Annotated in this window: 35 protein-coding genes and 5 pseudogenes; 18 read left to right on the top strand and 22 right to left on the bottom strand. The window is 48.7% G+C overall.

What is annotated here, in order from left to right:
* Positions 1–288 precede the first annotated feature (288 nt).
* Both FHC51_RS22785 and FHC51_RS22780 read left to right on the top strand, forming a co-directional pair.
* Positions 289–1,854, top strand: a complete 1,566-nt coding sequence (locus FHC51_RS22785; RefSeq protein WP_220436788.1) for a PAS domain-containing methyl-accepting chemotaxis protein — start codon at positions 289–291, stop codon at positions 1,852–1,854.
* Between the two features lie 36 nt (positions 1,855–1,890).
* Entirely contained in the window at positions 1,891–3,582 is a 1,692-nt protein-coding gene (locus FHC51_RS22780; protein WP_220436787.1) for a bifunctional diguanylate cyclase/phosphodiesterase, read from the top strand.
* Between the two features lie 44 nt (positions 3,583–3,626).
* Here the strand turns inward: FHC51_RS22780 and FHC51_RS22775 are convergent.
* The 8 genes and pseudogenes from FHC51_RS22775 to pcoA form a co-directional block, all read right to left on the bottom strand.
* Positions 3,627–4,181, bottom strand: a pseudogene (locus tag FHC51_RS22775) (DDE-type integrase/transposase/recombinase); the annotation flags it as partial.
* 240 nt (positions 4,182–4,421) lie between these two features.
* Positions 4,422–4,856, bottom strand: a complete 435-nt coding sequence (gene pcoE, locus FHC51_RS22770; RefSeq protein ID WP_004388336.1) for a copper resistance system metallochaperone PcoE — start codon at positions 4,854–4,856, stop codon at positions 4,422–4,424.
* Positions 4,857–5,071: 215 nt separating this feature from the next.
* Positions 5,072–6,472: a copper resistance membrane spanning protein PcoS gene (gene pcoS, locus FHC51_RS22765; protein WP_220436786.1), complete on the bottom strand. Its 1,401-nt coding sequence runs from the start codon at positions 6,470–6,472 to the stop codon at positions 5,072–5,074.
* Positions 6,469–7,149: a copper response regulator transcription factor PcoR gene (gene pcoR / locus FHC51_RS22760; protein ID WP_001188930.1), complete on the bottom strand. Its 681-nt coding sequence runs from the start codon at positions 7,147–7,149 to the stop codon at positions 6,469–6,471. The genes pcoS and pcoR overlap by 4 nt, the downstream gene beginning before the upstream one ends.
* Before the next feature lie 54 nt (positions 7,150–7,203).
* Positions 7,204–8,082, bottom strand: a complete 879-nt coding sequence (gene pcoD / locus FHC51_RS22755; protein WP_309236380.1) for a copper resistance inner membrane protein PcoD — start codon at positions 8,080–8,082, stop codon at positions 7,204–7,206.
* A gap of 55 nt (positions 8,083–8,137) precedes the next feature.
* Positions 8,138–8,518, bottom strand: coding sequence for a copper resistance system metallochaperone PcoC (gene pcoC / locus FHC51_RS22750; protein WP_000025662.1), 381 nt, complete (start codon positions 8,516–8,518; stop codon positions 8,138–8,140).
* A 39-nt stretch (positions 8,519–8,557) separates the two neighbouring features.
* Positions 8,558–9,448, bottom strand: coding sequence for a copper resistance outer membrane transporter PcoB (gene pcoB, locus FHC51_RS22745; RefSeq protein ID WP_220436784.1), 891 nt, complete (start codon positions 9,446–9,448; stop codon positions 8,558–8,560).
* Between the two features lie 5 nt (positions 9,449–9,453).
* Complete coding sequence (gene pcoA, locus FHC51_RS22740; protein WP_220436783.1) at positions 9,454–11,271, bottom strand: multicopper oxidase PcoA; 1,818 nt, start codon at positions 11,269–11,271, stop codon at positions 9,454–9,456.
* A 234-nt stretch (positions 11,272–11,505) separates the two neighbouring features.
* Here pcoA and FHC51_RS22735 point away from each other — a divergent pair, with 234 nt between their 5' ends.
* On the top strand, positions 11,506–11,955 hold the full coding sequence (locus FHC51_RS22735; RefSeq protein WP_001023257.1) for a copper resistance protein: 450 nt from the start codon (positions 11,506–11,508) through the stop codon (positions 11,953–11,955).
* 288 nt (positions 11,956–12,243) lie between these two features.
* Positions 12,244–12,981 (top strand): peptidoglycan DD-metalloendopeptidase family protein, encoded by a 738-nt coding sequence (locus FHC51_RS22730; protein ID WP_000287502.1) that lies wholly within the window; start codon positions 12,244–12,246, stop codon positions 12,979–12,981.
* A 33-nt stretch (positions 12,982–13,014) separates the two neighbouring features.
* Here FHC51_RS22730 and FHC51_RS22725 read toward each other — a convergent pair whose 3' ends face one another.
* From FHC51_RS22725 to silC, 7 genes are all read right to left on the bottom strand, one after another.
* A complete protein-coding gene (locus FHC51_RS22725; RefSeq protein ID WP_000843494.1) occupies positions 13,015–13,212 on the bottom strand; it encodes a DUF2933 domain-containing protein in 198 nt (65 codons plus the stop codon).
* A gap of 40 nt (positions 13,213–13,252) precedes the next feature.
* Positions 13,253–15,724: an Ag(+)-translocating P-type ATPase SilP gene (gene silP, locus FHC51_RS22720; RefSeq protein WP_220436782.1), complete on the bottom strand. Its 2,472-nt coding sequence runs from the start codon at positions 15,722–15,724 to the stop codon at positions 13,253–13,255.
* A gap of 97 nt (positions 15,725–15,821) precedes the next feature.
* Positions 15,822–16,262: a DUF411 domain-containing protein gene (locus FHC51_RS22715; protein WP_002436620.1), complete on the bottom strand. Its 441-nt coding sequence runs from the start codon at positions 16,260–16,262 to the stop codon at positions 15,822–15,824.
* 86 nt (positions 16,263–16,348) lie between these two features.
* Complete coding sequence (gene silA, locus FHC51_RS22710; protein ID WP_047727586.1) at positions 16,349–19,495, bottom strand: Cu(+)/Ag(+) efflux RND transporter permease subunit SilA; 3,147 nt, start codon at positions 19,493–19,495, stop codon at positions 16,349–16,351.
* A 10-nt stretch (positions 19,496–19,505) separates the two neighbouring features.
* Positions 19,506–20,798, bottom strand: coding sequence for a Cu(+)/Ag(+) efflux RND transporter periplasmic adaptor subunit SilB (silB, locus tag FHC51_RS22705; protein ID WP_220436781.1), 1,293 nt, complete (start codon positions 20,796–20,798; stop codon positions 19,506–19,508).
* Positions 20,799–20,910: 112 nt separating this feature from the next.
* Positions 20,911–21,264: a cation efflux system protein CusF gene (cusF, locus tag FHC51_RS22700; protein ID WP_220436780.1), complete on the bottom strand. Its 354-nt coding sequence runs from the start codon at positions 21,262–21,264 to the stop codon at positions 20,911–20,913.
* 27 nt (positions 21,265–21,291) lie between these two features.
* Positions 21,292–22,677: a Cu(+)/Ag(+) efflux RND transporter outer membrane channel SilC gene (gene silC / locus FHC51_RS22695; RefSeq protein WP_220436779.1), complete on the bottom strand. Its 1,386-nt coding sequence runs from the start codon at positions 22,675–22,677 to the stop codon at positions 21,292–21,294.
* Positions 22,678–22,866: 189 nt separating this feature from the next.
* Here silC and silR point away from each other — a divergent pair, with 189 nt between their 5' ends.
* From silR to FHC51_RS22675, 4 genes are all read left to right on the top strand, one after another.
* Positions 22,867–23,547: a copper/silver response regulator transcription factor SilR gene (gene silR / locus FHC51_RS22690; protein WP_220436778.1), complete on the top strand. Its 681-nt coding sequence runs from the start codon at positions 22,867–22,869 to the stop codon at positions 23,545–23,547.
* A complete protein-coding gene (silS, locus tag FHC51_RS22685) occupies positions 23,540–25,015 on the top strand; it encodes a copper/silver sensor histidine kinase SilS (RefSeq protein ID WP_220436777.1) in 1,476 nt (491 codons plus the stop codon). The genes silR and silS overlap by 8 nt, the downstream gene beginning before the upstream one ends.
* Positions 25,016–25,265: 250 nt before the next feature.
* On the top strand, positions 25,266–25,697 hold the full coding sequence (gene silE, locus FHC51_RS22680; protein WP_220436776.1) for a silver-binding protein SilE: 432 nt from the start codon (positions 25,266–25,268) through the stop codon (positions 25,695–25,697).
* Between the two features lie 147 nt (positions 25,698–25,844).
* Positions 25,845–26,195: a DUF305 domain-containing protein gene (locus FHC51_RS22675; RefSeq protein WP_220436775.1), complete on the top strand. Its 351-nt coding sequence runs from the start codon at positions 25,845–25,847 to the stop codon at positions 26,193–26,195.
* A gap of 383 nt (positions 26,196–26,578) precedes the next feature.
* Here FHC51_RS22675 and FHC51_RS22670 read toward each other — a convergent pair whose 3' ends face one another.
* Positions 26,579–27,487, bottom strand: a complete 909-nt coding sequence (locus FHC51_RS22670; RefSeq protein ID WP_220436789.1) for an HNH endonuclease — start codon at positions 27,485–27,487, stop codon at positions 26,579–26,581.
* Positions 27,488–28,123: 636 nt separating this feature from the next.
* On the opposite strand from FHC51_RS22670, the gene FHC51_RS22665 reads away from it, so the two are divergent.
* Positions 28,124–29,098, top strand: coding sequence for a diguanylate cyclase (locus FHC51_RS22665; RefSeq protein WP_220436774.1), 975 nt, complete (start codon positions 28,124–28,126; stop codon positions 29,096–29,098).
* A 318-nt stretch (positions 29,099–29,416) separates the two neighbouring features.
* Here FHC51_RS22665 and FHC51_RS22660 read toward each other — a convergent pair whose 3' ends face one another.
* Together FHC51_RS22660 and FHC51_RS22655 are read right to left on the bottom strand one after the other, a co-directional pair.
* Positions 29,417–30,349, bottom strand: a complete 933-nt coding sequence (locus FHC51_RS22660) for an S-4TM family putative pore-forming effector (RefSeq protein ID WP_061549452.1) — start codon at positions 30,347–30,349, stop codon at positions 29,417–29,419.
* Positions 30,350–30,352: 3 nt separating this feature from the next.
* Positions 30,353–31,348 (bottom strand): nucleotidyltransferase, encoded by a 996-nt coding sequence (locus FHC51_RS22655; RefSeq protein WP_220436773.1) that lies wholly within the window; start codon positions 31,346–31,348, stop codon positions 30,353–30,355.
* 664 nt (positions 31,349–32,012) lie between these two features.
* Between FHC51_RS22655 and FHC51_RS22650 the strand changes: the two genes are divergently transcribed.
* The 8 genes and pseudogenes from FHC51_RS22650 to FHC51_RS22615 all read left to right on the top strand — a co-directional run bounded on the left by FHC51_RS22650 (position 32,013) and on the right by FHC51_RS22615 (position 38,923).
* Complete coding sequence (locus tag FHC51_RS22650; protein ID WP_220436772.1) at positions 32,013–32,309, top strand: hypothetical protein; 297 nt, start codon at positions 32,013–32,015, stop codon at positions 32,307–32,309.
* A gap of 70 nt (positions 32,310–32,379) precedes the next feature.
* Positions 32,380–32,724 carry a hypothetical protein gene (locus FHC51_RS22645; protein ID WP_213802925.1) on the top strand — a complete coding sequence of 115 codons (345 nt, stop codon included), beginning with the start codon at positions 32,380–32,382 and terminating at the stop codon, positions 32,722–32,724.
* Between the two features lie 7 nt (positions 32,725–32,731).
* Complete coding sequence (locus FHC51_RS22640; RefSeq protein WP_220436771.1) at positions 32,732–32,971, top strand: hypothetical protein; 240 nt, start codon at positions 32,732–32,734, stop codon at positions 32,969–32,971.
* Complete coding sequence (locus FHC51_RS22635; RefSeq protein ID WP_220436770.1) at positions 32,971–33,207, top strand: hypothetical protein; 237 nt, start codon at positions 32,971–32,973, stop codon at positions 33,205–33,207. Before FHC51_RS22640 ends, FHC51_RS22635 begins: the two co-directional genes overlap by 1 nt.
* Positions 33,208–33,402: 195 nt before the next feature.
* Positions 33,403–34,181 (top strand): annotated as a pseudogene (locus FHC51_RS22630) (site-specific integrase).
* Between the two features lie 1,077 nt (positions 34,182–35,258).
* Entirely contained in the window at positions 35,259–36,119 is an 861-nt protein-coding gene (locus FHC51_RS22625) for a replication initiation protein (RefSeq protein WP_220436769.1), read from the top strand.
* Between the two features lie 666 nt (positions 36,120–36,785).
* Positions 36,786–37,952, top strand: a complete 1,167-nt coding sequence (sopA, locus tag FHC51_RS22620) for a plasmid-partitioning protein SopA (protein ID WP_220436768.1) — start codon at positions 36,786–36,788, stop codon at positions 37,950–37,952.
* Entirely contained in the window at positions 37,952–38,923 is a 972-nt protein-coding gene (locus FHC51_RS22615) for a ParB/RepB/Spo0J family plasmid partition protein (protein WP_213802914.1), read from the top strand. The genes sopA and FHC51_RS22615 overlap by 1 nt, the downstream gene beginning before the upstream one ends.
* Positions 38,924–39,418: 495 nt before the next feature.
* Here the strand turns inward: FHC51_RS22615 and FHC51_RS23085 are convergent.
* Together FHC51_RS23085 and FHC51_RS23365 are read right to left on the bottom strand one after the other, a co-directional pair.
* Positions 39,419–39,886, bottom strand: a pseudogene (locus FHC51_RS23085) (hypothetical protein); the annotation flags it as partial.
* Between the two features lie 119 nt (positions 39,887–40,005).
* Positions 40,006–40,194 (bottom strand): annotated as a pseudogene (locus FHC51_RS23365) (arsenical resistance protein ArsH); the annotation flags it as partial.
* A gap of 522 nt (positions 40,195–40,716) precedes the next feature.
* Here FHC51_RS23365 and FHC51_RS22600 point away from each other — a divergent pair.
* Positions 40,717–42,032 (top strand): annotated as a pseudogene (locus tag FHC51_RS22600) (ISNCY family transposase).
* Between the two features lie 42 nt (positions 42,033–42,074).
* Here the strand turns inward: FHC51_RS22600 and FHC51_RS22595 are convergent.
* Both FHC51_RS22595 and FHC51_RS22590 read right to left on the bottom strand, forming a co-directional pair.
* On the bottom strand, positions 42,075–42,359 hold the full coding sequence (locus FHC51_RS22595; protein WP_213802913.1) for a type II toxin-antitoxin system RelE/ParE family toxin: 285 nt from the start codon (positions 42,357–42,359) through the stop codon (positions 42,075–42,077).
* Positions 42,349–42,597: a type II toxin-antitoxin system Phd/YefM family antitoxin gene (locus FHC51_RS22590; RefSeq protein WP_213802912.1), complete on the bottom strand. Its 249-nt coding sequence runs from the start codon at positions 42,595–42,597 to the stop codon at positions 42,349–42,351. Before FHC51_RS22590 ends, FHC51_RS22595 begins: the two co-directional genes overlap by 11 nt.
* Positions 42,598–43,130: the final 533 nt, after the last annotated feature.

Below are 43,130 nucleotides of genomic sequence, written 5' to 3'. Positions count from 1 at the left end.
AAATCCTTGATCAGCTCCCATGACGCATCAGAAAGTTCGTAACGCCTTGCCATACGGGCCTCCAACCGGTCATGGCGGCAATTTTAGCCACAACGACTTTTCGTACAAAACCTAATTCGCACTGGCAGGGGGACTTCAACCGAAGTCACCAGTGTCAGATAATGGTTGCAGCTGAGAACCATGGCTTAGCGTACAAACATCTCAGTGCTCTGTGATTTCCCTTTATTTCGCATGACCCGTTAGTCACGCCTTATGGCATAATGCCATTATTGCTCATGGAGACTCATCTTGCGCTCGAACCTGCCTGTCACAACCGTTGAACAAATATTTCCAGTCCAGCAGCGATTGATCTCTGCTACGGATACGAATGGGAATATTTCCTATGTGAATGACGAGTTTATGAGAATAAGTGGCTATTCTCGTGAAGAGTTGTTGGGCAGTCCGCACAATTTGGTTCGTCATCCCGACATGCCTCCAGCTGTTTTCGGGCTGATGTGGGGCTATCTGAAGGCTGGCAAAAGCTGGATGGGTATCATCAAGAATCGCTGCAAGAATGGTGACTTCTATTGGGTCAGTGCGTATGTGACACCTATTCTCGAAGATGGCCGCTTAACAGGCTACGAGTCCGTTAGAGTCAAGCCGACTCGGGAGCAAATTGATCGCGCACAAAAGCTGTATGACCGGTTGCGTGCAGGTAAAAATTCCATTCCCCAAAATCGTCATTATGCGGCATTCATGAGGAGGATGGTCTTACCTGCAACTGCGGCTGCGTTGGCAATAGGTGCGGCTAGCGTGCTGCCAAGCCTGGCAGCACAAGCGGTAACTGCCGTGCTCTTTCTCGTTACAGGATGGTGGTCCTATACGCGGCTGGAACATCAGTTGAGTCATATCATGAAATGCGCCCCTGACGCTTTTTCAGATCCGATTAGCGCCATCACTTACAGCGATACGTATGGCCCTTCAGCGCAGTTGGAAATGATATTGATTAGTGAGGATGCACGCCTTAAAACCGCACTGACTCGGCTAAGCGATCTGGCCAGCCAAGTGGCTGAAGCCGCTGCGCATTCCTCCTTACTCTCGAACCAAACTGAAAATGCCTTGCTGGAGCAGCGAGCGGAAACGGACATGACGGCAGCCGCCATGACGGAGATGGCGGCCTCAATCAACGAAGTGGCATGGCATGTTCAAAAAACCGCCATGGAAGCGCAAGCAGCAAATGAACTGGCTGAACAAGGTGATAAAGTCGCCGGTACTTCCCGTGAGGCCATTCAGTTGCTGGCCAGTACCGTCACGAATATCAGCACTGCTGTGGATTACCTTGCCAATGAAACCCAGCAAATTATGGCTGCTGCGGGGGTGATTCAAGCCATTGCTGATCAAACCAACCTACTCGCTCTCAACGCTGCAATTGAAGCGGCTAGGGCTGGTGAGCAGGGTCGTGGTTTTGCGGTAGTAGCTGATGAAGTCCGGGCCTTGGCCGCTAAAACCCGCGTATCGACTCAACAAATTCAAAACGTCATTGAAACCCTTAAAAAAGGCGCAGATGAGGCTGTGAGCATTGCCAAACTCGGTATTCGCGAGGCCGACCACGGTGTACAGCAAGTTATAGAGGCGCAGTGTGCTCTCCAAGGCATTCGCGATGCTGTTGAACGGATCAGTGGTATGAGCCAGCAAATGGCAGCCGCTTCAGAAGAGCAGGCTAGTGTCGCTGAAGATATTGCTCGGCAGATTAATAACGTAGCGGGAACGGTTGAGAGAACAGCGAAGAATGCTAACTCCGCCGTGATTCGTGGCCGCGAACTTGAAAGTACATCCCGTGGTTTCAACTCGTTGGTTGAACGGTTCAACAGGTAGTGACCTTATGACTTTTTTGGTGAATTAGGTTTATATATGAGTGCAAGATACCGTGCAGCGGTGGATGCGGCAGCTATTTTCTCGGAAACCGATAAATCCGGAATAATCACCTATGTCAATGAACAGTTCTGTGATATTTCTGGCTATAGCGCACAGGAGTTGATTGGGCAAAACCACCGCATACTAAACTCAGGGCAGCATCCCCCTGAGTTCTTTATTGATATGTGGAAAAAAGTTTCACGTGGGCAGGTATGGAAAGGTGAAATTTGCAACCGTAAAAAGGATGGCAGCCTGTATTGGGTAGAGAGCACCATTGTACCCATGTACGATGATGCCAGCCAGCGGGTGCAGAAATACGTTTCCATTCGTTTCGATGTGACCGAAAAGCGGAAGTTTCTGGAAACCTTGCAATGGCAGGCTGAGCACGACGAGCTGACGGGTCTTCCAAATCGTTTTTTGCTGTCCAAAGCGCTTGATCAGGCTATTGTCAAAGCAAAGAGCCAGCCCAGCACGGTTGCCGTGGGCGTGCTTGATCTCGATGGGTTTAAGCAGATTAACGACCGCTATGGCCACGAGAAAGGTGATCGTCTGTTAGTGGCGGTGGCTGATCGCCTGAAACATAGTATGCGTATCGAAGATACCGTAGCCCGTTTGGGAGGCGATGAGTTCGTGCTGATTTTGGGTGTGCGGGATCCCAAGGTGTTTGAAAGCGCCCTGCAGAGGCTTTTAGCTGCCCTTTCCGCCGTCTACATCATCGATGGCATAGGCATTAATATTTCCGCCAGTATCGGTGTGACGCTCTATCCAAACGATAATGAGAATGCCGATACACTGCTACGTCATGCCGATCAGGCTATGTATAAGGCCAAACAAAGTGGCCGTAACTGTTTCCATTTGTTTGATGTATCAAAAGATAAGATGGATAAATCAGCTTTTGATACCGTAATACGGGTTCGCCAAGCGTTACATGATGGTGAGTTATGCTTGCATTATCAACCAAAAATAAGTTTGAGCAGTGGGGCAGTGATTGGTTTTGAAGCACTATTGCGTTGGCAGCATCCGCGAGATGGACTTATATTACCGCAGTATTTTATACCGTTGATTGAGCAGAGCGATCTGATCGTGGAGATCGGCGAGTGGGTCATAGATCAGGCGCTCAGTCAAATAGAACAATGGGCGGACTTGGGTCATTCGTGGTCTGTGAGTGTAAACATTGCAGCATTACATTTGAAAAAAGAAAACTTTGTAAAGTCCCTAAAGTTTTTGCTGGACAGCCACCCTAATGTTTTGCCGCAGATGTTGGATATTGAGATTACCGAATCAGTGGTGATAGAACACTTACCACATGTCACTCAGTGCCTCATTGCTTGCCAGGATCTGGGTGTGACATTTTCGTTGGACGATTTTGGAACCGGGTATTCATCGCTGAGCTACCTCAAACAACTGCCCACGCAGTCAATCAAGATAGACAAATCTTTTATACGCGACATACTCATCGATAAAGACAGCTTGGGGCTGACTAAGGCGATCATCGGCCTAGCGAAATCGTTTAACCGCGAGGTTATTGCTGAAGGGGTGGAAACGGTTGAGCACGAAGTGTTGCTGATGAACCTAGGTTGTGATGTAGCGCAAGGCTATGGTATTGCGAAACCCATGCCGGTAGAAAAAGTGCTATCTTGGGTGGCGAAGTTTGTCCCTGCTCATTTATCTAGAGGGGGTAATAGATAAACCGCACTGATCTTGACCCGCCATCTCCGGACAGCTTTTGTATCTTAAGTTAACGATGTCCGCTGCCGCCGATATTCCCTCGGGGAGTGATATCCCAGCGCGCTGTGCGGGTGGTTTTCATTGTAATGTGTGAACGCTGCTGCAAGGTTTCGCAGGGCTGTTCTCACATCTGGTTTTGCCATGAACGCGATATAGTCTTCCTTCATCGTCTTCACGAACCGTTCGGCCATGCCATTGCTCTGCGGGCTGCTCACCGCTGTTGTACACGGCTCCAGATTCAGCTCTCTGGCGAACCTCCGCGTTTCATGCGCGGTATATGCTGAACCGTTATCCGTCAGCCATTGAACCGGTGTGGTCGGCAGCCCGTCGCCGAAGCGCTTTTCCACCGACCTCAGCATCACATCCTGCACCGTCGAACTGTCGTAGCCTCCTGTGCTCGCTGCCCAGTCTATGGCTTCTCTGTCGCAGCAGTCCAGCGCGAACGTGACCCGCAGCTTCTCACCGTTGTCGCAGCCGAACTCGAAGCCATCTGAACACCAGCGCATATCGCTTTCTGCCACCGCGATTTTGCCCTTATGTTCACGCTTCGACCGCTCTGGTAAGCTATAACCAAGTGCGCAAAGTGCACCTGAAAAATCGTAACCCATTGATTTATAAGTGCGCATAATCCATCTTATGTTAAATTTAGTCCGTCGTTCATTTAGTTCATAACAGGCCGCAGACTACGATTAATCATACACAGACATAATCTTTCATTTGGTTTAAAAAAACGCTCCCGGACGGGAGCGTAAGCCAGTGACTTCGGCGTCAAATGAGGGTCTAACAAGTGGAGCTGCGGGTTAATTCTGGGTGATCTGGCTGCGATGCTTTTCAGCCTGCTGCTGATGAATAACGGAAGATTGACCATTATTCGCCTTCTCATGCACAACAGCGGCTTTCTCATGCTCGTTCATTTCGGAAAATGATTTTGCTGTTTCGTTAGAAGCTGCTGGCTTGGATTTCATCATTTTTTTATGCATTTCAGCCATGTCCTGATGGGCAGCAGAATTGCCGTTTTGCATCATTTCATGGGACATTGCGGCCTGATCGTGACCGCTCATATCCATCATTTTCATGCTCTCCCCCTGAACTGCACTTTTTTCAGCGGATGATTGCATCTGATGGGCAGGCGCCTGGGCATTATTTACCTGGTCATGCATGTTCATTGTCTCTGCAGCCCAGGCAGATGAAGCGACAGCCATCATGGCAATAAAGGATACAAGGATCTTTTTCATGGTTGGGTCTCCGGTGTTTTCATACCCGAACAATCAATGCTTATAACAGAGAAAGCATTTGATCTCAGGGCTGGTTGATCATCACGCCAGGAACCGGGCGATTGAATTATCACGCTGTCCTGATTTATGGCTGATTATAAAAAACCGCCTCTGTTTATCGCGTGACTGAACGATGACATTTTTGTCACCTTCCGGGTTTCTCCTGAATAACGGTATTAATCCATTAACAGACGCACACTGAACACAATTTCCCGCCCCTGCTGTTCTGCTGACAGCTCGCCGCCGTGAGCATGAATGATCGACCTTGTAATTGATAATCCCAGCCCCGCGCCTTCCGTGTTGTAGAACCTTGATGAGTCTGCGCGATAGAACCGGTCAAACAAACGTTCCAGATTAGCGGGAACCTGGCCGGACATCGTATTCGTAATCATCACGTTCACACAGTCACTGTCACGCTCAAGGTGTATCGCTGTACAGGTGTTATCGGGAGAATACTTGATTGCATTGGAAAGCAGGTTACTGAAAGCACGTCGGAGCATATCGCTGTCTCCGGCAACAACGCCCTCTCCTTCAACCGTGATTGTCTTTCCTGTTTCGTCTGCCAGGGGCTCGAACAACTCACGTAATTCATTCAGTTCGGCTGCCAGATCCACATCATGTTTATCCAGCCGCAGCAGACCATGCTCTGAACGTGCCAGAAAAAGCATGTCACTGGTCATTCGTGACAACCTTTTCAGTTCTTCCAGGTTAGCGAATAAAATTTCGCGGTAATGCGAAACATCCCTTTCCTTAGCCAGTGCAAACTGCGTCTGCATCATCAGATTACTGACTGGTGTGCGCAGCTCATGCGCGATGTCAGACGAGAAATCTGACAGTTTCCGGAATGCCCCCTCCAGGCGATCAAACATATTATTGAACTCCTGCATGGTCTCAGAGATTTCCGGCGGAGCCAGATCGGGATTTAGACGCTGATCCAGGCTTTGTACAGTCATGGAGGAAGCCAGACTGGTCATTTCCCGTAACGGTTTCAGACCAATACGTGTGGTCAGCCAGCCCAGAAAAACAGAAATAAAGACCAGACCGATATTGAACCAGAACAGCCAGGTACTGAGTTTGTCCATAAACAGGGTGTGATACCCAGTATCCGTGGCAACCGTAATGATGACATGTTTGCTTTTACCCTGTTCCGGCGTCACGGCAACCCGCCGCGAGATACTGCGGTACACGGTGTTATTTTCTTCCGTCTGGATCATATAGTCGAGAATATCACCCGACTTATTAAGCAGGACCGCTGGAACAACAGAATTTTTGGCATAGAGTTCAACAATTTTTTCATTTTCCATGTTTTTTATAGAAATGAATAAACCATTGTGCCCTACCATCGCATCGTTTATTTTTTCTGATAATGACTTAATATCCGTTTTGTTCCGGAACGTCTCTGTTTTAAGAAACTCTTCGGTGAGCTGAAGTTTACCTGTCAGAAAATCGCGGTCCTGATTATCGAAATAGCCATTAAGGGTGCTAATCAGGATAAAACTTGATAACCACCATACCGTAAGCATCACCGCAGAAAAAATCAGGCTCAGGCGTGTGGTCAGGGAAATTTTGAACCTCACTCTTCTCTGATCTCCAGGACATATCCGGCACCGCGAACGGTATGGATCAGTTTTGGCTCAAAGTCATCATCAATTTTACTTCTCAGACGTCTCACGGCGACATCAATCACATTCGTATCACTGTCAAAATTCATGTTCCAGACCAGGGACGAGATAAGACTCCTGGGTAACACTTCTCCGGTGCGTTGCAGCAGCAACTCAAGCAGAACGTATTCTTTACCGGTGAGATGGATCTTCTTCCCCGAACGGATCACGGTCCGGCGCACCATATCAACGGTCATATCGGCGATGGTGCAGACTGTTGCGGCCTGCGAGCGTGCCCGGCGCAGTAGGGTTCTTACACGTGCAACCAGCTCCGTAAAATCAAAGGGCTTAATCAGGTAGTCATCTGCGCCAAGCTCCAGTCCTTTCACTTTGTCCCGCACGTTGTCCTTTGCGGTTAAAAACAGGACCGGTTCTTCGTGCCCGGACTCCCTCAGTGCGCTGATGATTTGCCACCCGTCGAGGAAAGGCAGCATCACGTCCAGTATTATCAAATCATACTGTCCCTTCGACGCGGCCCCGAGACCATCGCGGCCATTATTAAAGAGATCGGCCTGATAGCCTTCCTCAACCAGTCCCTGCTGCAGGTAACGACCTGTTTTTTGTTCGTCTTCAACGATTAAAATACGCTGCATGGTCAACTCGCTGATATGAAAGTAAAAATCTCACGCATGAGCTTTGGCTGTCCCCTAGCTGACCTGAGACGGAGCAAGCATTCCGAGCCACGCTACGGCGCCCAGAATGATAATCGCAACAACGAATTCTGTCAGGATGCTGTTTCGCATCAGGGCAACGCTGCGATCATAATTCCCTTCCCTGACCATAACTTCAAGCCGGGGACCCAGGTGAAACCGGTTTGCTGCAGCCAGAAGAAGCATCAGAACAAACAGAGCCGTCTTGGCAAGCAATATCCTCCCCCAGGAACTGTTGAATAAGGGAGTTAAGTTACCCTCAGCAATATACAGATAGTTGACCAGCGCACTCAGGATCAGGGCTACAACAATCACCGTTCCTGCCGTGGCAAATTTTGCCAGGGAGTCAGATATCACAATGACGCTCTGTGCATTATGCTCGTTTCTGCGCATCAGCAGGATAGCAAATGCAACCAGAGCACCTGTCCAGGCACCTGCAGCGCCGAGATGGGTCAGATCGCTCAGTAAATGGAGATAGTAATGCAGACCGTCATGCATAACGGCGTGTCCTCCCCAGGCAAGTGTAGCCAGCGCCACGCCCCCACTCATCGTCATCAGCAGGCAGGAAAATACTCTCTTATTAGTGTAAAGGAACAAAGCACCGAGTGTGGTAAACAGGGCACAGAGCCTGACAATCCAGCTAATACCCACATCAGTTTCTTCTATCACCATCTCGATAACATGGATGGATAATTCTCTGAGGTCAGTTACTCCACTCATGGCATTAGATACCAGGAGCATATTAATGCCAGTAAGAATGATGCCTGTAACAACAGCAAAGGTTATAAACGACCTGAAATTAGTCAGGTTATAGGTTTCATGTCTGACACCGCTTATTCCATATATCTGAAAAAATGGCAATCCAAATATTACCATCAAATCCAGATAAAGAAGAAAACGAATAACAATCATAATCAGGTCGTTCATAATATTACTTCACTGTAAAGGTGTAATTACCGGTAATAGGGTGCGTATCTGAAGAAACCGCGCGCCAGTCAACACGATAAGTGCCAGCGGGTAAAGGCTCTCGCGGAATAATGACCATCGATTTAGGGTCAGCGCCTGGCGCCACTTTTGCCGCGACCGGCATCGGAGAATGTGATGACATGCCTTTCATACCCGTCATCGTTAATTTTGCACCTGAGAATTTCACGGTCAGATTTTCCGAGAAATTAAGCTGAATCTTTTCCGGGGCCGCTACGGCTGAATCAGCCTGTGGCACAGAGCTTTTTAATTCCGGATGGGCCATAGCAGAGAAAGCAACGCCCATAACGAGGCCACCTGTAAGAATGGCTTTATTTAAAATCGACATTTTATTTACCTGTTTAGTTGAGTGTTTTATATCAGTGCGTTAAAACCAGATTCTGGCTCCCGCCAGGAATACTACCTGATGGTCTTTCTCACCTTCTCTTTTCGCCATATCGGATGTTTTCCCGTAAAGTTGATTCCAGGAAACGCCTATATAGGGTGCAAACTCACGGCGTATTTCATAGCGCAGCCGGAGCCCCAGCTCTGTGTCAGTCAGTCCCCTGCCGCGACCCCGCGATTCATCATCCTGACTGTAGAAATTCACCTCATAGGATGGCTGGAGTATGAGCCGGTTAGTCAGTAAAACGTCGTATTCTCCTCCCAGACGAAGGGCTGCTTTTCCGCCATTACTGACAAAACCCGTAATTTCAGACTCAAAATTATAGAGTGCCAGCCCCTGAAAACCGACAGCAGCCCAGGTCCGGGCAGAAGCAGGTCTGAAATCCTGCCTGACACCCGCAACCAAATCCCACCATGGGCCAACCGCATGTCCCCAGAGTAACTGCGCTTCAGCCGCCTCCGTTTCCCCATTGCTTCGTTCACCTTCACTCTTTAGCCAAATCCGATCTGTGTCGCCTCCAATCCAGCTGTTAACACTCCAGCTGAAATTGTTGGTGTTATCCGACCGTTGCCATTCCAGTTGATCCAGCAGAACCAGATAATTAATCGCACTGTCGTGAATCGCATGCCCCTGTAAATTGCCGAATGCAGCCTTCCGGTCGGCATCGGTAACAGGCGGAATTGGCGTTCTGCTCTCAGTTACAATGGGCTCCATTGACGTCATCTCAGTGAAATTCTCATCTGCTGGTATCTGCATGGCAGACATGTCGTGCCCGGCGTGGGGATCTGCAGAGACGGAGCCCGCCGCAATAGAAAGCTGTGAGGTAAACAAACCGGCGACCAGAACAGGTATGGCCTTCAAATTTCTCTTCATTCGCATCATTCCTCCACCCGGACTTCACGAAACATTCCCATTTCCATGTGATAGAGCAAATGGCAGTGATACGCCCAGCGGCCAAGCGCATCTGCTGTCACTCTGTAACTGCGTTTTGTACCAGGGGGAACATCTATTGTGTGTTTACGAACCATGAAATTACCGTTTTCATCTTCCAGATCGCTCCACATACCATGCAGGTGAATGGGGTGAGTCATCATGGTATCGTTGATCAGCGTGATCCTGAGCCGCTCACCGTATTTCAGCAGCACCGGTGCGGCATCTGAAAACTTGATTCCGTTAAATGACCAGGCAAACTTTTCCATGTGGCCGGTTAAATGCAGTTCTATGGTACGGCCAGGTTCACGTCCGTCAGGATCCTCAAAGCGGCTTTTCAAATCCGCGTACGTGAGAACCTTTCTTCCGTTATTTCTAAGACCAATACCCGGATCATTTAATTTCGGAGAGACGCTCATCGCCTGCATATCAACCAGTGGGTTATCCGTTTCTGACGCAGGATGACTTTGCATACCCGGCATTCCGGCCATCCGGGAATGATCCATACCGGCCATGCTGCTGTGATCCATGGGCGCGGAGGATGTCCCGCTATCCGGAAGGTCAGCACCGTCCATAGACATCATCTCTCCGCTGTTATCCATGCCTCCCATCTGGCTGTGGTCCATTCCTGCCATATCATGTCCCATTCCCCCCATACCCATATCTTCCATGGTCAACAGAGGACGGGGATCGAGGGGGGGAACGGCAGCACTTAACCCCTCTCTCGTGGCCAGTGTCCCTCGAGCGTAACCGGTCCTGTCCATGGATTGTGCGAAGATGGTATAGACCTCACCCTGAGGTTCCACAATGACATCATAGGTTTCGGCAACGGCAATCCTGAATTCGTCCACGGTAACCGGGTTTACATACTGGCCATCTGCAGCCACGACCGTCATTTTCAGCCCGGGGATGCGGATATCGAAATAAGTCATTGCCGAGCCGTTGATAAACCGTAAGCGTATTTTTTCACCGGGACGGAACAATCCGGTCCAGTTTTTCAGCGGGGCCTGTCCGTTCATGAGATAGGTGTAGGTGTAACCACTGACATCCGCGAGGTCAGTCGGATTCATTTTCATTTCAGCCCACATTTTCCGATCGGCAATGGTGGCTGACAGCCCCCTCGTATGCACGTCGCGGAAAAAAGAACCAACGGTTGGTTTATTGAAATTGTAGTAATCCGACTGTTTTTTTAATTTTTTCAGCAGGCTGTGAGGATTTTCATCGGTCCAGTCAGACAACATGACCACGTGTTCACGATCGTAAGCAAACGGTTCTGGCTCGCGGGCATCGATAATAATGGCACCGTATACCCCCTCCTGTTCTTGCAGACCGGAATGGCTGTGGTACCAGTAAGTCCCGTTCTGCTTAACCTTAAAGGTGTAGACGTAGGTGTCATCAGGCTCGATGCCCGTAAAACTCAGCCCCGGAACACCATCCATATTGGCCGGAAGAATAATGCCGTGCCAGTGAATGGACGTCTGTTCATTAAGACGGTTTTTAACCTTCAGGGTAATGGTGTCACCTTCTTTCCAGCGAAGGACGGGCCCCGGCAGACCGCCATTGATTGTTTTAGCCTGGCGCTCACTGCCCGTGATATTAACGGCGGTTTCACCAATGGTCAGGTCAAACTGAGTCCCCTGCAGGGATGCAGCGGCTGGCAGACTCAGACTGGAACGCGCATTGAAACTCCATACGCCAAGACTTCCGGCTACGCCAGAGAGGGTTAACCCCTTCAGGAAAGTTCGTCGAGACGTTTTCAACAGCATGCGCATTCCCTTATTTAAAGTATGGTTACTGACAGAATTCGAGAACCGATTTAAATTAAATTACTGGTTCATCCACTTACAATGAAATGAATCTAGCACACCTTAAGAAACAAATTCATTACAATCGTGTAATGTACATAGCTGTATTACATTTACGTCATCTTCCCCACAGGTTGATTATTTTTATATATGATCATAAGGACATCTTTTATGTACCTCAGAAGGTAATTACACATGAATATATTAATCACGACCACTGCGTTTACAGCTTTATTTTGTGGGGCAGCTTTTGCTCAGTCCAGTGATATTGCCCATGAAGCACATCGATTTGTTAATAATGCCTCAGCCGTCAGTCATGTGAATTCCTCGACGCATGAAAACTTACCGGACAGGGTTAATAAAAACAACACGCCCTCATTCTCTGAAATGAATGAACATGAAAGGGCCATTGTTGCTCATTCATTTATGAACAACAGCGCGTCCTATGCGCATCAGAAAATGATTGAGGAACATAAAAAAATGCTGTCCGGCAGTGATGCAAATTCAAAGACCTCGTCTTCTTCTTTTAACGAACTGAATGCCGGAGAAAAAGCCGCTCTCGTGCATGAGCAGGTCAATAATGCCGGTGCGGAAGCACATCAGACGCAGGCAAGAAAGCTTCGCGGGCTGTATTCGACCAGGTAACTGCAGGCGGGTTAGTGCTTAGCGTCAGGTGCGCAGCAGGGCTTTACTGACGGGTTACGTAGCAGGACATGAGCCCCATATTGCTCTGCCGTAACCTGTTTCAGTCCCGTTAATCATCACCGTCGGGCTGGTCATACAGTTCCCAGAGCTTCAGGAGCAAACGGGAAACAAGATATGTTACAAAAATGACGACCATCAACGGTGCTCCCGATTAACTGACAGATGACACGCCTCCTGAAAACCCCTAGCATACGCCGCAGTGTTCATGCTAACGGCGAATTCCAGTAAATGTATTCTACCGATGTCGTAAAAGAAAATGCCTACCTTTCAGCCACCCGCTCGGGGCTGGAATCGAACGAGATCGCTACTCTTCAGCGCTCCTTGCCTTCCCGGTTTAATCTGCGGCATTTGAAAAAAAATGAATCATTAAAACTCGTACTGCAAAAGAAAGCGGGAAAATCACGTGTCGTGGCCTATAAATTTACGTCCGGTTCATTTAATTACACGGCGTATCGTATATCAGATAAAAAGTTCTATAACCTTTCCGATACTTCCGGGAAAGGCAGTCTCGATTATCCGTTACCGGCCACAGCAAGACTCAGTTCGCCTTTCAATCCTGCAAGACTTAACCCGGTATCGGGAAAAGTGAGTCCCCATAATGGCATTGATTATTCCATGCCCATGAACACGAAAATAGTCAGCGTCATCGACGGAAAAATCACCCGGGCCGAATACAACAGTACCATGGGATATTTTGTTGAAGTAACGGGAAAAGCCGGTGTTAAAACTCGCTATCTCCACCTCAATAAAATACTCGTTACTAAAGGGGCCAGGGTTACACGGGGAGGTGCTATTGCGTTATCCGGTAACAGCGGACGTTCATCCGGTCCTCATCTGCATTACGAGCTGGTCATCAATAACAACCCTGTTAACTCTCTGGCGTTCCGGGCAGCGGCACCCGCTGATAACAAACTCGAACAGCATGCCTTTGCGCATGTCAGAGACTACGAACGATACCTGGACTGATAACGGGACCGCGACGCGGCCCCGTCTGCCGGATTAATTTTTTTTATCGTTTTCACTTCCGTGATGTTGATGATCTCCATGCCCTCCGTGGCCGTGGAAAAGATGCATTAGCGGGCAGACCAGCAATAACAGATATGGCCAGTAACCTGCCACATGTGACCAGTGTTCGCGCAGGAGGGCAAATGCCGCGATCGCGGCGACAGCAATAAGCGCATAGGTGGTACTTTTCATACTGGACTCCTTCTGTTCGTAACTGACCCTTCACTCAGTGTTATTTCCCGAGCCTGACACTTTTCAGACGCAACGCATTCACAATGACGCTGACGGAGGAAAGAGCCATGGCCGCCGCCGCAATAACTGGCGACAGCAGTATTCCATACACAGGATAAAGCAGACCTGCAGCCACAGGCACGCCAAGTGCGTTGTAGATAAATGCAAAAAACAGATTCTGTCGGATATTTTTCATGGTGATCTCTGACAGATGACGGGCCCTGTTCAGTATCATCAAGTCGCCTTTGAGAAGGGTGACTCCGGCACTTTCAATTGCCACATCTGTACCCGTTCCCATAGCTATGCCCACGTCAGCCGCTGCCAGCGCCGGGGCATCATTTACACCGTCCCCCGCCATCGCAACCACATGACCAGACGCTTTCAGTCGGGTTATCACTGCTTTTTTGCCGTCAGGCAGAACCCCGGCTTCAACCTCATCTATTCCCAGTTTCCGTGCGACTGCTTCAGCGGTAAGCTGGTTATCCCCGGTGAGCATAACGATGCGGATCCCCGCCTGACGCAAAGCTTTAAGCGCATCCGGCGTGGTTGCTTTCACGGGATCCGAGATAGCTATCAGGCCTGCAAGGTGCCCGTCTGTGGCCACATAGATAACGGTAGCGCCTTCCATCCGCAACGTATCCGCAACGGCCTTTTGATTATCAATAACGATACTGTTTTCCTGCATAGCCAGTTCATTACCAATAACAACCCGTTGACCTTCGACATCGCCTGAGACACCTTTACCCGACGGCGCATTGAAATGAGTGACTGCGGGTATTGCGATCCCCTTTTCCTGTGCTGCTTTAACTACTGCCATACCCAGCGGATGCTGCGAGCCTTTTTCCACTGCGGCCGTTACACGCAAAAGAGATGTTTCCCCACCCGGATTGAGACTGATAATCCCTGTCACCGTCGGCGAACCTTCCGTGAGCGTGCCTGTTTTGTCGACAACCAGCGTGTCCACTTTTTCAAGACGCTCAAGGGCTTCGGCATTCTTGATTAACACCCCGGCCTGGGCTCCTTTGCCCACCCCCACCATTATCGACATCGGCGTGGCCAGCCCCAGCGCGCAGGGACAGGCAATAATCAGGACCGACACAGCCGCAATGAGACCGTGCGCCATCCTGGGCTCGGGCCCCCAGACAGACCAGATCATGAAAGCAACAACCGCGATAAGTATCACCAGAGGAACAAACCAGCCTGAAACGCTGTCAGCCATTCTCTGGATGGGGGCCCGCGAACGCTGTGCATCAGCGACCATCTGAACAATTCGTGAGAGCATCGTTTCATCACCGACTTTCTCTGCACGGATGATAAGACTACCTGTCTGATTAATGGTCCCCCCGATGACAGGGTCACCCTCCGTTTTGGTAACAGGCATAGATTCCCCGGTCACCATCGATTCATCAACGGTTGTTTTGCCTTCGACCACGATACCGTCGACCGGAATACTCTCTCCAGGTCTGATGCGGAGCTTATCGCCAGGCAGGACATCTTCCGCATTAATATCCGTTTCATGACCGTCTTGATCCAGCCGCCTGGCGGTTTTGGGGGCAAGGTTAAGAAGCGCAGTAATGGCACCTGAGGTTTGTTCCCTTGCCCGCAATTCAAGGACCTGTCCCAGCAGAACAAGCACCGTAATAACAGCTGCGGCTTCAAAATAAATGGCCACCAGGCCATCCATGTTTCTGAACGATGCAGGAAACCAGGAGGGGAAGACGGTTGCAATGACGCTGTAAACCCAGGCTACGCCGGTCCCCATTGCAACAAGGGTAAACATATTCAGGGAGCGGTTACGTAACGACATTCCGGCCCGGGCGAAGAATGGCCAGCCACACCACAAAACGACAGGAGAGGCCAGAAGTAACTGCAGCCATGTGTTGTACTGTGGCGGTACTGTATTCCTCAAAGCGGGAAACAGATGAGAACCCATTTCGAGTATCAGAACCGGAAACGCCAGCAACAACCCCAGCCAGAAGCGTCTTGTCATGTCGCGAAGTTCATCACTCGTCCCCGTGGATGCCGTAGCTACGAGCGGCTCCAGTGCCATTCCACAGACAGGACAGCTTCCGGGACCACTACGGCGTATCTCCGGATGCATCGGACATGTCCACACACCTTCAGAAATCTCTTTCTCCGCCTGGCGGTGAGACTGTTTTATCTTATCAGGGCTGACTTCATGGTGGTCGTGGTGATGGTGATGTTCACTGGCATCTTCGGTAAAATAATGATCGGGATGGGCTTTAAATTTGCTCTCACAGCTGGCGGAGCAGAAATAAAGCTGATGGTCCTGGTATCGAATGCTGCTGTGCGCCTTGTCAGGCAGGATGACCATCCCGCACACGGGATCTCTCACCTTATGCAATGCGTGACTCTCGTCCGGGGATGATGTCTGCTCAGAAGCAGTCTGGTTGTTATGTTCCACTGCATTGTCATTTTTCACAGTAACTCTCCTTATGCATATCTGAAGCATTTTCTGTTTTCAGGATATGTCATGGATGCGATTACCACGAATGCCGCCGGCATAAGAGTGCCTGCTGCCGGCGTCCCGTTATCAGCCGTTCCGCTGACTATTCGATTCGCTGGAAGACTTTTTTACTGCCCTCCGGTGAGAATGCGATAACATCGTAAGCCTCTTTTCGGGCCCCCATCTCCATTCCCGGACTTCCTGCTGGCATACCGGGGGTGGCGAGACCGTATATACCCGAACCAGACTGCATGGCCTTATGTATCGTTGCCGCAGGCACATGGCCTTCAATGATCAAATTACCTACAACCGCGGTATGACAACTTCGTAGTCCAGCAGGAACAGCATGCTTTTCTTTCAGGGCTGACAGCGCCTGATCATTCATGACGTGAGTTCGCACTTCGAACCCGTCTTTTTCCATCGCTTTGCCCCACAGGGAACAACAGCCACAGTTTTCAGATTTGTACATATCAATGACTTTTTCACTCGCCATTGCAGGCAGTGACAGGCCGAGAGCCAGGGCCATTAGAACCACTTTTTTCATACTCACCTCTGTATATTATCGATATAAACCCTGACGTCAGGGTGAATCAGTGCAGAAGGACGCCCACTGGGGGCGCCCTTTCAGGGTTATGACACGCTTTTTTTATGTCTGCGCAGCCAGATTAATTTGTAGGCGGCAGGAATAATGAACAGGGACAGCAGCGGAGCCGTGATCATCCCACCAATCATTGGCGCAGCAATACGGCTCATGACTTCTGAACCTGCGCCGGTTCCCCAGAGTATTGGCAGCAGACCCGCAATGATCACCGCCACGGTCATGGCTTTCGGCCGGACACGCAGTACGGCACCATGATAGAGGGCTTCATCAAGACCTTCCGGTGTGAACGTCTCTTTACGGGACAATTCCGGGTGCGCTTCAATGGCATGACGCAGATACATCAGCATGACCACGCCAAACTCTGCTGCCACCCCGGCCAGGGCGATAAACCCGGTTCCGGTCGCCACTGACATATGGAAGCCCTGCCAGTACAGGAACCATATTCCGCCAACCAGGGCGAACGGCAGGCTCATCAGGATCAGCAGGGCTTCGTCAACCCGGCGGAATGCCAGATACAACAGGATGAAAATGATCATCACCGTCATCGGCACCATCAGCTTCAGTTTCTTGTTGGCATGCTCAAGCAGTTCAAACTGTCCGGAGAATGCCACACTGGTTCCCGGTCTCAGTTTCACTTTCTCGCTGATGGCCGTCTTAATGTCGTTAACCACCGACACCATGTCCCTGCCGCGGGCATCAACATAAATCCAGCTGGCTGGCCGGGCATTTTCGGTTTTCAGCATGGTTGGTCCAGAAACGACGTTAATATCCGCGACATCGCCCAGCGTGATCTGCTGCTTCATCGGGGTCAGGATCGGCATCTGTTTCAGCGCCTGCGGACTGTTCCGGTAATCCTGCGGGTAGCGAATGTTAATAGGGTACCGGGCCACCCCTTCAACCGTCTCACCCACCATAGCACCTCCGATTGCTGAAGAGACGAACAGCTGGACATCACCTACCGTCATCCCGTAGCGGGAGGCTTTCTCCCGGTTGATATCGATATCGATGTAGCGCCCGCCCTCAAGTCGCTCAGCCAGGACAGACACCACGCCAGGCACGGTTTTGGCTACCGCCTCGATACTCTGCGCCGTCGCGTCGATATCGGACAGAACAGTCCCGGACACTTTGATACCTATCGGGCTTTTGATCCCGGTTGAGAGCATATCAATACGGTTACGGATAGGCGGCACCCAGAGGTTTGCCAGACCCGGTAAACGGACTGTCCTGTCGAGTTCATCAATAATCTTGTCAATTGTCATGCCGGGACGCCACTGATCCTCAGGTTTGAGCTGGATCGTGGTTTCCACCATTTCGAGCGGCGCGGAATCCGTTGCGGTCTCTGCTTTACCGGTCTTGCCAAATACAGAAGCCACTTCAGGAACGCTTTTGATTAACTTGTCTGTTGTCTGCAGGAGCGCTGCAGCTTCTGCCGGAGAGACGCCAGGCAAGGTCGACGGCATATACAGCAGATCGCCCTCGTTAATCTTCGGCAGAAATTCACCGCCCACCTGACTCAGTGGCCAGATAACCGTGAAAATGGACAAGGCCGCAACCAGCAGGGTTGTTTTTGGCCAGTGGAGGACCCGCAGCAGCAAAGGATGATACGCTTTGATCAGCACCCGGTTCAGGGGGTTACTTGTCTCGGCAGGAATTTTCCCCCGGATCCAGAATCCCATCAGAATAGGAATGACGATGATGGCCAGTGCGGCCGCTCCCGCCATGGAGTACGTTTTCGTGAATGCCAGCGGGCCAAACAGACGTCCTTCCTGACCTTCCAGGGTAAAGATAGGAATAAAGGACAGGGTGATGATCAGCAGGCTGATAAACAGTGCGGGTCCCACTTCAACGGAGGCATCGGTAATCACCTTCCAGCGGGTGGCGTTGTCAATCTGCTCACCCGGATGCTGATGATCCCACTCCTCAAGCCGCTTATGCGCATTCTCAATCATCACAATGGCGGCATCCACCATCGCACCGACGGCAATCGCTATCCCTCCCAGCGACATGATATTGGCGTTCAGTCCCTGGAAGTGCATGACGATAAAGGCGATACACAGACCAAGCGGCAGAGAGATAATCGCCACCAGGGCAGAACGTACGTGCCACAGGAACAGGGCACAGACGATGGCCACCACGATAAACTCTTCCAGAAGTTTGGAACTGAGGTTATCAATCGCCCGGTCGATGAGCTGGCTGCGATCGTAGGTGGTCACGATTTCAACGCCTTCCGGCAGGCTGGCCTTCAGCGTCTCAAGTTTATCCCTCACTGCCGTGATAACGTCGCGTGCATTTTTACCCGACCGCAGGATCACCACGCCGCCAGCGACTTCGCCCTGGCCGTTCAGCTCGGCAATACCACGCCGCATTTCAGGCCCGGTCTGCACGCGGGCAACATCCCGCAGATAAACCGGCACGCCGTTCTCGCCTGTTTTCAGGACGATGTTATTAAAATCATCAATGCTCTGAAGATAACCGCTGGCACGGACCATATACTCAGCTTCGGCCATTTCAACGGATGAGCCACCGGCCTCCTGGTTAGACGATTCAAGGGCCTGTTTCACTTCGGGCAGGCTGATACCATACTGAGACAGTTTTACCGGATTGACCTGAATCTGGTACTGTTTCACCACGCCGCCAACCGAAGCGACCTCAGCCACGTTCGGGATGGTTTTCAGCTCAAATTTCAGGAACCAGTCCTGCAGAGAACGCAGTTCTGAAAGGTCGTGTTTTCCGCTGCGATCGACAAGGGCATATTCAAATATCCAGCCCACCCCCGTGGCGTCCGGACCGATTTCAGAACTCACACCGGCGGGCAGTTTTCCCTGTACCTGGTTCAGGTACTCCAGCACGCGGGAACGGGCCCAGTACAGATCGGTGCCGTCTTCAAAAATGACATACACATACGAATCACCGAACTGTGAAAAACCACGCACGGTTTTTGCGCCAGGCACGGACAGCATGGTGGTGGTAAGTGGATAGGTGACCTGGTTTTCTACAATCTGCGGGGCCTGGCCGGGATAGCTGGTTTTGATAATGACCTGCACATCTGACAGGTCAGGCAAGGCATCGACAGGCGTGTTAATAATCGTCCATGTGCCCCAGATGCTGAGAAACAGGGCCCCCATCATGACCAGGAAACGGTTGGCGACAGAGCGCCGGATAATCCATTCAATCATCGTCGTCTCCTCAGTGCCCTGAATGCATATTTACAGGCTGGTCAGACATTGCTGGCATACTGCTTTCTGTTTTTTCAGGGTGGCGCATACGTTCCAGTGCGCCCGTAATATTGGCTTCAGAGTCAATGAGGAACAGGCCACTGACCACCACGGTATCGCCTTCATTCAGGCCGGAGCCGATGCCGGACTGTTGCTGTGACTCATGCAGAACGTGGATCTGTTTCGGCACAAACTTGCCTTCATCATCAACAGTAATCACGCGCTGTTCTTTGCCGGTATCGATAACGGCCTGGCTTGGTATCAGCAGCATCTCCTGGCTTCTGGTATTCAGTTTCAGATAGGCATTCATGCCCGGCTTGAGAAACTCATCCTTATTAGAAACCTGGAGACGGACCTGAAGCGTACGGGTTGTCTGATCCACGCTGGGAAGAATATTCCATTTTTCGACATGGAATGTTTTATCCGGATAAGCCGGTACCGAAATTTCAAACTGCGACGTATCTTTCAGCAGATAGGCGATAGATTCCGGCACTGCAGCGCTGATCCAGACCGGGTCCATCCCCTGAATCTGAGCCACCACCTTATCTTTCGAAATATTCATGCCGGTGCGCAGGTCAAATGCAGTAATGACACCATCAATAGGTGCTTTAATGGTAAAACGGGTCTGGATTGTGCGGGTTGAACGCAGCCTTTGAATATCCTCCTCCGGCATACCAGCCAGACGAAGTCGCTCCAGAACCCCTTTTATCTGGGTTGGCGTACCGCCTGTACCGGATAACAGCAGAAACTCACTTTGTGCCTCAACCCATTCAGGAATGGTGATATCAATAAGCGGAGTGCCTTTCTTCACATGATCGCCAATTGTCAGGGGATACACTTTTTCGACGAAACCGTCAGAGCGCGCCTGCACAATGACAAACTGATACTCGTTGTAACTGACATTTGCCGGGATTGTCTGAGAATAATTCAGCACTCCTCGCGTGACTTTTTGCGTTTTTAATCCGAGATTCTGAACCTGCGTTGGATCGATACGGATCCCGCCACTGCTTTTCTCGCCACTTTCATCAGCATATTTTGGCACCAGGTCCATATCCATAAAGGGAGATTTTCCGGGTTTATCAAATTTGGTATCCGGTTTCATCGGGTCATACCAGAAAAGTACCTTTCGCTCCGGTGCCTTTTGTTCGGTTTGTACTGTTTTTTGTGATGAGTTTACATACTGCCAGGCAGTAACTGATATCAGCCCTCCTGCGATGAGGCTGCTGATAATTATTGCAGCATATTTTATCTTTATAGAAGCCATACAATTTCTCGCTGAAAAATCTAAACACCTGGCATATGCGCTCGATCATTTATTCGAGTAATTCCTTGATAAATGTTCAGGCGCACTGGATGTATTCACTCCGGACTGTTAATCAGGATTGCGTAACGTTAATGCTTTTGAGTAGGGAGATATTGCCCTGCTGAATAAACGAGAAATCGACATGGTTGCCGGTTTTCAGGGCATTGATAGCGTCGTCAGCATTAACAAAAGTGAAGCGCATGGTCATTGCAGGCCAGCCCACCGCAGGAATTGCTTCGTGCGAAATGGTAATTTTTTTACTATTCATATCAATGTCTTTAACGACACCGGTGCCCTTGATAACCTGTTGTACCGAAGCATCGCTGGCAGCATTCATATCGCCATGCTGATGTGTTTCCGCCTGAAGACCGGCAGAAAACATGACAGAGAAGGCACCAAATAAAACGGCTTTAAGTGAATTATGCATTTTTAATTTCCTGATTAAATAAAAAATTTACTCTACCCAACCGCCACCCAGCGCAGTAAACAGATTAATTTCGTTAACCTGTCTGGAATAGGTAAGATCGAGAATGGTTTGCTGCGTAGCGAAGAGGGAACGTTCTGCATCCAGCACTTCGATGTAACTGACAGCACCACTTGCATACAATCCTCTGGCACGCTGGAGAGTTATCTGAAGTGAATCTAGATAACGCTGCTGTGACTCAAGTTGCTGACTAAGGCTGTCGCGCAGCGCAAGCGTGTCGGAAACATCCTTAAAGGCTGACTGAATTTTTTGTTCGTAATTAACCACCGACTGTTGCTGACGAATTTCAGCCAGCTTCAGGTTGGCTTTATTCCTGCCAGCATTAAAAATAGGAATTTCAATTTTCGGGATAAAATTCCACATACTGCTTCCAGACGTAAAGAGGCTGGACAGCTCCGTACTGCTTGTAGAGAGGCCACTGGTCAGGGTAATGGAGGGGAAAAAGGCCGCTCGCGCTGCGCCAATATTGGCATCAGCCGCTTTCAGCTGATATTCCGCTTCCAAAATATCCGGTCGCTGCAATAAAATTTGTGAAGACAGATTTGGTGGTAATTTTACTGGTGCGATCTCCCCACCTTTCATCCCCTTTTCTGACGGAAGTGCGCGGTACGTTCCCAGCACAAGTTGCAGGGCATTGTTTGCCTGAGCCAGATCGCCTTCTCGTTTGGCTATTTCGGCGCGGGTACTTTCGATTTGACCTCTGGCCTGCTCCAGCGCCAGAACGTTTGTACTCCCGGTCACCAGTTGTTGCTCTACGAAAGCATAGGACTGTTCATAATTTTTCAGCGTTTCCCGCGCAATACGGAGTTGCTCGTACGCCAGTTGCTGGCTGAAATAGCTCTGTGAGACGTTGGAAACCAGCAGGATGTGTACGGCCCGACGGGCTTCTTCGCTGGCAAAGTAGCTCTGGCGATCAGCGTCACTCATGTTCTTAAGTTTGCCGAAAAAATCGAGCTCATAGCTGAGTTCCAGACCCGCGTCGTACTCCTGTGTGGTCCGCTTTTCGCCTTTCAGACCACCGCTGTATGTGATCCCAGATGAGGCATTCAGCTGGGGATAACGATCTGCATCCGTGACGTTGTACTGGGCCCGGGCCTCTTCAACCTTCAGGGCAGCCATTCTCAAATCACGGTTATTATTCAGAGCTTCAGTAATCAGTCGTGTAACCTGAGGATCGACAAAAAAGTTACGCCAGCCCGTATCCTGATAACCATTCGCTGCTGGCGTCAGGCTGTTTCGGGACAGTGAAAACTGCTGGGGTACCGGTGCTGCCGGGCGCTGATATTCTGGAGCCAGAGAAACACAACCGGCCAGGATGAATATCGTGCTAATGCTAAGTAATTTTAATTTGAACATAACGCTTCTCGTCCAGGCAGACCTGGTAAATGGTTCAAATGAAGTCCAGAGTATTGATAGGGGTACTTTACCGAACGCTCTCTGTTTGACGGGTGACAGGATAATGACAATGTTGTCATTTTTGCGGTAATCCGTTGATAACGAGCGTGGGCGCAATAGAATGACCATAGCAGCCAGCCGGGGAGCAAGATGAAAATATTGATCGTCGAAGACGAAATTAAAACAGGTGAATATCTCAGCAAAGGGCTTACAGAGGCAGGGTTCATAGTGGATCACGCTGATAATGGTCTTACCGGATATCATCTCGCCATGACAGCCGAGTATGATTTAGTCATTCTGGACATCATGCTGCCTGATGTGAACGGCTGGGATATCATCCGCATGCTGCGCACTGCCGGAAAGGGTATGCCGGTCTTACTGCTGACGGCCCTCGGCACGATCGAACACAGGGTCAAAGGACTGGAACTGGGTGCGGACGATTATCTGGTTAAACCTTTTGCGTTTGCCGAACTGCTAGCCCGGGTGAGAACCCTTTTGAGGCGTGGAAACACGATGATCACGGAAAGCCAGTTTAAGGTGGCTGATCTCTCTATTGATCTCGTATCCAGAAAAGTCAGTCGCGCCGGAAAACGCATTGTACTCACCAGTAAAGAGTTCAGTCTGCTTGAATTTTTCATTCGCCATCAGGGAGAGGTTCTTCCCCGCTCCCTGATTGCCTCTCAGGTCTGGGACATGAATTTTGATAGCGACACTAACGCGATTGATGTCGCTGTAAAGCGACTCCGCGCTAAAATAGACAACGATTACGGGACAAAGCTGATCCAGACAGTCCGGGGTGTGGGCTATATGCTGGAGGTCCCGGATGCATAGCAAACCTTCCAGGCGCCCTTTCTCACTCGCTCTGCGGCTGACCTTTTTTATCAGCCTGTCCACGATACTGGCTTTCATCGCCTTTACCTGGTTTATGCTGCATTCTGTTGATAATCATTTTGCCGAACAGGATGTCAGCGATCTTCAACAAATCAGTACCACACTGAGCCGTATACTCCAGTCCCCGGCAGATCCGGATGAAAAAAAAGTAAGCAAAATAAAGGAATCGATTGCCAGCTACCGCAACGTTGCCCTTTTGCTCCTCAATCCCAGGGGTGAGGTGCTCTTTAGTTCAGCGCAGGGGGCAGCACTACGCCCGGCCGTGAATTCAGCAGATTTTAGCGAGCACAGCCGCGCTCGGGATGTCTTTCTCTGGAGGGTGGAGGATCCAGCGAGAACGAGGGATACCGGGTCTGAAATGAAGATGGAAACATACCGGATTATCGCCTCCTCTGGCCAGGCGATATTTCAGGGCAAACAGCAGAACTATGTCATGCTGACTGGCCTCTCCATTAATTTCCATCTCCATTACCTTGATGCGCTGAAAAAAAATCTGATTGCAATCGCTGTTGTGATAAGCCTGCTGATTGTTCTGATCATTCGCATCGCTGTCCGTCAGGGGCATCTGCCCCTTCGTAATGTCAGCAATGCCATTAAAAGCATCACCTCCGAGAATCTTGATGCGCGGCTGGAACCGACACGGGTTCCCATTGAGCTGGAGCAACTGGTTATCTCGTTCAATCATATGATTGGAAAGATTGAGGATGTCTTTACCCGCCAGGCCAATTTCTCTGCCGATATCGCGCACGAGATCAGAACGCCCATCACCAATCTGGTGACACAGACTGAAATCGCGCTGAGTCAGGATCGAACCCAGAAGGAACTTGAGGATGTCCTCTACTCCAGCCTGGAAGAGTATAACCGGATGACCAAAATGGTCAGCGACATGCTGTTCCTGGCGCAGGCAGACAATAATCAGCTGATACCTGACAGGGTCCGGTTTGACCTCAGAGCAGAAGTTATGAAAGTCTTCGAGTTTTTCGAAGCCTGGGCCGAAGAACGCAATATCACGCTCAAATTTGACGGGATGCCCTGCCTGGTTGAGGGAGATCCACAAATGTTCAGAAGAGCGATCAATAATCTGTTATCCAATGCCCTGCGTTATACCCCGGAGGGACAGGCCATCACCGTCTCAATAAGAGAGCAAGAGAGCTTTTTTGACCTTGTGATTGAAAATCCGGGGAAACCAATCCCTGAAGAGCATTTATCAAGGCTGTTTGACCGTTTTTATCGGGTGGATCCGTCCAGACAACGAAAAGGAGAAGGCAGCGGCATCGGCCTTGCGATTGTGAAGTCAATCGTGGAAGCACATCGCGGGAGAGTGCAGGTGGAATCGGACGTACGCTCAACTCGTTTTATCTTATCCGTGCCCAGACTGGAGAAAATGATTCCCGAGCCTCAATACTGAGAATAAAGATTTAAATGACAAAGATGTCATTAGCCTGTCATGCAGCAAACAGAAGCCATTCGATATAATTAGTGCAACTTATCAGGAAGGCTGGGTTGCTTCATTAATACCCGGCGTCAGAGTACGCCAGGAAACGAATATCCAGCCCTCTTCCGGAGAAATAAACATTGCCGAACCTGTTTCAGTTATGGAACTGTAAACACCGATGGTACTTCCCCGGATATCACTAATTCATAAATGGAGAGTTATCATGAAAAATATCGTATTAGCATCTTTGCTGGGCTTTGGTTTAATTTCTTCGGCCTGGGCCACTGAAACCGTGAATATCCATGAGCGCGTCAATAATGCACAGGCTCCTGCTCACCAGATGCAGTCTGCTGCGGCTCCTGTCGGGATCCAGGGGACTGCTCCTCGTATGACCGGTATGGACCAGCATGAACAGGCCATTATTGCTCATGAAACCATGACGAACGGATCGGCGGATGCACACCAGAAAATGGTGGAAAGTCATCAGAAAATGATGGGAAATAACACGGTATCCACGAGCGTCCCGTCAACGTCTTACGCGGCGATGAATGAGCATGAAAGAGCGGCAGTTGCCCATGAATTCATGAATAACGGTCAGTCCGGCCCTCATCAGGCCATGGCCGATGCACACCGCCGCATGGTTAATGCGGGCTGAATGCGACTGTAGTATCCGTGCTTTTACCCTTTCCTTGATAGATTATTCCTTGACCGTATATGTGGCTGCATTTTTGCCCCCTTCAGGGGGCTTTTTTATCTGACTCAGCTACAATTAACCGGTACCTACCTTACAAGGAACTATTGTATGAAAATCAAAAACTCCCTTTTTGTCATACTGATGTTATCCCTGCCTGCAATTTCTGCTGAACATTCAGAAATGAACATGTCAGATATGACCTCATCAGCATCGTCACAGGAATACTTGGCGGGCATGAAAGATATGCATGACAAAATGATGGCCGCCGTTAATGAGCCAGATCCCGACAAGGCCTTTGCAAAAGGCATGGTTGCACATCATGAAGGGGCAATAGCAATGGCTGAAACCGAGCTGAAGTATGGAAAAGATCCCGAAATGAGAAAGCTCGCACAGGACATTATTAAAGCTCAAAAAGGTGAAATTGAGCAGATGAATACATGGCTTGACCGTCATAAATAATGAACACCGGAGTGTTGTCTTGCGCACACTTTTAGAGTACTCCCGGACACGAAAACATATAGTACTTAACTAATTAAAACCCGAATAATTTCGGGTTTTAAATGCAGCTTTCTTTTCTGAACGGAATAATAGTCATACAATCTAATTTTTTTGTAATTATTCCTGCTTTTAATCAGGTGCTGGACGATGGATAACAGCTCCCGCCTGAGAGAGAAAATCCGTCTGATCACCTGGCGCCATACATAACCGATTGAGCGACATACCATGCTGGTAAAATATTAACATCCTTCTCCAAAAATATGAATTACATGACAGGAACGATAGTCAGTCAGCATATCGCTTTCATTGCTAAAAATAAAACGAAACATGCATCTGCTCGTAACTTAATTACTCTCCATCTTGTAAAAAAGAATCAAATCCTCTAATGTTATCCCGATACCCGCTTTTTTTAACACTTCTTTCCGCTCGGCATATATTTTCCTCAACATATCTTCAAACCCCTTGCCAAGATGAATTTGTTTATGGCAGTTGCAACATAGTGATATGATATTCTCCTCCACATCCAGTGAATTCTCAAAATAGTCTTGCTTTGACATCGGGACAATGTGATGAGGTTCGGTATAATTTAGGGGAGAGTTTCGCCTTCTGAACGTTGGATGGTCGCAATTAATTTCACATTTATAATCAGCTTTTTTCAGCGCATTTTTTGAAACAGATTTACTTCTTGGGTATGAAAGTCCATTTTTGACTTCTATTGCAGCTTTCTTAGGTTTCGCTTTTTCGTTATACTCAAATGGCTGAGTAACGTCAAAGTGATTACTTTCTTCTAGAGCAGTAATCAAATCATTATCTGAGTAAAAATCAATGCTTGAGCTTTCGTTCGTACCAAAAAAATCTAGTTCTTTTATTGCCTGAACAAGTTCTTCACGAATAGTCCATAAATTTCGCTTTGGGTTTCCTTTAATTTCTCTGCTTTTCATGACTGTAATGAATTTAGTCCCGGAAGCTATCTTTCCGACGCCTTTAACCTCGAATCGGCCAAGCTGCTTCTGAACTCTTCCACCCAACCCATTGATTACACCGTTAGCACTCATACTGTGCAGGTCGTACTTCTTGCCGATATCGAAACATGTGCAGGAATGGTCTGGCTCAATGAACCATTTTTTTAACGCTGCAATACTTTTGTCATCAAAAACTTTTTTATCCCTTAATAAAACCTTCCATTCTTCAACGCTAATATCTATATCACAGACGTATTCACCATCAATTACTTCACATATTTTTTCAATCATGTCCATAACTCTCTTGTAACACAGGCTTTGTAATAATGTAAAATCCGTTACACGGCGTTGTATGTAATGTCATTGTCTCCTGGACTCCTACAGCCTTAACAACTTTGTGTTTTGTTGTCCAAAAACATTTTGTTGCAGTGAGTACTCACTGAGATAAATCTCGCCTTGAGCCTATCACATCAGCAGACTTCCTCTCAACCTTATGGACTTAACCCGGTCATTCTTCGCGACAAAGAAAGTACAGGCATTTTACATGACGAAGAGACGGTCTCAGCTTCACATGACCGGATAACGCTTTTAATGTACTTCATTATTACGGCACGGGTGTTCATCGTGTATTTTTAAATATTAATCATTTTGTTTTACGGGTGGTTACCCATAAATTTTAACATTTACTAATCAAGATGGCAGTTATACGTACATTCCCGGCAAAAATCCTGAGGTTTACAGATTCCAACACCGTAACAGACCCGGTCATTCCCCTGGTCCTCCGGAGAGTCTAGTACGAGTGATAAACATGAATTCCTGTATCTGAAGTTCAGCCGCTGGCAGATAAGTCGTGAACTATAATTATACTCAGTCAGATCCAAACGCCTTTTCATCTGTTTATATACTTTGTACATACCAGGAGATTACATGCAGGCACCCGGTATTCCGAAGAATGAAGAACAGAGGCTGAAGTCCCTGTATATTACCGGCCTTCTTGATACCCGTGACGATGAGCGTTTTGAACGCCTGACGCGGCTGGCCCGCAAAGCCTTTCAGGTCCCGGTGGCCCTGATAAGCCTGCTGGATCGCGAGCGCCAGTGGCTCCTAGCCTGCCAGGGGATCGGCGTGCGCGAAACACCGCGTAACATTTCGTTCTGCGGGCATGCCATTCTGCATGATGGACCTTTCATCATTCACGATGCGTCTGCCGATGAGCGGTTCCATGAAAATCCCCTGGTCACCGGTGAACCCCACATCCGGTTCTATGCCGGCCAGCCGGTGAGCCTGCCGGACGGCACGATTGCCGGCACGCTGTGCCTGATCCACACCTCTCCCCGCGCCTTCACGGATGAGGACATTGCGTCCCTCCGGGATCTGGCCTGTATTGTGGAGGATGAATTCGAGGCCATCAGCATGGCCATGACGGACAGCCTGACGGGCATTCCCAACCGGCGCGGGTTTTACCGTGCCGGCGAAAAACTCTTCCGCGCAATGAACCGGCAGGATGCGTCGTTCAGCCTCATCTATTTCGATCTGGACAGGTTCAAACCGGTTAACGATCTCTGGGGACACGCTGAGGGTGACGAGGTGCTGAAGATCTTTGCCGGCTTTTTACATCAGCACCTCGAACCGGGCGAAATAGCAGGCCGCCTCGGCGGGGATGAGTTTGCCGCCCTGATCCGGCGAAACGGGAATACCGGCTCTTATCTTCATGCGCTGAGTGCCAGTCTCGATCATTACAATGACACCTCGGGCAAGCCCTACAACATCAATTATTCCTTTGGCGAACTGATCAATAACGCAGACCAGTACACGACGCTGGCGGAGATGATCGGCAAATGTGACGAAGTGATGTACCTGAAGAAAAAACGAAAGACCCTCTCCCGGAAAACAGAACCGTGACGTTCTCCTTCCCGGCTGATCCCCTGACCCGGGGTTCAGCCGGACGGCATGAACAATATATTTAACCGCAGGACGCATAAAGTCATTTATATTTGCTCATGGTGCAATAGTCCACTCATCGCAACAATTACTCGTTTTTTGTGTCCATGCTGCAATAATTCCTCTTCTCAACTTCTGAGATCCGAAAAAAGGTAAAGCCGGATGCTAACTATCCGAGGTGAATGTGACTATGTGTTTACGCTGGCAGCCAGGCCACCTGAATTGTTTATCGTGATGTGCTCCGGCATACGTAAAGCCTACACCGGAGCCAAGGGGGGATTACTCCTGAAGGTGCAGCTCCTTCAGATTCGTTTCAAAGTAATCAACATAAATTCGCTCATTTTTTGGCTTCATTATCAGCTGAATACCGTTGGGAACGGGCGGGCATGAGGCCCGGTAGGCGAACATTTCATCCTGGATATTCCGGAGCGTATAGCCCAGTTGCTCTTCTTCTGCCCTTCCGGACACCCTGATGCCGGATAATTCCTTCTCAACGTACTTTTTCAGCTTCTCGCTTCTTTTCATACTGCTGCGATTATCCAGAAACTGAAGCAAGAAATAGCGGATGACCGGCAGAGTGAACACCACATAGAAGAGGATCTCATTCAGCCCGGATTTCATGGCGATGCCGTAAACAAGCATCGCGACAGGCGAGACAATGAAAGCTGAAAGATAAAACACGTGCAGTACCTCCCTGAGCGATTTGTCCCAGCCGAGGTTTTTTCCTTGGCACAGGAGCGCCATTACGGCCTGCGGCGCGTCATACACCTTACTGACGTACCACCCCTCTTCGCCAAATCGCTTTCGTGCTTTTTCCGGGCAGTCCCTGAAATAGGCAGCAGCCCGGATGATGTCATCCCGTGGGATCTCCTCCACCTTCAGGTCATTGCGCCGGATGCCAAGTACCCGGCAGTCGTACATTTCCTGGATTGAGGCTGCCTTCCTGCGCAGTGCTGAGATATGTCCGCTGATGATAATGTTAAAAGTAAGCACTAGGAGTCCATACAACCCTAATAGCGAAGACAGCAACTCTGAATCGACAAAGCCCCGGCTCCGGTTGTATACGGTAACGAGCGAAAGCAGGAGCGGCACGATGATGCTGAAGATAAAATTCAGCCTGTTCCAATTTTTTACCCTGTCGTACATACGGGCCTGAGCATACAGTAAATCCAGATTTTCTCTGGTCGACTGGTTCGTGTAGATGGCATTCATGGTTCACCCGTAAACAGGAAAGGACGGCCCGAACACGTCGCGCCATTTATTGATAGATTTTTCATACTCTTTATTATCTTCAAACCGTCTCGCCTCCGATGCCTTCTGCGCATCGAGATAACATCTGTCCGATATTGCCTTACGTGCCTCGGCTGAAAGAGAGTTGATATCTCCCTGTATGCCTTTAGGATCGTTGACGGAGAACTGTACCAACAGACCAAGATGGCGGAAAAGCGCTTCCAGTTCCATATCGACAAACGATGAGCAGGACGTCCTGCCAGCGTAATAGTCCAGAATCAGCGTCTCAAGCAGATAGGAACTCATGGAAGGCATCGTCAGTCTACGCTGCCAGTACTTGACTGCCCTAATGACATTGAGCACATTGCCGTCATTCTGCACATTGATAGCTGTGACTCTGTCCCTGTCTTTGCGGGGGTCGGTAAACTTCCAGTGGCCGTTGCCGTCTGGGATCAGGTAGTAAGTCCGTCCAAAGACATCTTCGCTGGTAATGAAGCAGGGCACGATGTCAAAATTCCAGTCCTTGCTGACCAGTTTCAGCGTGACGGCTTCCTGGTTACGCCTGATATCAGCCTGGGCGTACTGGGCAATGTCCTGCAAGTGGTTTTTAAAGGCATTTAGAATTCTGACGGAGCAGATAGTGTCAGCTCCTGAATGCCGATACCCGTGCAGGCGCGACCCCTCGCCGGAAGAGGTCAGGGTGATCCGGTCACTCAGAACGTTATAGGTGGCACTCTGCGCGGACAAGCCGAACATCAGATCGATATCGTCCAAGGGACGGATTTTGGTTCTTCTGGCAAAGGATCCAAAGGCAATATGGATCGCCGGATAACTCACCGGAAATTTATCGTCCTTCTCAAAATCACTCATCTTACCGATAAGCCAGTCGCGACTTGCACGCGCGTCATCGGTATCTGCCTTTTTGAGATTCACGGTATCTTTCATAAATTCGTTAAAGGCAGCTATTACTGTGGTCGCCATGTTCAGTCCTTTAATTATTTATTGCAAAAGGCGCAGGACTCTGTCGTACATCTGCACACTCCAGTGCCCTGAAGGAGTAGGTACAGTTTATTCTTAGTACCGCAAGTTCACTACCGTCTCGCTCTCTTAAAAGGCATATAATTTATATGGGAAATATATGCCTCGCTCTTTTATTCACAATTATGCGAAGCGTTTCAATTATTGATGCCAAATAAGCAATAATGTGATTAAGTTCAAAATTCATCCTTAGTGTTGCATTATCAGCACAAATCCTTCTACATACCTCCTGAGATCCGAAAACCCCAAGTCCCGGATCCGCTGATCGTCACTCCCCGCCCGCCGGCCCGGAAACACAACATGTGCCACGATATCAGCTGCGGTTTCTTCCATATGTAGTGTTTTATGGCCTGTTCGTGAGCCGGCGCGCGGCGGCAGATAATGGCGATATGTTTATTTCCCCGTCGTGGTACACTTCCGGAAAGTTTAAATAAGCCAGAAAGTCGGATCTGCCGGAAACGGCCATCCGGTAATTTAATTAAGTGGCTATATGGCTGCTTATTATCAGCCTGAAAATGATGACGGCAGGGAAAGTCATTAAGTGTGACTTTCTGCTGCGTCGTCGGCTGATTGTTGCGGGGTGGGATTATTTTGAAGAGAACTAAAAATGCAAAAGATAATGGAAGTTTGGAATTACCTGACCCATCAATGCGGCCACCAGAATTTATGGATAAAGGAGAATCCAGTCCCGCCCGGGCAGAACAGTTCAGGATATCCATTTCAGCCGGTCATTCTGAGTGCGTCTGGCCGCGTACTGGCAGTTTTCAATCTGAATCGAGAAGGCTGGAATTACACAGCCATAACACCATATTGCCAGCCCGCAGATAACATTATGAATAAGCCTGCTTCCGCCCAAGCATTAACTTATGATCAGGCATTTAATTACCAGATAGAAGGTTATTAAGTTGATGTCGCATTAAAACAAACAGGGTGCCGTCAAATTACTGACGGGATTTCTCAATAAAGGTAACTGAATGTGTGATTTATGCAGGGCCGAGGGGAATTACTTCCATACGGCAGAATGCGTGTATGACCAGCTGGTCCAGGAGTACCCCGTGCTGTGGCTGCGGGATTCCACCCGAATCGGTGCCTGCTACCTTCTCCGTGAGTTGCTTTCGCCGGAGGGGATGGTGCTGGCTATACAGAACGCCCCTCCCATGACGGGGTGGCGGCTGCGCATGCGGTATAACGAGGCCATTGACGAAGAGATTGATCCGAAGTGCGGGGACCTTATCAAGCTGTCCTCTAGGGCGGATGCCATGCTGGCTTTTATGCTGTTTCCGCGATTAAGCGATAAACATGATGGGCGCAAGTATTAAGGAAAAAATGATGACTCAAAACTCGGAACTGAAATGGCGAAATGCCGCACTTAAGCATTTGATCATCGGACCTGGCGAGATGACTATTCTTGATGCCATTACGACCCTGCTGGCCCGGGCTTCCGGTAGAACTGATGGGTTGTTGATCAGCGATCTCTGGGCGAAAGGCACAAAAAACCAAAGCTGTGCTGGAGAAGTGGATCCTAACATTACCCGGCATATTGTTACCTGGGGGGCCGCGAAGTGATGACAATTAAACGTGATGGCTCTATTAAGATTGTGAAAGATGAGCAGCTGGTCCGGTTGCCTTCAGATGGCAAGAATCCTCCTTCAGCTTCATCCAGTCATGCTTCGATAGTTTTTGAACCTCTCGCGAGCGAAATTGAGCGTTCAGGGGCTGCCCGCGCTTTCGATGAAAAAAAAGCTCTTAATACGGAGTTTAAAGATGCAGTTTCTTCCGATACTTCAGGCAAACGCTTATGAATTTTTCAGGGAGAGACATGACGTCGTTCAGTATAAATGACCCTCATGCCGTGGAAGTTGCGAATGAAATGGTGGCGTTATTGACGCTGAGATGGAGAGCCGGGGAGAAATCAGTTTGCTCCCGGGCGAAGATTACTCCCAGAAGGCGCTGGAATATCTTATGGAGAAATACCTTCCGGAAAACGGTGACGCTACATGATACCGTCTGTTCCCGCCCATGGCGTTTCGTTTTCTGCCGCGCAGCTGCCGGTGGCTATCGACTACCCTGCCGCGCTGGCCCTGCGTCAGATGGCTCTTGTTCAGGTCGATCTGCCGAAATACCTGCTGGCGCCGGAAGTGAGCGCACTCCTCCACTACGTGCCCGATCTGCACCGTAAAATGTTGCTTGCGACGCTGTGGAACACTGGCGCCCGCATTAACGAAGCCCTCTCGCTCACGCGGACCGACTTTCCCTGGCTCCGCCCTATCCGTTCGTGCAGTTGGCCACCCTCAAGCAGCGTGCGGAAAAAGCGGCCCGGACCGCCGGAAGAACTCCCGCCGGCAGTCAGCCTCATCGCCTGGTGCTGCTGTCGGACAATCAGTACGTCAGTCAACTGGAGATGATGATCGCCACACTGAAAATTCCGCTTGAGCGTCGCAACAAGCGTACCGGCAAGATGGAGAAGGCGCGCATCTGGGAGATCACCGATCGGACGGTCCGTACCTGGCTGAATGAAGCTGTCGAAACAGCGGCCGAGGACAGAGTTACGTTCTCGGTGCCGGTGACCCCGCATACGTTTCGTCATTCCTACGCCATGCACATGCTCTATGCGGGTATTCCGCTGAAGGTGCTGCAGAGCCTGATGGGCCACAAGTCGATTAGTTCAACTGAGGTGTATACAAAGGTGTTTGCGCTGGATGTGGCTGCGCGCCATCGTGTTCAATTCCAGATGCCAGGGATCGAGGCAGTAGCATTACTCAAAGGTCAGTCATAATGTAACAGTAACAGCCTGACGCGCCCGGCAGGCTTGTCCTACCCCTCCCTTGTTCAAAACAGAGTATTGAACAAGGGAGGGGTATCCTTTTAAAATCAATGAAAATAAACCCGATCATCAAAAATAATTTCTGGACACTTTTTCCGATAGTGCCAAAACGTCCAAGGAGGAAAGCATATTTGCATGCCGTTGAGACGCATCTATAGATGACGGAGTGATGAATAACCAGCAGTGGACAGAGAGCGCTGTATGTCTAATTGCCTCGGGAATTAAATGAGGGGCGTAAAAAAGGCCGCTGGCGCGGCCTGATTGTGTATGTAAGGGATGGTACAGCTAATCCACTACTCCAGCAGTGAAGTAAGGTCTGGAAAGGTGCTGGTATCATCGTCTAATTGCCAGAGAGTTTCACCTTCCAGATCAACGTCAATCAGTTCGATTTCATCTGAATCCATGATATTCCTCGGCAATAGTGAGGCTTTAAAGTAACAGGTCAGATCCCGCACATCTAGCAGAACTGGACGGAATAAGCTGAATGTCCAATGTGTGTTCGCATGGTACTAAGAAGTTGTGATGATTTAAGTACGCTGATGGCGTAGGCGCTAGCAGGCCAATGTGATCAAGCTAAACCAATTATTTGTAGTTCATTTTTCTTTGTTGTGGACCATAACTGTTAATTCATGCCTGTCTGCAAAGTGAAGACTGTCAGTGGCACTATGTTATTTAGGCTCCCTTCCCTTTCATCCTCTCGGATTTTAAAAAGTTATCAACATATACACTGATTAGATCCAATAACACGATCCTTTTGAAGATCCTGAATGGATCCATATAGTTCCAAACAGATCCCCGATCGCTGCAGGCCACGTCAGACAAGGCATTCAGAAGATTTGGGTGTGTCGTATTATGCATTAAGTGTGTCGCAACATGTAGTTGGTGTGTCATGCCATGATCAAAGTGGGTGACATCATGCTCCTGGTGTGTCATAACATGCAAAATGGTGTGTCGCAGCATGTAAAATAACGAACTATCCACCCTCTGTGGATAACCTCGAATGGATTCTTAAAACAGTGGTGTAACTATATGACTGATAACAATTTTATACCCTCGCAAATTACTAATGAAGGAGAGGTACACCAATTAACAGTCACAAACAATTCATCTGTTCAACCAGCGATTCTACTGCGTCTGGGTGTCTTTGTTCCTGCCAGCAGAGCAATTCCTAAGGGGCAGAAGTCCGGTGTAGATGTTTCTTCGTCATTCTCCCAGCTTGAGTTCGCTCGTAAGGAAGGTTATGACGAAGTCAGAATCTTTGGTGAGCGCCTTAACATATCAACGGACTTTAGTGTCTGGATGGGCATTATTGGTGCCTTCAGTAAATACGGCTTGAAATCAAATACTATCGAGCTGCCTTTCACTGAGTTTGCCGCGTTGTGCCAGTATGATTCGCGTCAGTTTAACAAACGTCTGCGTAACACCATCTTCGATGCTCTTACTCGGATCGGTACCAAGACTGTTCAGTTCAACAGTAAGAAAACTGGAGATAAATTTTTTACCCAGCTCCTTAAGAGCGGTAAGTATACGAGAGAGTCCGATACAATCACGCTTCAGGCTGATGAGCGCCTTCATGAACTGTATCAGATTGACTACAACATTCTCCTGCGTAAACGTCCCTACCATATGCTTAAAGGTAAAGAGGTGGCTCAGACGCTCTATACCTACATTGCTAGCCTGCCCGATAACCCTGCCCCAATTCGATTTGATCGCATCATTGAACGATTGAATTTGACCTCTCCAGTAAAGGAGCAGAACCGCCTGATCAAAGCTGCACTTAAGCAACTACAAGATATTGGCTACATTGAATATTCCATAGTGAAAGATGGCCGAACTCTAACGGTGTTGATTCATAAGCGAAACAAAAAACTTAAAGAATTGACGTCATAGAAGGTGGGTCACATTATGCAAACGATCCAGCAATGGTGGGTCGTAGCATGACTTCAGGTGTGTCATAACATGTAGTCGTTGCGCTGTAGCCTTCATGCCGGTTTTGATAGGTTTATTTTTGTGCAACTTAAATGTCTTCGCATACTGTGACACACCTTTTGCATATCGCTGCCCACTTTTTACATGTTGGTACCCACCTTTTTTAGATCCTCTGAGGATCATTTTTCTTAGCATGTTGCGACACACTTTATGCATGCTATGACCCACTTTTATCACTCTGTATATATTGAACGTGATGCCCGGCACAGGGGAGTGATATGTCCTCTAAAGCTACATGCTCATGTTGAACTACAGAGGTCATAAATGGTGTCTCCAGCTGCCCTGCCTTCATGCATAAAGTGTTTCGTCTGCCTCAAGAGGAAAAGGCTGTCGGTATACGAAAAAGACACCCTACGTTTTTGGTGGTTTTGTGGTTAACTAATGTCCAGTAATATTAAATTTTTCTTAACCCTCTTATTTTGTTGAAGGATTCTGTTTAAAAAGTTATCAACTTTGCAGGATTTGATGCACTTTGCGTTTTTTTAGTGGGTTTGCATGTTTTGTGTTGCTTTGCTTGTTTTATCAAGATTTAATATAATGATGCAAAGTTGATTAAAGGAGTTTCAAATGGGATTAATGGATACGCTTAACCAATGCATTGCAGCTGGCCATGAGATGACGAAAGCCATCGCAATTGCTCAATTTAATGATGATAGCCCTGAAGCAAGAAAAATCACCCGCAGATGGCGAGTTGGTGAGGCAGCCGACCTGATCGGTATTTCATCCCAGGCTATTCGTGACGCTGAAAAAGCAGGACGTTTGCCGCATCCAGATATGGAATTGCGGGGACGCGTTGAACAGCGCGTTGGCTATACCATTGAGCAAATAAACCACATGCGAGATGTGTTTGGTACCCGTCTCCGTCGCCCAGATGAAAGCTTACCTCCGGTAATCGGTGTTGCAGCTCATAAAGGTGGGGTTTATAAAACTTCTGTCTCCGTTCATCTTGCTCAGGATCTGGCTTTAAAAGGGCTTCGCGTACTCTTAGTCGAAGGCAACGATCCGCAGGGTACGGCCTCGATGTATCATGGTTGGGTTCCTGATTTACATATTCATTCTGAAGATACTCTCCTCCCCTTCTATCTCGGTGAACGAGATGATGCTTCATATGCGGTAAAACCAACATGCTGGCCAGGCCTTGATATCATCCCTTCTTGTCTGGCCTTACATCGTATTGAAACTGAGTTGATGGGACGTTTCGACGAAGGAAAGCTACCGACAGAACCTCATATGATGCTAAGGCTAGCCATTGAAACGGTAGCCCATGATTACGATGTGGTTGTTATCGATAGCGCGCCTAACTTGGGTATCGGCACAATTAACGTTGTTTGTGCCGCTGATGTGTTGTTAGTTCCTACTCCTGCAGAATTATTTGACTATACCTCTGCCCTGCAATTTTTCGACATGCTCCGCGATTTGTTGAAAAACGTAGACCTCCAGGGTTTCGAGCCAGATGTCAGGATCTTGCTTACAAAATACAATAATAATAACGGTTCTCAGTCGCCATGGATGGAAGAGCAAATCAGGGATGCCTGGGGAAGCATGGTCCTCAAAAATGTAGTGCGTGAAACGGACGAAGTAGGTAAAGGGCAAATTCGAATGAGAACAGTGTTCGAGCAAGCTATCGATCAGCGCTCTTCTACAGGCGCATGGAGGAATGCACTAGCAATTTGGGAGCCGGTTTGTAATGAAATCTTTGACCGTCTCATTAAACCTCGTTGGGAGATCCGTTAATGAAACGCGCGCCTATCATCCCTAAATCAACCCCATCAGCTACACCTGTGACTACTGTAACAGCCCCCGCGGCTCCTATGGTTGATACACTCATTGCTCGAGTGGGTGCTATGGCAAAGGGCAATACTATTACCCTTCCCGTCTGTGGACGAGAAGTAAAGTTTGTTCTCGAGACTATCCCCGGTGCAGATGTTGCCAGCTCAACAAAGGTCTGGTCTGGTAATGAACGTGATCAGGCATTTTTAACAGAAGAGGCCTTAGACGATCTCATCCCATCGTTCTTACTTTCGGGCCAGCAAAATCCGGCATTTGGTCGTAAGGTCAACGGTCATATAGAAGTTGCTGATGGCAGCCGCCGTCGCATGACCGCCATTCTGACATCTACTGAGTATCGCATACTTGTCGGTGCACTTGATGACGAACAGATGGATGCTTTATGTAAACTAGGAAATGATTACAGGCCGACAAGTGCTTATGAAAGAGGTAAGCGATATTCCCAGCGTTTAGCTAATGAGTTTAATGGGAATATTTCTGCTCTGGCTGACGCTGAAAACATCTCTAGAAAAATCATAACCAGATGCATTAATTCTTCTAAGTTACCAAGAGATGTTATCGCCCTCTTCTCTCATCCTGGCGAACTTTCCGCGAGAGCTGGTGAAAACTTACAGAAAGTTTTTTCTGAAAACGAAGCTCTTTTACTTGAGGGCGCATCTGAACTATCAGAGAAGAGAAAAGCAGGAGTTGTACTTGAGACTGATGAAATAATTCAATTTCTTACAGCCTTACTTAAAGACTCCAGTAAGAAATTAATTGAGCCCCCTGAAAAGCGCCAGTTCATTCCTGGAGCAACAGCGCGGTATAAAGGTAATAAAGTGATCATCAGCCTCGATCGTTCCAAACTTTCCGAGGAGGATATTGGGAAGTTTGAAGAAATGCTTGAGCTTTTAGCTACGAAGAAAAACCAATACTAATTCGGTATTTATCTTCCTGCATTACCCTCTTCAGGACCATGGTCCCAACCACTCAACTGGGACCACGGTCCCAACCACTCAACTGGGACCACGGTCCCAACCACTCAACTGGGACCACGGTCCCAACCACTCAACTGGGACCACGGTCCCAACCATTCAACTGGGACCACGGTCCCAACCATTCAACTGGGACCACGGTCCCAACCATTCAACTGGGACCACGGTCCCAACCACTCAACTGGGACCACGGTCCCAACCACTTAACTAGTCCCAGTTATACGAGTAAGATTGAGGTCTCAGCTACATAACAGAAAGCTTGGCCAAAGCCATTAATCAATAACTAAGATCTCAGCTGCAGCGCTTTATATTCTGTACTGTGCAAAGGTTTTTATGAAACAATATGGCATGTAGCGTGCCGCTATCTAATTATTTTATATGAATATCTTTCCATCATATTGTATAGGCAGGTGACAATTTTTCTCTTTTCATCTGTCATGATGTAGCGTTTTCTCTTCCTTCAAACCAGATCTACACAAGCCAGAATGGTTAATACCATCCAGAACTTTCATCTGCTCATCGCTGTGAACCCGCGGCTGTACTTCACCAAAAAGATTGAGCTTTGAAACGCCTGCCGGGGTAAAGTCATTTAGCATAATCCCTGCTTTAGCGTATCGGTTCCATCCTGCCAGACATGGTCTAAAGTCTAACGGCAGCCGCAATAATGTCTCGTGTGTCGCGGGGAGTTGTATGTGATTTTTCAATGGCCACAGTGCCATAATAGGGTTCGTTCATGGCAAATGGAGGGCCATAGTAATCCCTCGAGTGTTATGTTATTTTTCGATATCTTCGGCCTACAACCCAGATTTCTCTCACAAATTGAAGTGAAAGAAGTTTCTCTGTTCTGCGAAAGTTTCCAGCTGTCAAAGTCAGTTCATAACGGAACTGAGGCCGCTCTTTGGATGCTCACTGAGTACTTTTGCAAATTTTTTTGTTGATCTCACTCTCACACCTTTGTTAGTCCGGGTGACTGATACTATGGTTGTTAGCCTTAAAATGCCAACTATGGTTGCTATGTTTCCTTTTCAGATTTTGGCCTGATTTACTCGTGCGCATAGGGTCTGATGGTTTTCCTTACGTTCGCTGTATAGGTCTGCCAGATATTTATTCTGTTTTTTTTAGTGCAGGATGATCTTAAATAATTCCTCATTAACATCGACGATACGATCGTACAATTAGGATGTCTTCATCCATTCGTTTTCATCAAATTTCTGTCAGGCTTACGGTGCGCGCCTAGCTGCGTAAGAACGCTGAATCTTATGAGCAACTGGGTATTGCCGAGGATATGTTTACCGATGAGCAGCTGATAGAATTTATGCAGTGGCAACCAATAATGACCAATTGACCAATTGACCAATTGACCAATTGTTGTCGCACCCGCAGGAACCCGCCTGTGCCGGCCTTGAAACGTGTTACTGGAAGTTATTCCGGAGTATCAGTAGAGGGCTTTCACGAAAGAAGATGGCGAATACAATATTTATAAAACAGTGAAGTGGGTGAGATAAAGAGGAAAAAGAGCCCATGTATTCCATGGACTCTTTTTTAGATGCCTCGATTATTCTGTCCACCTTTTGGGGGGCAGTACAAAACGAGGCCATCTGCTTGACTAGACACCAACAGAATAGCCCCTTAATTGCCGCAAGGCAAGGGAGGTTGTTAACGTGTTAATCCTATGCAGTAATGTCCCTTTTGACCCATTCTGAAATGTCCCCGTAGCTTCTCAGGCAGGATATTTCATGACAAAAGAGACCATTAGCATGAGCCTTAAAGAACTTGACCGTCTCCAGATAATTCGGGATTCAGTCAGCCGTCAGATCACCCAGGAGCAGGCTGCGGACCGTATAGGTATATCAATCCGGCAGGTGAAACGTCTCGTTCAGCGCGACCGGATTGAAGGTCCTCAGGGACTGGTTTCTCGTCGACGAGGACAACGTCCCAATAATGCTTTTACGTCGGAATTTCGGACTCTCGTCATCTCACTTGTCAGAGATAAATACCCGGATTTCGGCCCCACGTTTGCCTGTGAGAAGTTACGGGAGATCCATGGGCTGGCTTTGTCGGCCGAAACTTTGCGCAAGTGGATGGTTGAAGAAGGTTTATGGCGTGAGCGACGCCGAAAAATTGCCCGCATTTATCAGCGTCGGCAACAGCGCCCATGCTATGGCGAACTTATCCAGATTGACGGTTCTCCGCATGACTGGTTTGAAGAGCGAGGGCCCCGCTGTACGTTATTGTCTTTATTGATGACGCCACCAGTGCGCTTATGGCGCTCCGCTTCGCTCCTGCAGAAACGACACGTGCTTACATGGAAACGTTACGTGATTATCTAGACAAATATGGGCGTCCCTTTGCCCTGTATTCTGACAGACACAGTATTTTCCGCGTGAATAACCCGGAACGTGAAGGCGAGCTGACGCAATTTACCCGTGCCATTAAAACTCTTGGGATCGAGCCAATTCACGCTAATACTCCTCAGGCTAAGGGCCGGGTCGAGCGTGCTAATCAGACCTTACAGGACAGATTGGTTAAAGAATTACGCCTTCGCAATATCAGTGATATCGAATCAGCTAACCTGTGGTTGTCTGAGTTTATGAAGGATTACAACTCTCGCTTCGCTTCAGTCCCCCGTGAAAATGGTAACGCCCACAGGGAGATTCTTCATTCTCCGGAAGAACTTAACTACATACTCTGTTATCAGTCCCGTCGGGTGCTTTTCAGGAATCTGACCTTTCAGTATAAAACGAGTGCATATAAGATTCGTTCAGAAGGGGAGGGATACCGTCTCAGGCATGCGATTGTCACGGTTTGCGAAAGCTTTAACGGTGAAATAACGGTGCTTCATGAAAGTCGGCCGTTGGGCTATGAAAAATATGTCGATGGGCCTGAACCAATACCGCTTGATGATAAAAAGAGCGTACATGAGCGTGTGGATAATGCGGGGTATGATTTGCGCTCAAAATATTACGTCAAACCTGCTGCTGACCATCCCTGGATGACACGGCGAACGCAGAGCAAAGATGATGTGAAGCCGCCAACGTTACCCAGAAAGTGAGTAGGCCCGGATACGACTCCAAAATAGTGTTTACAGCATTAGTCAATTGCGATTCAGGGTTACATTATAAATGTCGTCGTTTTCGCGTTTGCCTACTCCGATAACAGTGACTGTGACAATGTCGTCTTCTACACGATAGACAAGGCGGTATCCGGCACCACGTAGCTTAATTTTATACTGGTCCTTACGTCCATGTAGCTGTGATGCCGGAACTCTGGGGTTCTCCAGGCGCTCTTTGAGTTTCTTTTTGAACTGCATCTGCAGTGTATGACCCAGCTTCTTCCATTCTTTCAGAGCGGATTCGTTGAAAGCCAGCTTATAGGTCATCAATATTGACCTCTATAACCCTTTCTCCGATTCGCTCATCAGCCATCCTTCCCAGTTCTTCATCTTCCAGAAGTTCCATCAACTGGGCATAGAGTGCCGGTGGCACGCAGTAGAACGCAGGCTCATTACGATTAAGAATGGCTACCGGAGCGCCATCCCCTGCGTGGAAAGTACCCATAGGGTCACGTTTAAGCTCAGTAATACTGGCTGCCGTAGTGGTCAGAACCTGAAATGCCATAAAGTTACCTCCTCATTATTTTAAGTGTTAATTGTAGATCATTTAAACGCACCTTTAAAGGTGCTTTTTATTAGGATTTATCGGGTGATAAGGCTGGGTAGCGTGATATGATTTCCTGAGAAAAGTTGCAGAAACAGGGGGTAGGGGAGGCAAATATATTGAAATCAGAGGCTAAGCACTTTTGTGAGTTTATATGCAGTGAGGTAAAATTCATCTTCTGCGTTTCTGGCGGGTTTGTTGGGGGTTTGTTGTCTATTTTTACCTGTTTCCCGTCAGAAACGCGCTTAGGCCGTCTGAGCGGTGCGCGTAATGAAGCTTTATGGTAAATAGCTTATGCTTATGTCTGCAATGAGCGAGGAGCAGACGTTCACAGCACTCCGCCCCCAATGAAACACATGTTTGCCACTGCCGCTATGTTTGAAGTGGTTTACTGAATTTGGCCACCTGAACAGAGGTGATATGCTCACCTCAGAACAACACAGGTGCCATAATGAAAAAAAGAAATTTCAGCGCAGAGTTTAAACGCGAATCCG

The sequence above is a fragment of the Leclercia sp. EC_58 genome (assembly GCF_019584355.1).
GTDB lineage: Bacteria > Pseudomonadota > Gammaproteobacteria > Enterobacterales > Enterobacteriaceae > Enterobacter.
The sequence above is the reverse complement of the archived record's forward strand: the minus strand, read 5'-3'. Positions and strand labels throughout refer to the sequence as shown.

Excerpts from the sequence above, each read along its gene's own strand:
- FHC51_RS22780 (WP_220436787.1), top strand. The coding sequence starts at position 1,891 with ATGAGTGCAAGATACCGTGCAGCGGTGGATGCGGCAGCTATTTTCTCG.
- pcoE (WP_004388336.1), bottom strand. The coding sequence starts at position 4,856 with ATGAAAAAGATCCTTGTATCCTTTATTGCCATGATGGCTGTCGCTTCA.
- pcoR (WP_001188930.1), bottom strand. The coding sequence starts at position 7,149 with ATGCAGCGTATTTTAATCGTTGAAGACGAACAAAAAACAGGTCGTTAC.
- pcoD (WP_309236380.1), bottom strand. The coding sequence starts at position 8,082 with ATGGTAATATTTGGATTGCCATTTTTTCAGATATATGGAATAAGCGGT.
- pcoC (WP_000025662.1), bottom strand. The coding sequence starts at position 8,518 with ATGTCGATTTTAAATAAAGCCATTCTTACAGGTGGCCTCGTTATGGGC.
- pcoB (WP_220436784.1), bottom strand. The coding sequence starts at position 9,448 with ATGAAGAGAAATTTGAAGGCCATACCTGTTCTGGTCGCCGGTTTGTTT.
- pcoA (WP_220436783.1), bottom strand. The coding sequence starts at position 11,271 with ATGCTGTTGAAAACGTCTCGACGAACTTTCCTGAAGGGGTTAACCCTC.
- FHC51_RS22735 (WP_001023257.1), top strand. The coding sequence starts at position 11,506 with ATGAATATATTAATCACGACCACTGCGTTTACAGCTTTATTTTGTGGG.
- FHC51_RS22730 (WP_000287502.1), top strand. The coding sequence starts at position 12,244 with ATGTATTCTACCGATGTCGTAAAAGAAAATGCCTACCTTTCAGCCACC.
- FHC51_RS22725 (WP_000843494.1), bottom strand. The coding sequence starts at position 13,212 with ATGAAAAGTACCACCTATGCGCTTATTGCTGTCGCCGCGATCGCGGCA.
- silP (WP_220436782.1), bottom strand. The coding sequence starts at position 15,724 with ATGCTTCAGATATGCATAAGGAGAGTTACTGTGAAAAATGACAATGCA.
- FHC51_RS22715 (WP_002436620.1), bottom strand. The coding sequence starts at position 16,262 with ATGAAAAAAGTGGTTCTAATGGCCCTGGCTCTCGGCCTGTCACTGCCT.
- silA (WP_047727586.1), bottom strand. The coding sequence starts at position 19,495 with ATGATTGAATGGATTATCCGGCGCTCTGTCGCCAACCGTTTCCTGGTC.
- silB (WP_220436781.1), bottom strand. The coding sequence starts at position 20,798 with ATGGCTTCTATAAAGATAAAATATGCTGCAATAATTATCAGCAGCCTC.
- cusF (WP_220436780.1), bottom strand. The coding sequence starts at position 21,264 with ATGCATAATTCACTTAAAGCCGTTTTATTTGGTGCCTTCTCTGTCATG.
- silC (WP_220436779.1), bottom strand. The coding sequence starts at position 22,677 with ATGTTCAAATTAAAATTACTTAGCATTAGCACGATATTCATCCTGGCC.
- silR (WP_220436778.1), top strand. The coding sequence starts at position 22,867 with ATGAAAATATTGATCGTCGAAGACGAAATTAAAACAGGTGAATATCTC.
- silS (WP_220436777.1), top strand. The coding sequence starts at position 23,540 with ATGCATAGCAAACCTTCCAGGCGCCCTTTCTCACTCGCTCTGCGGCTG.
- silE (WP_220436776.1), top strand. The coding sequence starts at position 25,266 with ATGAAAAATATCGTATTAGCATCTTTGCTGGGCTTTGGTTTAATTTCT.
- FHC51_RS22675 (WP_220436775.1), top strand. The coding sequence starts at position 25,845 with ATGAAAATCAAAAACTCCCTTTTTGTCATACTGATGTTATCCCTGCCT.
- FHC51_RS22670 (WP_220436789.1), bottom strand. The coding sequence starts at position 27,487 with ATGATTGAAAAAATATGTGAAGTAATTGATGGTGAATACGTCTGTGAT.
- FHC51_RS22665 (WP_220436774.1), top strand. The coding sequence starts at position 28,124 with ATGCAGGCACCCGGTATTCCGAAGAATGAAGAACAGAGGCTGAAGTCC.
- FHC51_RS22660 (WP_061549452.1), bottom strand. The coding sequence starts at position 30,349 with ATGAATGCCATCTACACGAACCAGTCGACCAGAGAAAATCTGGATTTA.
- FHC51_RS22655 (WP_220436773.1), bottom strand. The coding sequence starts at position 31,348 with ATGGCGACCACAGTAATAGCTGCCTTTAACGAATTTATGAAAGATACC.
- FHC51_RS22650 (WP_220436772.1), top strand. The coding sequence starts at position 32,013 with ATGCAAAAGATAATGGAAGTTTGGAATTACCTGACCCATCAATGCGGC.
- FHC51_RS22645 (WP_213802925.1), top strand. The coding sequence starts at position 32,380 with ATGTGTGATTTATGCAGGGCCGAGGGGAATTACTTCCATACGGCAGAA.
- FHC51_RS22640 (WP_220436771.1), top strand. The coding sequence starts at position 32,732 with ATGATGACTCAAAACTCGGAACTGAAATGGCGAAATGCCGCACTTAAG.
- FHC51_RS22635 (WP_220436770.1), top strand. The coding sequence starts at position 32,971 with ATGACAATTAAACGTGATGGCTCTATTAAGATTGTGAAAGATGAGCAG.
- FHC51_RS22625 (WP_220436769.1), top strand. The coding sequence starts at position 35,259 with ATGACTGATAACAATTTTATACCCTCGCAAATTACTAATGAAGGAGAG.
- sopA (WP_220436768.1), top strand. The coding sequence starts at position 36,786 with ATGGGATTAATGGATACGCTTAACCAATGCATTGCAGCTGGCCATGAG.
- FHC51_RS22615 (WP_213802914.1), top strand. The coding sequence starts at position 37,952 with ATGAAACGCGCGCCTATCATCCCTAAATCAACCCCATCAGCTACACCT.
- FHC51_RS22595 (WP_213802913.1), bottom strand. The coding sequence starts at position 42,359 with ATGACCTATAAGCTGGCTTTCAACGAATCCGCTCTGAAAGAATGGAAG.
- FHC51_RS22590 (WP_213802912.1), bottom strand. The coding sequence starts at position 42,597 with ATGGCATTTCAGGTTCTGACCACTACGGCAGCCAGTATTACTGAGCTT.